A 56,465-nucleotide genomic window follows, 5' to 3' on the forward strand; every position below is an offset into this window, starting at 1 on the left:
GCGCCTTGAGCAGGCCGCACGGAATAAAGAAGATGTTCCGACCCGCGTTCGCTTTCGCTGGGAGGCTGACCAGTTCGGCATTATGAGGCCGAAAGGCTTCCACGTCAGCGCCAGAGGCGGACAGGATAAAGTGCCTGTGCGCATGCTTCAGAAGAACACCACCACCAGGAACTATGAGTTCTGGGAGGATGGCGCAGATAAGCCGACAATCGTTTGGACTCCTGACGAACCGGGATATTCTTCCCCGACTAACACTGGCAACCAGAACAATGTCTATATTCCTCCGAATGCACTGGTTTACCCGGAAAGTGAAATCAACAGCCCGTGGTCAACAGTTACCCCAGCACCGGGAGAACGTTCATTCCGGGATTATATTCTGGTGCATCCAGCAGGGACCTTTGATCCGATTTACGTCTATCTGAATGCGGATCACAAATACCACACGGCACCAAAAGGGACCCCACCATTACCAGCATTCCCTGATGCGAAAAGAGCACCACGTAAGACAGCTATTCAAGGTGGCGGACAACTTCGGGCAAGATGGAAAGATGCCAAAGGTAAAATTTATGAATGGGACTCTCAACATGGCACAGTCGAAGTTTATGACCGTTCGGGCCGTAACCATTTAGGCGAGTTCAATCACATAACAGGTGAGCAAACCAAGCCAGCAGATCCAACCAGAAAGGTAGAAAAGTGATGGTAATCTATTCTGTGGAAGTTTTTGATAAACAAAGCGAAGAATTGGTTTTAGAGGTTGAGATCCCTAAGAGCAAACTGAAAGGAGTTGCTGCTGTCATGGGGTGGGGGCCGGATGACGAAGATGCATTTGTCAAAGGCATCGCAGGGTTCAATGTTAGCCAAAAACAGGCACTGGATTTAGAAAATTTACTCGGCGAAAAATTCTATTCGAAAGACGTTATCGTGCAAATCGCTGGCGGGGAAACATCTTGAAGCGGTCATTCAGTGACTACACAGAAAACGAGTTCCTGTAGTTCGTCCGTAAACTCTTCAACGTTGCGGACACTTCAGAAAGTGAAGATATAAAAACATACTGGAGTTTAAGCGCCTGACCGAGCACCCTGACGGGTCTGACCTTATCTACTACCCCCGAGATGACCGTGAAGATAGTCCTTAAGGGGTGGTTAAAGAGGTTAAAGCTTGGCGTAAAGCTAACGGTAAACCCGGCTTTCGTGAAAATTTGCGGGAGACAGCATTAAAAATTGATTCAAGCGCCGGGTTTTTATTCCGGCTTTTTTTCGCCTAAGCCAGTCATACTGGGGATTAGAAAAAAGGCAGCAATGTATTATTTTAGACTTTTGGGCAGCCGAGGGAGACGAAGCCGATTTTCGGCTGGTGCGTAACATTGCTCATAGGTTAAAAATTCATCAATTATGGAGTTATCAGGGCGGGATTTTACAGCGTATCGCGGGGGATTTATACATTCTTTGCATGGCGGATGCGGTGAGGAAAGGTTGTAACATTGTAAAGAATGTTAATCAGTTAAGAATTATTGATCTCAGGCATTAAATTGTACAAAAAATGACCTTATTCTGAATGTGCAACATGACTGACAGAGGAGGAAATAGCATGTCCGTTGACAGACTGAAACGCGATCTGCTTAACAAGCTGATCAACGCCCGAATCGACCTGGCCGCGTATCTGCAGCTCAGGAAGGCAAAAGGCTATATGTCAGTCAGCGAAAGCGAACATCTGCGTGATAACCTGTTTGAACTTTGCAATTTCATGCGTGAAAAAGCACCGACCCTGAAAGCGGAATACGACGAAAGCGAGCTGATGGCGCTGCGCCGCGCCGCTGAGGTGCTCTCCATTGCAGGGGTATGTTTGATGAACGGACGCCACGACTGCCCGAATTTTATCGCTGTTAACGCGGAGAAGCTTGAAAACTGCCTGACAACGCTCTCTCTTTGCATCATGTGTCTGAACGAGCACGCGAAGCTTGCCCAGCACTGAGCCCGGGGGAGGCGACTCCCCCTTCTGATTAAGCTTTTGTAAAAGTGGTAACGCGCCCGAACGTTGTGGCTAATCTTTATGCCATATGCCGATAAAGGAGCGCGTTATGCATCGATCCTCGCTGATTTTACTGCCTGCGTTATTTTTCCCTTTTTCTCTCCTCGCTGCCCCTGACGCGGTAAAGGTCGAGGTGTTGCAGAACCGACTCGATCACCCCTGGTCACTGGCCTTTTTGCCTGACAATAAAGGCGTGCTCATCACACTCAGAGGCGGCCAGCTGAAACACTGGCAGGCCGGAAAAGGGTTGTCTGACCCGATTGTCGGCGTGCCCAGGGTGTGGGCAAACGGCCAGGGCGGTTTGCTGGACGTGGTGCTGGCACCTGATTTTGAACAATCGCGACGCATCTGGCTGAGCTATGCCGAAGTGGGCAATGACGGGAAAGCGGGCACGGCGGTGGGCTACGGTCGGCTGAGCGACGATCTGTCGCGCATTGAAGCCTTCCAGGTGGTGTTCCGCCAGATGCCGAAACTCTCCACCGGGAACCATTTTGGCGGTCGGCTGGTGTTCGACGGCAAAGGGTACCTGTTTATTGCTTTAGGGGAGAACAATGAGCGTCCAACGGCGCAAGATCTGGACAAGCTTCAGGGCAAAGTGGTGCGCCTGACGGAGGACGGGAAGGTGCCGCCGGATAACCCGTTTGTAAACACCGCCGGCGCGCGGCCTGAAATCTGGTCCTACGGCATTCGTAACCCGCAGGGGATGGCGATGAACCCGTGGAGCGACACGCTATGGCTTAACGAGCACGGCCCGCGCGGCGGGGATGAAATCAACATCCCGGAAAAAGGGAAGAATTACGGCTGGCCGCTGGCGACCCACGGCATCAACTACAGCGGCCTGAAAATTCCGGAAGCCAAAGGCGAGCACGCGGAGGGAACGGAAAAACCACTGTTTGTCTGGAAGGTTTCCCCGGCGGTGAGCGGCATGGCGTTTTACAACAGCGACGTCTTCCCGCAGTGGAAAAACAAACTGTTTATCGGCGCGCTGAAGGAGAAAGACGTCATCGTGCTGAGCGTCGACGGCAATAAGGTGACGGAAGACGGGCGTATTCTGGGTGATAAAGATCGGCGTATTCGCGATGTGCGGGTTGGGCCGGACGGCTATTTATATGTCCTGACCGACGAGACGGACGGGCAGCTGTTGAAAGTCAGCCCGTCCGGCACGTAATCAGGTAACCGGGATCATCACCGCGTTACGGTACGCCGGGCGCTCGGTAAGCTGCTGAAGCCAGCGCTCGAGGTGAGGGCGTGGCGTCCATTTCAGACCCATATTGGTCAGATTCCAGACGAATGGTGCAACCGCAATATCGCCCACGCCGAACGCGTCGCCTGAGAACCATTTGTGCTTCGCCAGCTCGTCGTCCATCATCGCAAACAGGGTCTCGCAGGTGTCCTGGGCTGCATGAATGGCGGGATAGTCACGTTCGGCTTCCGGCGTGCGGATAAGTCCCATCAGGATCACGCGGTGAGTGGGAGAGAGCGTCTGGTTTGCCCAGTCCATCCACTTTTCACCCTGAGCACGCTGGGCTGGGCTCTCTACCCACAGACGGCCCTGACCGTACTGCGCGGCAAGGTAACGGACAATGGTGTTGGACTCCCACAGCGTGGCATCGGTCTCATCGTCGCGCAGCAGCGGCACCAGCCCGTTCGGGTTCATCGCCAGGTAGTCAGCCTCTTTGTTCACGCCGAACGACATGCCGGCCATGATTTGATTAAACGGTAAATCCAGTTCCTCCAGCGTCCAGAGCACTTTCTTCACGTTGGTTGAGTTGTTCCTGCCCCACAGCGTAATCATATTTACTCCCGATGAGATGTGAATCCGAGTCAGCTTTTCGCCATGGTGAGATAAACCTAACAATTACGCAACAGAAGACAAAAAAATCGCCTGAATCAAAGCGTAAATGAATGTTATTGCATAAACTTTAATAACTTTACCCTGGTTGGGTTTCTTTAACCGTTTTAGTGCGCTATTACTCATCGCTTCTTGCGACACGGTGATGTGACGTAATTTTTTGAATGGACACTCGGGTGGCATTTATGACGCGAAAACTGACTTCTCTGCGCAGCCTGGCGGCAGGCTCTGCGCTCCTCTTCCTTTTTGCCCCAACGCTCTACGCGGCGGAACAGGCGGCGCCCGAAGCGCCACCGGTGGATGCCCGCGCCTGGATCTTAATGGACTACGCCAGCGGTAAAGTGCTGGCAGAAGGGAATGCCGACGAGAAACTCGACCCGGCAAGCCTGACCAAAATCATGACCAGCTACGTGGTGGGTCAGGCGCTGAAAGCAGGCAAAATTAAGCTTGATGATATGGTCACCGTCGGGAAAGACGCCTGGGCGACCGGTAACCCGGCGCTGCGGGGCTCGTCGGTGATGTTTCTGAAGCCCGGGGATCAGGTCTCCGTTTCCGATCTGAATAAAGGTGTGATCATTCAGTCGGGAAATGATGCGTGTATCGCGCTGGCCGATTACGTCGCGGGCAGCCAGGATTCGTTCATTGGTTTGATGAATGGCTATGCGCAAAAACTGGGCCTGACCAACACCACCTTTAAAACGGTCCACGGTCTCGATGCGCCGGGGCAGTTCAGTACCGCGCGTGACATGGCGCTGCTGGGGAAAGCGCTGATCCACGACGTACCGGACGAATACGCGATCCACAAAGAGAAAGAGTTTACCTTCAATAAGATCCGTCAGCAGAACCGCAACCGTCTGTTGTGGAGCAGCAACGTCAACGTGGACGGGATGAAGACCGGCACCACGGCGGGTGCGGGTTACAATCTGGTCGCGTCCGCAACCCAGGGCGATATGCGCCTGATTTCGGTGGTGCTGGGCACCAAAACCGATCGAATTCGCTTTAATGAATCAGAAAAACTGCTGACCTGGGGCTTCCGCTTCTTTGAAACCGTGACGCCGATTAAGCCGGATGCCACGTTCGTCAGCCAGCGCGTCTGGTTTGGCGATAAGAGCGAGGTGAATCTGGGCGCGGGTGAGGCCGGTTCAGTGACCATTCCGCGCGGTCAGCTGAAAAACCTGAAAGCCAGCTTCACCCTGACCGACCCGCAGCTTACGGCTCCGCTGAAAAAAGGCCAGGTCGTCGGGACGATTGATTTCCAGCTTAACGGCAAGTCGATTGAACAGCGTCCGCTGATTGTGATGGAAGCAGTAGAAGAGGGCGGATTCTTCAGCCGGATGTGGGATTTCGTACTGATGAAATTCCACGGGTGGTTTGGCAGCTGGTTTAGCTAAACCTTATGGGTTTTCTCCCTCTCCCTGTGGGAGAGGGCCGGGGTGAGGGCATCAGGCCGCACCCCTCTCAATACATCAACTTCACCTGCTGCGCCTTCGCATGGGCCACAATCTCGTCGTCCGGGCGGCAATCGCTCACAATAGCGTCAAACTGCGCCAGCTCGCCCATTCTTGCCGGACGCACCTTGCCAAACTTGCTGTGGTCGACCACCAGCACATGATACTGCGCGGCATTTAACGCCCAGTGCTTCACGGGTAACTCTTCCAGGTTAAAGCAGGTCGCGCCCTGACGCACGTTCACGCCCGCCGCAGAATAAAACGCGATATCCGGGCATAAGTTACTCAACGTGTCCTGCAGGTTCAGCGGCTTAAAGATTGCATTACTGGCGTGGAACTCACCGCCGCAGAGGATCACCCGGCATTCGGGTTTCTCCTGCAGCGCCAGAAAGGTGTTCAATGAGTAACAGACGGCGGTAAACGGGAGGCTGCTGTCAATGGCTTCGATGATCCACGGCGTGGTGGTCCCGCAGTCAAAAAACAGGGTTTGATGCGGCTGCACCAGGGAGGCCGCGAGCCGTGCCGCCTTGCGCTTCTCTTCCACCAGACGCGTTTTTTGATCGCTGATCAGATAGTGGCTGGCGCTACGCGGCTCGAGGACGATGTATCCGCCCAGCAGCACAACGGGGGCGCTGTCGCTGTTAAGATCCCGACGAATGGTCATCTCAGAGACGCCGAGCAGCGTGGCAGCTTCCTTGAGGTGCAGTTTATCACTGCGCTTCAGCGCCTGGAGCAGCTGAGCAATGCGGTCATCGCGTCGTGTTTCCATAGATCCTCAGGATGAAAAAGTGAACCCCCGCAGGGCGGGGGTTCAAGTGTAACCTGTCGGAACGGGATTAGTCACGTATCCAGCCTTTGCGGATCGGGAGGGCAAACAGCACGCGATACAGCTGAGACAGCCCGCGGTAAAGCGCCGGGCCAAAGAGGCTCCACAGGATCGCCGCGCTCACGCAGCCGATCAGCCCCACCAGGAACCCACCCACCATATCCAGCGGCCAGTGAACGCCAAGATAAACGCGGGACCAGGCGATGGCCAGCGCGATACCCATCAGCACTGCGCCAGACCACAGGCGATGCCAGAACAGGAACGCCAGGGCGAAGGTGAAAATCACGGTGCCATGATCGCTTGGGAAGGAGTCATCAGGCGCATGGTGCAGGAAATTATACCCAACGTGATCGACGAACGGACGGTCGTGGGGGAAGGCATGTCCCAGCAGATAGCTGGTCACTACGCTGACACCGATGGCCATCGCCACTTTGATCACCAGCTGGCGCTGTGCAGTGACCTCTTTACGCGGACCCCACAGCCAGAGAACAACGGCCAGTACAGGCACAATCGAGATCAAATCTCTGGCAACAAAGGTGGCGAAATCAATCATCCATTCCGGCGAGGCTGGCGTGGCGTTGATGAAATAAAACAGTCCGTAGTTCAGATTCTCTAACATAATGTCGTCACTCTTTCGCAAACCAGGCGGAAACAAGGCCATAGACCACCACCTGGGAAAACCAGACCCACCACCCAGCCCACAGGTTGTGAGAGAAAAAATGCGCCCCGCGCATGACCTGACCGTAGCCCATGGCCAGACCCAATACCGCACCCAGCACGACGAAACTCCAGGCCAGACGTGGACGTTCGCGCCAGAAGGCAAAAAACAGCCCCATCACCATAAAGCCGCTTGACGAGTGGCCGCCCGGGAAGCAACGGCCCGGTCCGCTGTCTGCTGGTACCGCGCTAAACAGGGGGTAAGAAACCGCCTTTCCGCCATACTCCACCAGATCCCACGGACAGCTATGGTGGCTAATGCTTTTCAGCACGCCGACAACCAGTGCACCCAGCCCCATCAGAAGCGCAGCCGTGAGGAGTCGGGCATTGCGCTTGACGACACCGTAAATCAGCGCAACCGCAGCCAGGGCGATAGAGACATACTTCGCCAGCCGATGGTTGAGCAGGTCCAGCATCGGGTTTTGCTGCAACGGAAAATGGCGCGTCGCTGCGTCATACCAGAAACCGGTTATCCATCTGTCGAGCGTTTCGTCACGTGAAAGCCAGGTAAACAGGACGGCGAGGACAATCAGCACGAAAAGCTGATAACCATAAAAGCGCAGGGGCAAACGGTAAAGGTCTTTTGTCTTATTTGTCGGCAAGTTAGACAATTCTGAAGGGCTGAAGGTGTATGCCATAATTAGGGTCAGTGACGTGAAAATAGGGCTATCATAAAACTGTCAACTTAAGGAAACCTTAAACGACGACGATAAGTGCTTTATTTCTGTTTACTATCGATAATTTGCTATCTCGGGCTGCGGCAATTCATTACACTCATCGCGATTTTTTCATCATAAAGAGATTGCATGTTAAACCGTTCTTCTTCCGGTAATCGTCTGGGACGTCAGGCGTTACTGTTCCCTCTGTGTCTGGTGCTCTACGAATTCTCTACCTATATCGGCAACGATATGATCCAGCCCGGTATGCTGGCCGTGGTAGAACAGTACAACGCGGGTATCGAGTGGGTGCCGACCTCCATGACCGCCTATCTGGCGGGCGGCATGTTTTTACAGTGGCTGTTAGGGCCGCTGTCGGACCGTATTGGTCGTCGTCCGGTGATGCTGACCGGCGTGGTGTGGTTTATCGTCACCTGTCTTGCCACGCTGCTGGCGCAAAACATTGAACAATTTACCCTGCTGCGTTTCCTGCAGGGGGTGAGCCTGTGCTTCATCGGTGCCGTGGGGTATGCCGCTATTCAGGAGTCGTTTGAAGAGGCGGTGTGTATCAAAATCACCGCGCTGATGGCGAACGTGGCGCTGATTGCGCCGCTGCTGGGACCGCTGGTGGGCGCAGCCTGGGTGCACGTTGCGCCGTGGGAGGGGATGTTCATACTCTTCGCCGCCCTTGCTGCCATCTCCTTCTTTGGTCTGCACCGTGCGATGCCGGAAACGGCTACGCGTCTGGGTGAAAAACTCTCCCTGAAAGAGCTGGGACGCGACTACAAAGAGGTGTTGAAAAATGGCCGCTTTGTCGCGGGTGCGCTGGCGACGGGCTTTGTCAGCCTGCCGTTGCTGGCGTGGATTGCGCAGTCGCCCGTCATTATCATCAGCGGTGAGAAGCTCAGCAGTTACGAGTACGGTTTGCTGCAGGTGCCGATCTTTGGCGCGCTGATCGCCGGTAACCTCGTGCTGGCACGTCTGACGTCGCGCCGCACCGTTCGCTCGCTGATTATTATGGGCGGCTGGCCGATTGCGGCAGGGTTGGTCATGGCCGCGGTCGCTACGGTGGCCTCTTCCCACGCCTACCTGTGGATGACCGCAGGGCTGAGCGTCTATGCCTTTGGTATTGGCGTGGCGAATGCCGGACTGGTGCGCCTGACGCTGTTTGCCAGCGAAATGAGTAAAGGCACGGTGTCCGCCGCGATGGGCATGCTGCAGATGTTGATTTTTACCGTCGGAATTGAGGTGAGCAAGCACGCTTACGCGTTTGGCGGCAACGGGCTGTTCAGCCTGTTCAACCTTGCCAACGGCGTGCTGTGGGTGGGATTAATGGTGGTGTTCCTGAAAGACAAACGCATCGGCAGCGCCCTGCAACCCTAATTATTATTCCCTCTCCCCGTGGGAGAGGAATCCCCAGTCATTTTTTTACTTGAAGCGATGAACGTTGTTAAGCAAAATTAATGACTTACAGCGACGCCCTGGTCCGGCTGTAAATCGCCGAAGCGTTTCCGTAAGGCCGGGGCGAGGCGCAGGGATGCGCCGAGAGGGCGTGGCCTGCAGGGATGCAGGCTCATGCCCGACCCGATAGCCTGAAGGAATAAGCTGAGGGAACCGCGAAGCGGCGATTTACCGCCGGGAGCCCGGGTCGCCAGGGTGGTGGCGATTGAGCCACCCTGGCACGTTCACCGGTCACGTCGTTACAGAGTAGCAAGAAACATAAAGTGAACGGAATGACCACAACAGTCGTATGTTCCCCCTCACCCCAGCCCTCTCCCTCTGTACAGTCCGGGGACATGGTAGACAGGTGTTCGGGGACATGGTGAACACTTTTTAACATCCTTTACCCATGGTGATCGACTTTTTCTTCAGGTTGATCACCCCCACTTTCGTGCTGTACCACCACACTTCATAGCAGCCGTCATCCTGCGTCTCCTTCAGCCCGACCCGTTCTCCCCTGAACGCCTTGCCTGCGCTCAGACTTACCCCTTTCACGCTCAGCTTTCCGCTGATATCCACTTTTCTGACCATCACGCCCTCATCGTATTCCGGTTGCGTCATGGTGCCACTGTACTGTCGTGCAGATGGCTTATACCGCGAGCCCGGTACCGCCATATCCAGCGCCTCATGCGGGCGTTCAAGGTTATAGACCGTCCGCCAGTGGTCGAAGGCGCGCTGCAGCTCACCCTCGCTCGCGAACCACTTCCCCTGCAGCACCTCTGCCTTCAGGCTGCGGTGAAAACGCTCCAGCTTGCCCTGCGTCTGCGGATGATACGGCCGGGAGTGCCCCACCCGGATACCCAGGCGCATCAGCCACAGCTCCAGCGCTGTCCAGGTGCCGGTGATGTCTCCCCACGGTGAGCCGTTGTCCATTGTCATCCGGTCCGGCAGGCCGTAGCGTTCAAACACGCTGACCAGCTGCTGCTGCACGGTCTCGCGCCGTTCATCGTTACAGTGCGCCAGGCACAGGGAAAAACGGGAGTGGTCGTCCAGCAGGGTGAGCGGATGGCAGCGGCCACCGCCAAAGAGAAAGTGGCCCTTAAAATCCATCTGCCAGAGGCGGTTCGGCGCGTTGTGTTCGAACCGTCCCGTGGCGGGAATGCCCGGTGAAGTGCCCGGCAGCAGGCCATGACGGGCCATCAGGCTATGGACAGTGCTGAAGGCGGGCATGCAGTGCCCCTGGTCTTCGAGCCAGCGCTTTATCTTGCGTGCGCCCCAGCGTTGATGGCGGTCATGGGCCATACGCAGCAGGGCCGTGATGTCGTCAGATGAGCGGTTCGGGGAATGGTGCGGTATGCGCGGGCGGTTCTGAAGGCCGGCGGTACCTCCCTCCGCCCAGCGGCGAAGCCACTTATAGCCGGTGGCAGGTGAAATGCCGAAGCGACGGCAGAGAGAACGGATGTTCGCCCCGTCCTGCGAGGCGAACAAAACAAACCCGGTACGTAATGACATGGTATCTCTCGCATCCCAGGGCATAAGCGACTCCAAAAACGGGTTCTTATGCCTTAGTTGTAAGTGTCTACCATGTCCCCGAACAAGTGTTCACTATGTCCCCGGACCGTACACCCTCAAGGGAGAGGGGGTCGTCCGTGCAGGTATTATTTTGTTGGGAACCCTCAACCCCGTGGGAGAGGGTTAGGGTGAGGGCACCAGACCGCACGGTATTAATTAAACGGTGCCTCCCCGTTCAACACCTTCTCAATCACGTTTAAAACGCCTTCATCGTTATTATGCTGCGCTTCAAACCGGGCGACCGCCTTAATATGCGGTTTGGCATTGGCCATCGCAAAGCTAAACCCTGACTGGCGCAACATTTCTACGTCGTTGCCGCTGTCGCCAAAGGCCACCACGTCGCTGTTCTCTATGCCCCATCGCGCCTGCAAAATGCGCAAGCCGTTAGCTTTGTGCACGCCAGGGATAATCAGGTCGATACTGCCGTGACCGGTGGTGACGGGCACCATAATATCGCCCAGTCTTTCATGCAGCAGCGCCTGAATACGCGGAATTTCATCATCGGAAACGTTAAGCCCAAACTTGAAGAAAATATCGTTCAGGTTGTCGAAATCACTGACCCTTTCGAGGCGGTGATAATATTTTGAGGCCATATCGATGAAGGCATCGTCATAGGCTTTGAGAGTGTAGGCGCTACCTTTGCCGCAGGCGATAATCTCAATGCCCGGAACGTCATTTAACACGTTCGCGACGGTCTCGAAATGGGCTTTCGACAATTCACCGTTAAAGACATCTTCACCTTCGCTCACGACCCAGCCGCCGTTTTCGGCAACAAACGCAATTTCATGCGCGATCTCCGGGAAAAAGGAGATCAGCTGGTAGTATTGGTTGCCGCTGGCGACCACAAAACGAATGCCTTGCGCCTTCATGCGCGCGTACTGCGCCAGAAAACGCGCGCGGTTGTACGTCTTCGCATCGCTCAGGAAGGTGCCATCCATGTCGACTGCAATCAGTTTAACGCTCATATCCCTTCTCCATTGACGTCTGTTCTGTTTCCGGCTTTGCCACCGCGCGCGCCACCAGCGCCGCGATAATGACTAACCCTAATACCACCAGCATGGCGCTGCGCAGGCCGTAGTGCTCCCCGAGGAAACCGAGCAGCGGCGGTCCCACCAGGAAGGCGAGGTAACCAGTGGTCGCCACTACGCTGACGCGCGTTGGCGCATCCGGGCCGGTGTCGCTGGCGGCGGAAATGGTCAGCGGGAAGCCAAGTGATGCCCCCAGTCCCCACAGGATCACGGAAACGCCTGCAATCCAGTCCACGTCCACAAAGATGATCATCGCGATGCCTAACCCGCCGAGCAGGGCGCTGGCGCGCACCACCGCTACGCGACTGTAGCGGTCGATAAACCAGCCGCCGGTGAAGCGCCCGACGGTCATTCCCAGCGTAAATCCGGCGTAAATCAGCGAGCCGGAGGTCGGGCTGAAGCCGTGACCGTCCACCATCAGCAGCGGCAGCCAGTCGTTGGCGGAGCCTTCCGCGAACGCCATTGCCAACACCACTACGCCGATCAGCATCAGCTGGAAGTCGCGGTAGAACGGCAGCCCTTTTTCGGCCGAGTGCTGTTCGCCAGCGGAGTTCTTACCGGTGCCGTCCGGGATCGCCCGGATGCCCGTCAGGATCGGAATAATGCACACCAGCGCCGCCAGTAAAATATGCAGATTGGCCGCCATGCCAAACGCCGTCAGCGCCATCCCCACGCCCGCACCCGCCAGCGTGCCGAGGCTGTAAAAGCCATGCATCATCGGCAGCACGGTTTTGTTCATCTCACGCTCGACAGATGCCCCTTCGACGTTAATCGCTACTTCCGCCGCGCCGAAGCTGCCGCCAAAGACCGTCAGCCCCAGAGCAAACAGGACCGGCGAGGCAAACCACAGCGCCACGCTCAGCACCATCATCCCGAACACCGCGCAGCACATGGTGGTGCGGATCACCGCCCGCGTGCCAAAGCGTTTAACCAGCCACGCGGAGCAGAGAATGCCGCTCATAGAGCCTATCGACAGGCCGAACAGCACGATGCCCATCTCGGCGGTAGAGACGGACAAAATATCGCGGATCGCCGGGGTGCGCGTGGCCCAGGAGGCCATCAGCAGCCCGGGAATAAAGAAGAACATAAACAGCGCCCACATGCGTAATTGCAGGGCCTTACGGGGAGAGGTCAACGTCATTGGGGTAGCACCAGAAGTACAACAATAGCGACAACACTAGCAAGTTTGTGTACATTTGTACACAAACCGGATGAGGAATTTATGAGCAGACCACCCAACGATCCGCACCGCCGGGAAAAAATACTCCAGGCGACGCTGGACACCATCGCTGAGCACGGTATTCACGCCGTCACGCACCGTAAAATCGCCTCCTGCGCGGGCGTACCGCTGGGGTCGATGACCTACTATTTTGACGGTATGGAATCGCTGCTTGAAGAGGCCTTTACGTGGTTTACCCGGCAGATGTCGCAACAGTATCGGGATTTCTTTGCGGGCGTAACAGGGCCGGAAATGGCGTGTGAGTCCATCACGACGCTGATCCACAGCTCGCAGGTGACCACGCCGCATAACATGGCGCTGATGTACCAATTGTACGCTTTTATGCACCGCAGTGCGGCGCTTAAAACGGTGATGCAGGACTGGATGAAGATGAGCCAGGACACGCTGGAGCAGTGGTTCGACCCGGTCACCACCCGTGCGCTGGATGCGTTTATTGAAGGGATGACGCTGCATTTTGTCACCGACCGCAAGCCCTTAAGCCGGGAAGAGATCCGCGCGATGGTGGGCAGGATTGCGGGCGAGGGCGGCCGTTAGGCACCACTCGCCCCAGTCAGACCTACCTGTGGTCGATTTTTTTCCCGCTGGCGTCCACGACGGCTTCGCCATCCTCTTTCGTAAACGCCCCTTTCTGCGCGTCCGGCAGGATGTCGAGGACAACTTCAGACGGGCGGCACAGGCGGGTGCCCAGCGGCGTTACCACGATCGGGCGGTTAATAAGGATCGGGTATTGCAGCATAAAATCGATAAGCTGGTCGTCGGTGAAGTTAGCTTCGGCAAGACCAAGCTGCTCATAGGGATCCACGTTTTTACGCAGCAGGTCCCGCACTGAAATGCCCATATCGGCAATCAGCGTGGTCAGCTTATCGCGCGACGGTGGGGTTTCCAGATAGAGGATAATCTCTGGCTCCGTGCCGCTGTTGCGGATCATCTCCAGCGTGTTGCGCGAGGTGCCGCAGGCGGGGTTATGGTAGATAGTGATGTGGCTCATATCAGTGGCTCATTACAGTGTGAAGGAGAGACGTAGCGCCAGCGCGGCGAGCGTCACAAACAGGACCGGCAGCGTCATCATGATGCCCGTCCGGAAATAGTAGCCCCAGGTAATCGTCATGTTTTTCTGCGCCAGCACGTGAAGCCAGAGCAGGGTGGCGAGGCTACCGATAGGCGTGATTTTCGGCCCCAAATCGCAGCCAATCATGTTGGCATAAATCATCGCGTCCTTGATCAGTCCCGTTGCCGTACTGCCTTCAATGGAGAGCGCGCCAATCAGCACCGTGGGCATATTGTTCATTATGGATGACAGGAACGCGGTGATGAACCCGGTTCCCAGCGTGGTGGCCCACAGCCCGTGTCCGGCCAGGCTATTCAGTACGCCTGTGAGAGAGTCCGTCAGCCCGGCATTGCGCAGGCCATACACCACCAGATACATCCCCAGCGAAAAGATAACGATCTGCCACGGTGCGCCGCGCAGCACTTTCCCTGTGTTTATCGCATGTCCGCGCTTTGCGACAGCGAATAAAATCAGCGCGCCGACGGTCGCAATGGCGCTGACCGGAATGCCGAGAGGCTCAAGTACGAAGAAACCGACGAGAAGCAGCAGCAGGACGATCCAGCCCGTTCTGAACGTCGGGAGGTCGTGAATGGCGCGTGCGGGCTCGCGGAGTTTTGCCAGGTCATATTCCGGGGGAATTTCCTTACGGAAGAAGAGGTGCAGCATCACCAGCGTTGCGGCAATCGCGGCGATATCCACCGGGATCATCACTGAGGCGTATTCGCTGAACCCCAGCTTAAAGAAGTCAGCCGACACGATGTTGACCAGGTTGGACACAATCAGCGGCAGGCTGGCGGTATCGGCGATAAAACCTGCTGCCATCACAAACGCCAGCGTCGCCTGCTTGCTGAACCCCAGCGCCAGCAGCATGGCGATAACGATAGGGGTCAGGATCAGCGCTGCACCGTCATTGGCAAACAGCGCCGCCACGGCTGCACCCAGCAGCACGATATACGTAAACAGCAATCGCCCGCGACCGTTTCCCCAGCGGGCAACATGGAGCGCCGCCCACTCGAAAAAGCCGGACTCATCCAGCAGCAGGCTGATGATGATGACGGCGATAAACGTTGCCGTGGCGTTCCAGACGATATTCCACACGACCGGAATATCGTTAATGTGAATCACGCCGCTGGCCAGCGCTAGCACGGCGCCGATGGTGGCGCTCCAGCCGATACTGAGCCCTTTGGGCTGCCAAATAACCAGTACCAGCGTAAACAGAAAAATAGCCCCTGCCAGAAACATCGTTTACTCCATTATATCTGTTTTTGTGAATGTGTTTCGATCAGCATGCGCCCGGTAGTCGGTTTTTCAGCTTCATGCGCGTCTCTTCCCGCAGGCAGTTCCAGCTATTGTCGATAACGGTTGCCGCCCACGCAGGCATGTTGGGAGAGAGACGGTAATGGACCCATTTCCCCTCGCGACGGTCGATCACCAGCCCAGACTCGCGCAACAAGGCCATGTGACGGGAGACTTTCGGCTGCGACTCGGTGGTCGCGGCGCAGAGATCGCAGACGCACAATTCTCCTGCTTCACGGAGCAGCATGACGATGGCGAGCCGCGTTTCGTCGGAGAGGGTTTTGAAGAGCTGGAGCGGGTGGATCATGGGAATTCCTGCAGGCGTAATAATTTATATATGGATAATCATATATGTTTTGATTGCGGAAGAGAAGCAGAGATGAGAGGTTCGGGGATTTCAGGCAACAAAAAACCCATCAACCTTGAACCAAAACGGCGGGGTTGATGGGCTCCACAAATTGGGGACATCAAAGAAAAGCAGTGGCACTAGTTATGACTGCCCCCTGATAAAAAAGTTCTGCGCGTAACGAAAATAATTTTCACCACGCGCAAACTTGAGACTTATCCGAGTCCTGGCCAGATGATGATGATCAGCGTACCCGCCAGCGTGAGCAGTACGTTAGCGATGGCATAGGTGCCTGCATAGCCCAGGGCCGGGATATTGCTGCGCGCGGTATCGCTGATGATTTCCATGGCAGGCGCACAGGTACGTGCGCCCATCATTGCCCCGAAGAGCAGGGCGCGGTTCATGCGCAGCACGTAGGCGCCGAACAAGAAGCAAATAACCACCGGCACCAGGCTGACGATAAGTCCGGAAACCAACATCTGCCAGCCGACGGCACCCAGGCTGTGGCCAATGCCGCTGCCCGCGCTTAAGCCCACGCCTGCCATAAAGACCATCAGACCGAACTCTTTCACCATGTTCAGTGCGCCCTGCGGAATGTAGCCGAAGGTTGGGTGGTTCGCTCGCAGGAAGCCCAGCATGATCCCGGCGAACAGCAGCCCGGCGGCGTTACCGATGCCGAAGCTAAAGTTGCTGAACTGGAAGGTGATCATCCCGATCATCAGGCCGACGATAAAGAACGCGCAGAAGGCCAGCAGGTCGGTGACCTGGCTGTGAATAGAGATAAAGCCGATGCGGTCAGCAACGGTTTTCACGCGTCGCGCGTCGCCGCTCACCTGCAAAACGTCACCTTTGTTGAGCACGACGTTGTCGTCGATGGGCATCTCAATCTGGCTGCGGATCACGCGGTTGAGGAAGCAGCCGTGGTCGGTCAGCTTCAGCTGCGCCAGACGGCGGCCAACGGCGTTATGGTTTTTCACCACGATCTCTTCGGTGACGATACGCATGTCGAGCAGGTCGCGGTCGAACACCTCTTTACCGTTGCGGAAGCTCGGATCGAGACGGGCATGAGCGTCCGGGTAACCCACCAGCGCGATGTCGTCGCCCATCTGCAGCACCGCGTCGCCGTCCGGGTTTGCCAGAATGCCGTTGCGTCGAATACGTTCGATGTAACAGCCCGTCTGGCGGTAAATGCCCAGCTCGCGCAGGTTTTTGCCGTCGGTCCAGGCCACCAGCTCCGGCCCGACGCGATAGGCGCGGATCACAGGTAGATAGACTTTACGCTTGGTGTCCGTGTCCAGGCCGCGCTCGCGAGCAATTGTCTGTGCGCTGGTCTGCAGATCCTGGTGCTGCAATTTTGGCAGGTAGCGCGCACCGACAATCAGGCTCACCAGACCAATAAGGTAAGTCAATGCATAGCCCAGACTCAGGTGGTCGAGCGCGGTGGAAAGCTGTGCGCCTTGCATGCCGGAATGACGCAGGGTATCACCCGCACCCACCAGCACCGGGGTGGATGTCATGGAGCCTGCCAGCATACCGGCCGTTAACCCGATATCCCAGCCAAACAGTTTGCCCAGTCCTAACGCAATCAGCAGCGCGCTGCCGACCATCACCAGCGCCAGCATCAGGTAATTTTTGCCGTCGCGGAAGAAAATTGAAAAAAAGTTCGGCCCCGCTTCCACGCCAACACAAAAAATAAACAGCATGAAGCCTAAATTGAGCGCATCCGTGTTAATACTGAAATGCTGCTGACCTAATAATAAAGAGACGACTAAAACGCCAATGGAATTACCCAGTTGAACTGAACCCAGGCGCAATTTACCCAGGCAAAGGCCCAACGCCAGTACCACAAATAATAACAGGATGTAATTCCCATTTAACAAGTCTGCGACGTTTATATTCACGGAGGCTAACTTCTTGTTTACCAGTAAGTTGTTGAATGAAAGGACTATTTGGGCTACTGTTTTCAGGGCCAGGGAAAGACTTCACGACTCCCTGCTTCCTAATAAATTCCCTAAAACATGCGCTGGCGGTTAGTTTAATCGTATTAGCTACCGACAGCCACCTATTATCGCATCAGCCTGTGCGTGCTTTGGCAAGGATTGCCGTACTGCTTTATCTGACTGGGCGTCCACTGGACGAAGTTGTATTTGATAGAGATAAGTCAGGAGGATAGTTTGAACATTAAACGAAACTGGGCGGGCGTGGTCAGCTGCTTTTTGCTGTTTACGGTCGTTTGCATGTCGCTCGCTTTTAATGTGAAGGGGGCATTCAGGGCGTCCGGTCATCCGGAACTGGGTTTGCTCTTTTTCATCCTGCCGGGCGCCGCAGCCAGTTTTCTCTCGCGTAAAGGAGAGGTAATCAAGCCTCTGCTCGGGGCCATGCTGGCAGCACCGCTGTGCCTGCTGATGATGCGTCTGATGTATGTCCCGACAAGAAGTTTGTGGCAGGAGCTGGCGTGGTTACTGAGCGGGGTGTTCTGGTGTGCGCTGGGGGCGCTTTGCTATCTGTTTGTGCGCAGCTTGCTGCACCGGCGCAAACATCCGCAATAAAAACGCCCTCGCGGTGAGGGCGTCTTCGCATTACTGAGCGGCAAACAGGCCCAGGTTTTCTTTGGCGTAGGCTTCAAAGTCAGTGCAGCCGCCGATGTGTTTCTGATCGAGGAAGATCTGCGGTACGGTTTCAACCGGCTTGCCGACGGTTTTTTCCAGATCGGCTTTGGTGATGCCTTCCGCGTGGATGTCTACATAACGGAAGTTGAAGTCATCGCGCTCTTCGGTCAGTTTCTCAGCCAGCTCTTTTGCGCGAACACAGTAAGGGCACCCTGGACGACCAAAAATTACTGCAAACATTTCTCTCTCCTCAAAAAACAAGCCTGACGGCGAATGACACGTATAGTGCCCCATAACCCGCCGTCATTAAAGAAGGTTTCGCCTGTCGTTATAATATCTATGAGCTATGTTTCGCCAATTACACCGCGCACATCATTGCCTATACTGGCTGCCATAGGGTTTTAGCAAGATAAAGAGAGAGAAGATGACGCCAACCATAGACCTGCTCCAGTCCCACCGTTCCATTCGCCACTTCACCGATGAGCCGATTACCGAGGCGCAGCGTGCCGCGATTATTGACAGCGCCAGGGCGACCTCCAGCTCCAGCTTCCTGCAGTGCAGTTCGATTATCCGCATCACCGACCCGGCCATGCGCGAGCAGCTGGTCACGCTGACCGGCGGGCAGAAGCATGTGGCGCAGGCGGCAGAATTCTGGGTGTTCTGCGCCGACTTTAACCGCCATCTGCAAATCTGCCCTGAAGCCGAACTGGGGCTGGCCGAACAGCTGCTGCTGGGCGTGGTGGACACTGCTCTGATGGCGCAAAACGCCTTTACGGCGGCGGAATCGCTGGGGTTAGGCGGCGTCTACATCGGCGGCCTGCGTAATAACATCGAAAGCGTGACTGAGCTGCTGGAGCTGCCAAAACATGTGCTGCCGCTGTTCGGCCTGTGCCTCGGCTGGCCTGCGGATAACCCGGATTTGAAACCGCGTATTCCTGCGGCGATGCTGGTGCATGAAAACCACTACCAGCCGGTCAATCAGGACGTCCTGAATCAATATGATGAAGAGCTGGCGAACTACTACATGACGCGCGGCAGCAATACCCGTCGCGATACCTGGACTGACCATATTCGTCGCACCATCATTAAAGAAAACCGCCCGTTTATTCTCGATTATCTTCATAAACAGGGCTGGGCGACACGGTAGTCCATTCCTCCTGCGCCTCGTGTATGATAGGCAGGCTTTATCCATGTCTTCAGAGAGGTGCAGGGTGAAAATTGCCATATTGTCCCGGGATGGAACGCTCTATTCATGTAAACGCCTGCGTGAGGCGGCGGCAAAACGCGGGCATCAGGTTGAGATCCTCGATCCGATGTCCTGCTATATGAACATCGACCCCGCTGCGTCGTCGATTCACTACAAAGGCCGCAAGCTCCCGCATTTCGATGCGGTGATCCCCCGCATCGGCTCTCAGATCACCTATTACGGCACCGCCGCGCTGCGCCAGTTCGAGATGCTGGGCAGCTATCCGCTTAATGAATCTGTCGCCATTTCCCGCGCCCGCGATAAACTGCGTTCGTTGCAGCTGCTCGCCCGTCAGGGGATCGATCTTCCCGTCACCGGGATTGCCCATTCACCGGACGACACCAGCGATCTGATCGACATGGTGGGCGGTGCGCCGCTGGTCATCAAACTGGTGGAAGGCACGCAGGGCATTGGCGTGGTGCTGGCAGAAACGCGGCAGGCAGCGGAAAGCGTGATTGACGCCTTTCGCGGCCTTAACGCTCACATTCTGGTGCAGGAGTATATCGAAGAGGCCAAAGGTCGCGATATTCGCTGCTTCGTGGTCGGAAATGAGGTGGTCGCCGCCATCGAGCGTCAGGCGAAAGAGGGCGATTTCCGTTCAAATCTCCATCGCGGGGGCGTGGCGCGGGTTGCAGAGATCAGCGACCGTGAAAGAGAGATTGCCGTGAAAGCGGCGCAAACCCTCGGACTGGACGTGGCCGGTGTCGATCTTCTGCGGGCGACACGCGGGCCGCTGGTAATGGAGGTCAATGCCTCGCCGGGGCTGGAAGGCGTGGAAAAAACCACAGGTGTTGATATTGCGGGTAAAATGATCGCATGGATCGAGCGTCATGCCACGCCGGGTTACTGTCTGAAAACGGGCGGTTAAATGGTATTGAGCACGCTTTTTGCGTAATCTATGCAAAGTTTTTATTTAAGAGGCTGCACAGCGATGGATTTACAGGTCGTTCCAACACTGGATACGTTACGTCAATGGCTTGATGATGCCGGTATCACCTTCTTTGAATGCGATTCCTGCCAGGCGCTGCATCTGCCTCATATGCAGAATTTCGACGGCATTTTCGATGCTAAAGTCGATCTGATTAACGACGTGATCCTTTTCTCCGCGCTGGCCGAAGTGAAGCCGTCCGCGCTGCTGGCGCTGGCTTCCGATCTCTCGGCCATCAACGCCAGTTCCTTGACGGTGAAAGCATTTCTCGACATACAGGATGATAATCTGCCAAAACTGGTCGTTTGCCAGTCTTTATTCTCCGGTGCTGGCTTATCCTTTAAGCAGTTCGCCTGGTTTATGCGCTTGAGTGAAGAGCAAATTTCGATGGTCATGATGGAAGCCAATGCACATCATCTGCTGTATAGCGCGGAAGATGACGCAGAGAATAATGATGCATCTCCCAATTTTCTCCACTAAGCCTGTCTGACTTTTGCGCAGTCGCTGCCAGAGCGGCTGCATAACGCCATTTTTTCTGCTGCTTTTAACCTTTCCTTAAAGAATTTTTCACCTCCCTGAAGGCCCTTTCGGCTTATCACGTAGACATAACCTGCATAAAAAATTGATAAAAGGCGTTTTTTCGTCTGGGCTATAGCCGGAGACACGGGCTACAGTTATTCTTGCGATGCTTACAAAAAAGCGAGCGGAACCTGCCAGGAAAGGGGTTTATTTTTATTTCGGGCAGAACGACAAACTATGCATGATTTTTGCATATATCCAGATTGCACAGTTTTGGTTCGTTTGTTAACGAGCTTTCAGAAGGAATAACACTATGATCGCCTTGAATAAAAAATGGTTATCGGGTCTGGTTGCGGGTGCTCTGATGGCCGTCTCTGCCGGCACGCTCGCTGCGGAACAAAAAACGCTGCACGTTTACAACTGGTCTGACTATATCGCGCCGGATACGGTCGCTAATTTTGAAAAAGAGACCGGCATTAAAGTGGTCTATGACGTTTTCGATTCCAACGAAGTGCTGGAAGGAAAGCTGATGGCGGGCAGCACCGGTTTTGACCTGGTGGTGCCCTCTGCGAGCTTCCTTGAGCGTCAGCTGACCGCAGGCGTTTTCCAGCCGCTGGATAAGAGCAAATTATCGAACTGGAAAAACCTCGACCCGGAAGTGCTTAAGCTGGTGGCGAAGCACGACCCGGACAACAAATACGCGATGCCTTATCTGTGGGCGACCACCGGTATCGGCTACAACGTCGATAAAGTGAAAGCGGCGCTCGGCCCGGACGTCAAGTTGGACAGCTGGGATGTGGTGCTGAAGCCGGAAAACCTTGAGAAGCTGAAAAGCTGCGGCGTCTCCTTCCTCGATGCGCCGGAAGAGATTTTCGCGACCGTGCTGAATTACCTGGGCAAAGACCCGAACAGCAACAAAGCCAATGACTACACCGGCCCGGCGACCGATTTGCTGCTGAAGCTGCGTCCAAATATTCGCTACTTCCACTCTTCCCAGTACATCAACGACCTGGCAAACGGCGACATCTGCGTCGCAATCGGCTGGGCAGGTGACGTGTGGCAGGCGGCTAACCGCGCGAAAGAGGCGAAAAACGGCGTGAACGTCTCTTACTTCATTCCAAAAGAGGGGCGCTGGCGTTCTTCGACGTCTTCGCGATGCCTGCTGATGCGAAGAACAAAGACGAAGCCTATCAGTTCCTCAACTATCTGATGCGTCCGGACGTGATTGCCCACATCAGCGACCACGTTTACTACGCGAACGGTAACAAGGCCTCGGTGCCGCTGGTGAGCGAAGAGATCCGCAATAACCCGGCGATTTATCCACCGGCGGATGTGTTTGCCAAGCTGTTCACCCTGAAAGTTCAGGATCCCAAAATTGACCGCGTGCGTACCCGCGCGTGGACCAAGGTGAAGAGCGGTAAATAAGTTACCGTGAGTCGTAGGCCGGGCAGGCGCTAGCGCCCCCGGCAACAGGCGCACCGTTCTGGTGCGCCTGCACCAGTTTTGATCTCTACCGGAGAACACCCCGTGAATGACGCGATCCCCCGCCCGCAGGCGAAAGTCCGTAAAGCGCTGACCCCGCTGCTTGAAATTCGTAACCTCACCAAATCTTTCGACGGCCAGCATGCCGTGGACGACGTTAGCCTGACGATCTACAAAGGCGAAATCTTCGCGCTGCTGGGCGCATCCGGCTGTGGAAAATCGACCCTGCTGCGTATGCTGGCGGGTTTTGAACAGCCTACCGCCGGGCAAATCGTGCTGGACGGCGTAGACTTGTCCAGCGTGCCGCCGTATCAGCGTCCGATTAATATGATGTTCCAGTCCTACGCGCTGTTTCCGCACATGACGGTGGAGCAAAACATCGCCTTTGGCCTGAAGCAGGACAAACTGCCGAAGGCTGAAATTACCGCGCGCGTGGCCGAGATGCTGAGCCTGGTGCACATGCAGGAGTTCGCGAAGCGTAAACCGCACCAGCTCTCCGGCGGCCAGCGCCAGCGCGTGGCGCTGGCCCGCAGTCTGGCAAAACGTCCGAAATTATTGCTGCTCGACGAACCGATGGGCGCGCTGGATAAAAAGCTGCGCGACCGCATGCAGCTCGAAGTGGTGGACATTCTCGAGCGCGTGGGAGTGACCTGCGTGATGGTCACCCACGACCAGGAAGAGGCGATGACCATGGCCGGACGTATCGCGATCATGAACCGCGGTAAGTTCGTGCAGATCGGCGAGCCGGAAGAGATTTACGAGCATCCGACTACGCGCTACAGCGCGGAGTTTATCGGCTCGGTGAACGTCTTCGAAGGGCTATTGAAAGATCGTCAGGAAGACGGGCTGGTTATCGAATCGCCGGGGCTGCAGCATCCGCTTAAGGTCGACTCTGATAACTCGGTGTTAGATAACGTGCCGGTCTACGTGGCCCTGCGTCCGGAGAAGATTATGCTCTGTGAGGATCCGCCTGCCGATGGCTATAACTTTGCCGTCGGGGAAGTGGTGCACATTGCCTATCTGGGCGACCTGTCTATTTACCATGTGCGTCTGAAAAGCGGACAAATGCTCAGCGCCCAGTTGCAGAACGAACATCGCTATCGCAAGGGACAGCCGACCTGGGGCGACGAAGTGCGCCTGTGCTGGGACGCGGACAGCTGCGTCGTACTGACGGTATAAGGAGCGATCATGAGTACACTTGAACCTCCAGCCCGCGTCAAAAAACCGGGCGGTTTTGCCCACTGGCTGGCGCGCATGCAGATGAACCACGGTCGCAAGCTGGTGATCGCCATGCCGTATATCTGGCTGATCCTGCTGTTCCTGCTGCCGTTCCTGATTGTTTTCAAGATCAGCCTGGCGGAAATGGCGCGGGCGATCCCGCCGTATACCAACCTGCTGGACTGGGCCGACGGGCAGCTGACGCTGACCTTAAACCTGGGCAATTTCCTGCAGCTCACCGACGACCCGCTCTATTTCGAAGCCTATTTGCAGTCGCTGCAGGTGGCGGCGATCTCGACGATCTGCTGCCTTCTTATGGGCTATCCGCTGGCCTGGGCGGTCGCGCACAGCAAGCCATCGACGCGTAACATCCTGCTGCTGCTGGTGATCCTGCCGTCGTGGACCTCGTTCCTGATCCGCGTTTACGCGTGGATGGGGATCCTGAAAAACAACGGCATACTGAATAACTTTCTGATGTGGCTTGGGGTGATCGACCAGCCGTTGACCATCCTGCACACCAACCTCGCGGTCTATATCGGGATTGTTTACGCCTATCTACCGTTTATGGTGCTGCCGATTTACACGGCCCTGACGCGCATTGATTACTCGCTGGTGGAAGCGTCGCTCGATCTCGGCGCGCGCCCGTTGAAAACGTTCTTCAGCGTCATTGTCCCGCTGACCAAAGGCGGCATTATCGCCGGGTCAATGCTGGTCTTTATCCCGGCGGTAGGGGAGTTTGTGATCCCTGAACTGCTCGGCGGCCCGGACAGCATCATGATTGGCCGCGTGCTGTGGCAGGAGTTCTTCAATAACCGCGACTGGCCGGTGGCCTCGGCGGTGGCGATCGTGATGCTGTTGCTGCTGATCGTGCCGATCATGTGGTTCCACAAGCATCAGCAGAAACAGATGGGAGACCACGGATGAACAACTTACCGGTAGTGCGCTCCCCGTGGCGAATTGCGATCCTGGTGATTGGCTTTACCTTCCTGTATGCGCCGATGCTGATGCTGGTGATCTACTCCTTCAACAGCTCTAAGCTGGTAACGGTCTGGGCGGGCTGGTCGACGCGCTGGTACAGCGAGCTGTTCCACGACGATGCGATGATGAGCGCGGTGGGGCTGAGCCTGACCATTGCCGCCCTGGCGGCCACGATGGCCTGTGTTCTCGGCACCATCGCCGCGCTGGTGATGGTGCGCTTCGGGCGTTTTCGCGGTTCGAACGGCTTTGCCTTTATGATCACCGCGCCGCTGGTGATGCCGGATGTGATCACCGGCCTGTCGCTGCTGCTGCTGTTCGTTGCCCTGGCGCACGCCATCGGCTGGCCGGCGGATCGCGGCATGCTCACCATCTGGCTGGCCCACGTCACCTTCTGTACCGCCTACGTGGCGGTGGTGATCTCCTCGCGCCTGCGCGAGCTGGATCGCTCTATTGAGGAGGCTGCGATGGATCTCGGCGCCACGCCGCTGAAGGTCTTCTTCATCATCACGCTGCCGATGATTATGCCTGCGGTGATCTCCGGCTGGCTGCTGGCGTTTACGCTCTCGCTCGACGATCTGGTTATCGCCAGCTTCGTTTCCGGGCCGGGCGCGACGACGCTGCCAATGCTGGTCTTCTCCAGCGTGCGTATGGGGGTGAATCCGGAGATTAACGCCCTGGCGTCAATTATCCTCGGCGTAGTCGGAATTGTCGGATTTATCGCCTGGTATTTGATGGCGCGCGCGGAAAAGCAGCGGGTGCGTGATATCCAGCGTGCAAGACGCGGCTGAAGCATTTAAAATTTCCAGTGAAGTGCCGCGCATGACGCGGCACTGTTTTTCAGGGAAGTAAAACATTGGGATTCTTTCAAAAAACACGTCATACGCATGCTCGTCCGAACGTTCCTGCGCTGGTGCAGGTGGCGGCGCTCGCCATTATTATGATCCGCTGTCTGGACGTGCTGATGATTCTGAACACCTTAGGCGTCCGCGGCATCGGTGAATTCATTCACCGCAGCGTACAGACGTGGAATCTGACGCTGGTTTTTTTGAGCAGCCTGGTGCTGGTATTTATTGAAATCTACTGTGCATTCTCGCTGGTCAAAGGGCGCAACTGGGCGCGCTGGGTGTATCTGCTGACGCAAATCATTGCTGCGGGTTATTTGTGGGCGGCTTCGCTGGGCTACGGATATCCTGAACTGTTTAGCATTCCCGGTGGTTCCCGGCGGGAAATTTTCCAGTCGCTGGTGATGCAAAAGCTTCCGGACATGCTGGTGCTCTGCCTACTCTTCGTTCCGGCCTCCAGTCGGAGATTCTTCCGCCTGCAATAATGTGTATAATCGCAGCCCTCGTGATTCTTAAGGTTTTCATATGCAGTGCGCACTCTTTGACGCCGGACGCTGCCGCTCCTGTCAGTGGATAGAACAGCCGGTCTCTCAACAACTCACCGCCAAAATGGCCGACCTGCAACAGCTGCTGGCAGAACACGCGGTGGGCGAGTGGTGCGCACCCGTCAGCGGCCCGGAGCAGGGCTTTCGCAACAAAGCCAAAATGGTGGTCAGCGGCAGCGTTGAAAAACCGCTACTGGGAATGTTGCACCGCGACGGCACGCCGGAAGACTTAACCGACTGTCCGCTTTATCCCGCCTCGTTTGAGCCCGTCTTTGCCGCACTGAAACCTTTTATCGCGCGTGCGGGCTTAACGCCTTACAACGTCGCCCGCAAGCGCGGCGAGCTGAAATACCTTTTGCTGACGGAAAGCCAGATCGACGGCGGCATGATGCTGCGCTTCGTGCTGCGCTCCGAAGCCAAGCTGGAGCAGCTGCGCGCGGCGATACCGTGGCTGCAGGAACAGCTTGTGCAGCTTAAGGTCATTACCGCAAATATCCAGCCGGTGCATATGGCGATCATGGAGGGGGAGAAAGAGATTTTCTTCACCGAACAGCACGCGCTGGCCGAGAATTTCAACGGTGTGCCGCTGTGGATCCGCCCGCAAAGCTTCTTCCAGACCAACCCGACCGTGGCAAGCAGTTTGTACGCTACCGCCCGCGACTGGGTGCGTGCGTTAAACATCCAGCATATGTGGGATCTGTTCTGCGGCGTGGGCGGCTTTGGCCTGCACTGCGCGACGCCAGAGATGCAGCTCACCGGAATTGAGATCTCCGCCGAAGCGATTGCCTGCGCGAAACAGTCCGCCGCCGAGCTGGGGTTAACGAATCTGCGCTTCCAGGCGCTGGACTCCACGCAGTTCGCCACCGGCCAGGGCAACGTGCCAGAACTGGTGCTGGTGAACCCGCCGCGTCGTGGCATCGGAAAAGCGCTGTGCGACTACCTGAGCCAGATGGCACCGGAATACATCGTCTACTCCAGCTGTAACGCGCAGACCATGGCGAAAGATATCGCTAACCTGCCGGGCTATCGCATTGAACGCGTGCAGCTTTTGGATATGTTCCCGCATACCGCGCATTATGAAGTGTTGACGTTGTTAATCCGTAGGCCGGGTAAGGCGTAGCCGCCACCCGGCATGAATCCCGCACAATGTTCAACAAAATGTGAACTCTTCATCCCTGCGAAATCAGGTAAGCTTACGTCATAAGAAATGATTGAAGGCTTACCCATGAAGCAGATCCTGCTGGTGGAAGACGACCACGACATCGCGGCGCTTCTGCGACTCAATTTAGAAGATGAAGGCTACGCCATCACCCACGAGCCCGATGGGGGCAACGCCCTGCAGCGTCTTGAAAAACAGCCGTGGGATGCGGTGATCCTCGACCTGATGCTGCCCAACGTTGACGGGCTGGAGATTTGCCGCCGCATCCGTCAGATGACGCGCTACCTGCCGGTCATTATCATCAGCGCCCGCAGCAGCGAAACCGACCGCATCACCGGGCTGGAAACCGGCGCTGATGATTATCTGGCTAAGCCGTTCTCGGTGCAGGAGCTGATTGCGCGCATCAAAGCGCTGTTCCGACGCCAGCAGGCGATGGGGCAGGCGCAAACCGACGGGCAAATTCAGGCTCACGGGCTGACTATCGATCCGCTGGCGCGCAGCGTGCTGCTTCACGGCCAGGTGGTGGATCTCACGCCGCGTGAATTCGAGCTGCTGTACTTCTTTGCCCGTCATCCCGGCGAGGTGTTTTCCCGGTTAGCGCTGCTGGAGCAGGTCTGGGGCTATCAGCACGAAGGCTATGAGCACACCGTTAACACCCATATCAACCGCCTGCGCATCAAGATTGAAAAAGATGCCGCCGAGCCGGAGATTATTCGCACCGTCTGGGGCAAGGGCTATAAATTTGCGGAGCCAAATCATGATGCGCCGCTTTAGCCTGAGCCAGCGCCTGACGCTGCTATTCATCCTGCTGATGATGCTCTGCGCCACCGTCGCCTGCGCGGTACAGCTCTACAGCAGCACGCAGTACGGTAACGCGATGGTGCAGCGGCTGTCGGGCGGGCTGGCGCAACAGATAGTCCAGCGCGAACCGATTCTGGACGCGCAGGGCAGGGTCGACCGAACGTCACTCAAGCCGCTGTTTGACCGGCTGATGACCTTTAATCCGAGCGTTGAGCTGTACGTCGTCTCCCCGGATGGCGATATCCTGGCCGATGCCGCACCGCCGGGCCATATTCAGCGGCAAAAAATCGACCTGTCGCCGGTTCAGACCTTCCTGAGCGGTACCGCTATTCCGGTATTGGGCGACGATCCACGCAGCCAGAATAAAAAAGTCTTTAGCGCCACGCCGCTGCGGCAGGACGGCGAGCTAAAAGGCTATCTGTACATTATTTTGCAGGGCGAGGAGTCGAACGCGCTGGCGGAGATGGCCTGGCATAAGGCGCTGTGGAGCACGGTGCTGTGGTCACTGTTGTGGGTCGCGCTGTTTGGCCTGCTGGCGGGCCTGCTGGTCTGGTACTGGGTCACGCGCCCGGTAAAAGAACTGACGGTCGAGGTCGCCGGGCTGGATCGGGACAGCATGAGCGCAATCAGGCAGCTGGCGGTAGAAATGCCTGACGCGACAGCAAAGGATGAAGTGGCGCTCCTGCGCAACAGCTTTATCGAACTGGCACGCAAAATCACCCAACAGTGGGACCAGCTGGCCGATAGCGATCGCCAGCGCCGGGAGTTTATCGCCAACATTTCGCACGACCTTCGCACGCCGCTCACCTCGCTGCTGGGCTATCTGGAAACCCTGTCGCTAAAATCCGCGACCCTGACGCCGCAGGAGCACCAGCAGTATCTCGCTACCGCGCTCCGACAGGGGCAAAAGGTACGCCATCTTTCACAGCAGCTGTTTGAGCTGGCGCGCCTGGAGCATGGCGGCATAAAGCCGCAGCGCGAGCGGTTCGCGATGGCGGAGCTGATTTCCGACGTGGCGCAGAAGTTTGAGCTCACTGCCCGCACGCGCGAGGTGAATCTGCATATCGACGTACCGGGGCCGCTGCCGCAGGTGTTTGCCGATGTATCAATGATCGAGCGGGTGGTGACTAATCTGCTGGATAACGCAATGCGGCATACGCCGACCGGCGGGGAAATTCGTCTGGCGGTCTGGCAGGAGAATCAACAGCTTCAGGTCGAAGTGGCAGACAGCGGAACGGGCGTCGATGCCGCACTGCGCGACGATCTGTTCCAGCGGCCGTCGGCGTTGACGACCCAGGCATCGCGGGAGAATCGCGGCGGGTTGGGGCTGTTAATCGTTAAGCGGATGCTGGAGCTGCACGGAGGCGGGATCAGACTGATGGAGTCGGTGAGCGGGGCGCGGTTCAGGTTCTTCGTGCCGTTGTGAGAGAGTGCCGGGTGGCGCTGCGCTTACCCGGCCTACAACTCCCCCCGTAGGCCGGGTAAGGCGCAGCCGTCACCCGGCAAAAACCATTACTGCGGGAACCACTGGTCGCTGATTTTCTGATACGTACCGTCCGCTTTAATCGCTTTCAGCGCACCGTTCAGTTTTTCCAGCAGGGCCTTGTTATCCGGACGTACCGCGATACCCAGGCCTGTACCAAAGTACTGCGGATCGGTCACTTTCTCGGTTGCCGTGCCCAGCTGCGGATTGGTTTTCAGCCATTCGTTCACCACGGCGGTGTCACCGAATACACCGTCGATACGGCCATTTTTCAGGTCGATAATCGCGTTCTGGTAGCTGTCGTAGGCCACGGTTTTCACTTCAGGATGTTTGTCCTGCAGGTATTTCTGGTGCGTGGTGCCGTTTTCCATTCCGATGCGTTTGCCTTTCAGCTGATCGAAAGAGGAATAAGCGCCTTTCTTCGCAATCACCACCGCCGAGTTGGCGTAGTAAGGGGCGGTGAAGGAGACCTGCTTGCTGCGCTCAGGCGTGATGTCCATCCCGGAGATCACCGCATCGTATTTTTTGAATTTCAGCGACGGGATCAGGCTGTCGAAGGCATGGTTGGTAAAGGTGCAGTCGGCCTGCATCTGTTTGCACAGCGCTTTCGCCAGGTCGATGTCGAAACCGACGATCTGGTTGCTGGCATCCAGCGATTCAAACGGCGGATAGGTGGCGGAAACGCCAAAATTGATTTTATCCGCAGCGGATGCGCCAGCGGCGAAGGTTGCCAGTAATGCGGCCAGAACTAACTTTTTCATTGTAATGCTCCCGTCTGTCTATCTTGTCATTATGCGCCGTGTCTGCGGCATGGATGTACAATGCCAGTTAATGAATTTATATGCAATAAATATGATTAAGTATTGTATCTCACACAAAAAAAAGCGGATAACCCATCAGGTTACCCGCCTTTGATATACAGATTTATGCATTTGCCAGGTTAATTTCTGCGCTCAAACGCCAGCGCTTTACGCTCGATCAGGCGCATCATCAGCGTCAACAGACCGTTGACCACCAGATACACCAGCCCCGCCGCCCCAAACACCATCACGTCGTAGGTGCGTCCGTACAGCAGCTGTCCGTGGCCCATCACTTCCATCAGCGTGATGGTGTAGGCCAGAGACGTACTCTTGAACACCAGCACCACTTCGTTGGAATAGGAGGAGAGGGCGCGCTTAAAGGCGTACGGCAGCAGGATCGCCAGCGTGTCTTTCTTGCTCATGCCCAACGCCCCGCACGACTGCCATTGTCCTTCCGGAATGGCGCGGATCGCCCCATAGAACAGCTGGGTGGTATAGGCCGCACTGTTCAATGAGAGCGCAATCAGGGCACACAGCCACGGCTCAGAGAGCAGGTGCCAGATAACCGGATACTCCTGCAGCGAAGGGAACTGGCCCGGGCCATAGTAAATCAGGAAGATCTGCACCAGCAGCGGCGTGCCGGTAAACAGGGTGATGTAGGCACGCACGATCCACACCAGCACCGGCGTTTTCAGCGTCAGGATGATGGTGAAGATCAGCGCCAGGATCAGCGCCACGACGATGGACGCCACGGTCAGCGTCAGGCTGGTGTGCAGCCCCTTCATCAGCTCGGGTAAGTAGTCAAGCATCAGCCCGGTCTCCGTTCAAAACGCGTTGCACGCAGGTCGATGCGTTTGAGGATGTACTGACTCAGCAACGTGATCACCAGGTAGATCGCCGCCGCCACGATGTACCAGGTAAACGGCTCCTGGGTACGGGTGGCGATACTTTTGGTCTGCAGCATTAAATCGTTCACGCTGATGAGGCTCACCAGCGCGGTATCTTTCAGCAACACCAGCCACTGGTTACCCAGTCCTGGCAGGGCATGACGCCACATCTGCGGCATCACCAGGCGGAAAAAGATCGCCGCTTTCGACATGCCGAGCGCCTGGCCGGATTCCCATTGTCCTTGCGGAACCGCCTTCAGCGCCCCGCGCAGCGTTTGTGACGCGTAGGCAGAGTAAAGCAGGGAGAGGGCAATCACGCCGCACAGGAACGGGCTGACGTCGAAGTTTTCAATCTGCATCTGCACTGGGATCTGCGCAAAGCCGAGATTGATCGTGAAGCCGTCCGACAGCGTCAGCAGCAGTTGTGAGGAACCGAAATAGATAAACAGGACCACCAGAATTTCCGGCAGTCCACGCAGCACGGTCACCAGTGCGGAACCTGTCCAGGCGACGGGGAACCATTTTGCTGATTCCCACACCGCAAAGAACATCGCCAGCACAAGGCCGATAATCAGTGCGCAAACGGCAAGGCCGACGGTCATCCCGGCGGCGCTTGCTAATGGAAGAATTTCATTCATCAGGAATTACTTCTGGAACCATTTTTGGTAGATGGTTTCGTAGGTGCCGTCTTTCTTCACTTTTTCCAGCGCAGCGTTGAATTTCTGCTGCAGCTCAGTGTTGCCCTGACGCACGGCGATGCCCAGACCGGTACCGAAATAGGCTTTATCGGTCACTTTGTCGCCCACTGGCGCCAGCTTGTCGTTGGCTTTCAGCCATTCAGTCACCACCGCGGTATCACCAAACACGCCGTCGATACGGCCGTTCTGCAGATCCAGCTTCGCGTTCTGGTAGCTGTCATACGGAACGGTGGTGATTTCCGGATGTTTATCCATGATGAATTTCTGATGCGTGGTGCCGTTCTGCACACCCACTTTCTTGCCTTTCAGCTGGTCGATGGACGTGAACTTGCCTTTCTGCCCGATGAACAGGGCGGAGTTATCGTAGTAAGGGGTAGAGAACAGCACCTGCTTTTCACGCTCAGGGGTGATGTCCATACCGGCCATTACGGCGTCGATGCGGCGGAACTTCAGGCTCGGGATCAGGCTGTCGAACGCCTGGTTGCTGAAGGTACAGGTCGCGTCGATCTCTTTACACAGGGCGTTAGCCAGGTCTACGTCGAAGCCCACAATTTTATTGTTCGCATCGATAGACTCAAACGGAGGATAAGACGCTTCGGTGGCGAAACGAATGGTCTGGGCTGCGGTAGCGGAAAGGGTAACGCCAGCAAGCAGCACGGCAAGTAATACTTTTTTCATTATATTTCCCCTGACACAATCAATGAGATAAATAGTTTTTAAAGGCATCGGTTTGCGGGTTAGCGAAGCAGCCCGCATCACCTTGCTCAACGATATACCCGTTTTCCATATACACCACGCGGCTGGCGGTTTTACGCGCCACTTCCACCTCGTGGGTCACGATCACTTGCGTAATATTGGTTTCCGCCAGCTCGCGAATAATGCTCACGATCTGGGCGGTGATTTCAGGGTCCAGCGCCGCGGTAGGTTCATCAAACAGCAGAACCGCAGGCTCCATCATCAGCGCGCGGGCAATCGCCACACGCTGCTGCTGACCGCCGGAGAGGTGCAGAGGATAGCGATCGCTGTACGGCTTAAGACGCAGACGTTCCAGCAGCTTTTCGGCACGCGCCATCGCCTGGTCCTTGCTTAAACCGAGCACGCGGCACGGCGCTTCAATCAGGTTTTGCTGAACGGTCAGGTGCGGCCAGAGATTGTATTGCTGAAAGACCATGCCCACGTTTTGACGCAGTTCACGAATCGCTTTATCAGACGGCGTTTTCGCAAAATCAAAATGGTTACCGGCAATGGCCAGCGTACCCGAGCGGGGCATTTCAAGCAGATTAAGGACACGCAGAAGGGAACTTTTGCCTGCGCCGCTTGGGCCGAGCAAAACCAGCGTTTCGCCCTCCGGGCAGTTCAGCGTGATGTCGAACAGCGCCTGGTGTGCGCCGTAGAAGCAGTTAATGCCGTTTAGTTTAATACTCATCGGGGCAGTCTTTACTCATCCAGGCAATCTATAGCAATTGAGGCCGCAGATAGTACCGTTGACAGAATAGTTATGCAATATTTCTGCGTTAAAAGTTAAATATAACCCGTGTTTCCTCTTAAACATAGCACAAAATAGCGAAGGGCAAGGGGGGCGAGTATAAATGTCGGCATTCCGCGAGAAATGCCGGACATTTTACGGGGTTAACAATTATTTTACTGATGAGTTAGCGGTTCTCAATCGACTGTCGCAGCGTGCCTGCCGGGGCATGAACGCTGCCGCCGATGTAGCGTACATCGTCGACGGCCCAGCACTGGCCTTCGCGGATCATCAGCACTTCATCCTGCCAGGACTGGGTGCCCTGGGTCAGCTTCACGCGCAGCGGGATATTTCGCGCATCGGTGTTTGGGATGGTGGAAGCACTCGCGACCTCGGCGCTGTCGGGCAGCGTTGCGCGGCTGGAGAACGGGTCCGACTGAAGCAGCGCGTTATGCTGCGGATCGCGGGTCGCATCATTCAGCAGTTTGGCCAGACCGTCGCTCAAATACGGACGAAGGGCAGTAAGATCGTTACCGCGATGCTGAATACGATAATCATAGAACTGTTGCGCCACGGTATCCGGGCCACCGTCAATGCAGGGGCCGCTGCGGGTACCTATATCCTTAAAGGCTGGCGTGACCGGGGTGGTGCACGCGCTGAGCACCAGCGCGCAAGGCACTAAAAGCGTTAAAGCAGAGTAGCGCATGTTGATTTCCTTATTTATTAACTATCCTTTCAATCATAGCGTAACGAACCGATAATGCTGGTGGTAAGGCATTGAACGCTAAAGAAGGAGAGAAAGTATGCAGTTTTCAACCACCCCAACCCTGGAAGGGCAGCCAATTACCGAGTATTGCGGCGTCGTGACGGGCGAAGCGATTCTGGGCGCTAACATCTTCCGCGACTTTTTTGCCGGTATTCGCGACATCGTCGGCGGACGCTCGGGTGCTTACGAGAAAGAGCTGCGCAAGGCCCGCGAAATTGCCTTTAAAGAACTGGGCGAGCAGGCAAAAGCGCTGGGCGCTGATGCCGTTGTCGGCATTGATATTGACTACGAAACGGTCGGTAAAGACGCCAGTATGCTGATGGTGAGCGTAAGCGGCACGGCGGTGAAAACCCGTCGATGAAGCGTTCGCTTTCAACACTCCTGCTGGCGCTGCTGCTGGCAGGGTGCGCCACGGAAAAAGGCGTTATTGATAAAGGTGCCTACGAGCTGGATACCCGCCACCAGGCGCAGGCGGCCTACCCGCGTATCAAGGTGCTGGTGATCCACTATACCGCGGATGATTTTGACAGCTCGCTGGCGACCTTAACGGACAAAAATGTCAGTTCCCACTATCTCATTCCGGCAATTCCTCCCGCTCCTGATGGCAAACCGCGTATCTGGCAGCTGGTGCCTGAAAGCGAACTGGCGTGGCATGCCGGGATCAGCTTCTGGCGCGGCACCAACCGTATCAACGATACGTCCGTGGGGATTGAGCTGGAGAACCGTGGCTGGCAGAAAACGGCCGGGGTGAAGCACTTTACCCCTTTTGAGCCTGCGCAAATTGCGGCGCTGGTGCCGCTCGCCAAAGACATTATCACCCGCTACAACATCAGGCCTGAAAATGTGGTAGCCCATTCGGATATCGCCCCGCAGCGCAAAGACGATCCCGGTCCGCTGTTCCCCTGGCGCGAGCTGGCGCTGCAGGGGATTGGCGCCTGGCCCGATCCGGCGCGCGTCGCGTTCTATATAAACGGGCGTCCGCGCTATCAGCAGGTGGATACCGGTGCATTACTCGATCTGCTGGCGCGGTATGGTTATGAGGTGCCGGTTGACAGCACGCCGGCGCAGCAAAATCGCATCATCACGGCGTTCCAGATGCATTTCCGGCCTGACCTGTGGAACGGCGTCGCGGATGTAGAAACCCTGGCAATTGCAGAAGCACTGTTAGAAAAATACGGGCAGGGGTAATCCTTCGGTTACCCCCGAATGAGTATATTTAGACTGTTTTCGTTAAGATTAATCTTAAGTACAAACTCAATTCACTTTTAGTTAATTGACTTAAAAGTATCCGGATTTAAGATAGACACATAGCTTGCTAAGTAATGAAGCAAACAAATTTAAAACGCGCTTATTTTATTTTTATCTTTCATTTTTTCATCAGGAAAATATTTCGTGATTTGGGCCCGCTCGCCTAAATTTCGTCTTTTAAATTTTACATCTTAAATCGGGTATAACAATGTTAAGCATCTATGCAAAAAAATTACGTCCGCAACAGGAAATGGAAGCCATTATTTCTGCAACGTCAGGTTTTGAAGAAAAAACCTTAAAGAAATGGCAGAAAATATCCACATCTGAATCGCAATATATTCATATTATCGTCAGCGGTGAAGTTGAATTCCGCCGCGAATCTGACGAACTGTGTATGTTCACGGTTACGGGCCAGTGTATTTTTGGTCTCTCCTCGATGTACTACAACGCAACCCATATGTACGGCCTCGTTCGCGCCAACACCCTGGTGCGCTCGATCAAGAAAGAGACCTTCGCCCAGTTGATGACGGATAACAACTTATGGCCTGAATTGACTAAAGTGCTCTCCTGGTACATCTGCATGCTGAGCAAACGTGACGATGTGCTGGTTGCCCGCAGCGCTTACTCTGTTGTGCGTGAATTCTTGTACGAAATTAATGAGCTTATTGTTCATCATCAGCGCGATATCAATATTTACGATTACATCCAGGAATATACCAACCTGGCGCGCAGCACCATTATTAAAATTCTCTCCGACCTGAAGAAAGGCCAATATATCGTGGTGGAAAAAGGTCGACTTCTTAATCTCACCGCTCTGCCAGAAAAATATTAATTACTCCAGCCGGTCTCCTTTAATACTTAAGGGAGATCGCGCCTTATTTTCGTGTAGCATACTGCTTTGAGGATTTTCCTGCGTTTCGTCTACCGGCGGCGCGGGAATTTTGCCTTGGGAATAATCCCGCTCTTGTTCTTTTAACGCCTGCTTAAATAACGCCGTTAATGATGAATCATCGCTGCCTGCGCTGGCGGGCGCAGCATCGTGCGCTTCGGTTCCCGGCAAGGTATCCCGCGAGGTATCGTGCGGAACGGCGCCATCGGGTGCCTGCTGCCAGTCGGCATCATCGCTGTTAATGGGCAAATCCTGCATGGCCGGGACGTCGGTATGCACGGGGACAGGTTTCGGCTGCGGATGTGGGAACGGTTTGCTCACATACACATAATGCATATCCGAAAGCTGCGTTTCCGGTTTGGCGACGCTCACTTTTATCGGTTCTGGCGCAGGGTGGCGCAGGTTCCAGTAAATGTGCGCGTACAGCCCTGCTATTACCATGGCGCACAGACCCAGCATGCATAAAAAGGTTTTACCGAACACTTTTCTCAGGTTTGGGACGCGGTACGAAAACCAGACCGCCTCCCCGGTAGTGTAGCTGCGCTGAGCCGCAAGACAGATGGTAGACATCAGGAATGCTTCTCCTGCTTTTTCGCGTCCGGTGTGGAACGCGAGGCCTGTATTAATACGCTCGGTGCGGTATCGGTTTCACGCATTAACTGCATCAGCGTATCTTCCCCTGGAATGCCATCCACGTGCAGATGCATTTTTTGCTGGAACTCTCGTGTGCGTTTCATCAGCTCTGCCGTCCAGGTCTGGGCATGGGTTTCCGGCTGGTTAAGGGCCACGCTCAGCTGCTGGTCAAGCCAGCCCATGTCTTTTGCATCGCTGGCGGCGCTGATGGCATCTTTGCCGTCCGGCGTCAGGCGGTGCAGTTGGGTGTAGTTGCCGGTCGCATGCTGATTAAACCAGCTGCGGCTCACCTGCCAGGTACGGTTGTTCATCAGCAGATCGAGAGAGGTCTCCCCGACGCGTGCGACCACGGCGTAATTAAGGTGGTTGCCGGTTTTCAGTTCACTGACCCACGGATAGCCTTCCTGTGCCAGCGCATCCGGCGAGGCGTTCCCCTGTTTACACATCAGGTTCACCTTCGCGGCGTTTTGACACAGGGCATCTTCCGCCGAGGCGTCATACCCCCACATCTGATAAAGCTGATGCATGGCATCCGGCTGATTAACGACGTCGTTGTCGATAACCGGCACCACGGGTGCCTGTACTTTTGGCGTCGGGTGTTGCCAGCTAACGGGAACGGGCAGTTGAACCGGCAATCTTGCACTAATAGAGGACGTTAAATACCAGCCGCAGGCGGCGAACAGCACGGACGCGAATAATCCCACGGTTGCCAGGCGCTTACCGTGTTTTTTCGCGGGCAGGATCTCACCTGCCGCCAGGCGTAAATGACGCGGGCTGACCTGTCTTGCCCGTTCGGCCCAGGCGGCCAGCAGCGACAGGTGCGCCAGCTCGTTCAGCTTGCTGATACTCCCTTTGGTCAGGGCATGAATCTTGCGCACGCGCGCCGGCGTTAACGGCGAAGTCTCGCACCCGTGCTCCTCACACTGCGCCTGAACATAGCTCAGGAATTCGCGGCAGGTCAGGGGACGCAAGGCATGATGTGTGTGCGTGTATTCACGCAGTTCAGGCTGCTGCTTCAGAATGGCTTCCTGATCCGCCGCGCCCATCAACACCACGGACAACCGGAAATCCAGCTCCTGAGCGCGGGTGAGCAACATCGCCAGGACTTCCCGGCAGTTGTCTTTCATCGCTTCGGTATGGGCGATGACCAGCACTTTGGCTTTCGCTTTCCCCTCCTGCCACTGACGCAGAACGGCATCCACCGCCTGAAGCCGGCTCTTGCTCTCTTTCGTTACCGGATTGAGTTTGTACAGCAGGCTACTGGCACTCAGTTTTGGAAACGCGTTGATGGCAAGCACGCCAGCATTAGCGGATTTCAGGGCACTGTTGAACTGGCCCAGCAGCGGGGCATCGTTGGAAAAGAGCCCGGTAATTCCCGCCCGTTGGGTTTTCTCTTTCAGCAGGTTGAACACGTCCTGATGATAAGGCACCAGAAAATCCCCGGATAACCGGGTTATTTTCCGAAAGGGCGGATTTTTAAAATTAAAGTGGCTCTGATACATAACGACTTACCGTCTCTGATTAGGAATAGCAACAGGACGAGAAAGTAAAGCAACGCTATAGGGTGGTCAATTTGCGCACAGGGTAAAAATATCCTGCCGGTAAGGCCTAACATCTGGATTTTATACGGTCAATATTTTTCGGTATGAAAGTTAGCGGCAAAGTCAGTGGTCGTTTTTACAGCGTGAAATTACTCTTTGCTCACATATTGGCGCAGCACGACGCTGCTTATTTTCGCTTTGTTAAAGGCCAGATGAAAAATGAGGTTCTCATTTCTGTCACGGTGGGTAACGCCTTGCATTATGTTTGTGCTGTTAATTTTTTGCGGCCAGCAAGGGTATCTGACGTTTAAAGATTATAAAAAAGTTACGAATAAGTTGGCTAATGCTGATGCGCAGCCGCTGAAAAAACGTCATGACGAAAAGCCATTCACCCTTTTCACGGCAGCGGTACGTCAGGACAACACGGCAACGGCGGTAAACGCCCCGCTGGCAGCGGAAATAGAAGGCATTGTTCGCAGCGATGACGCCTGGCTTTCGTTCGCCGTTATCAAAACGCCGGGTGGCCAGAAGAGCTACCGTGAAGGCGAGCCGCTGATCGGTTTTAACGATGCTTTTATTCAGGAAATTAATAAAGACAATGTGGTGATTAATTACGAAGGTGCTACGCAGGTACTGGCGTTAAATAAACCTGATTATTTTAAAGGCGGCGTTGACAGCGGCCCGGTGACCAAATCGACGAAAGATGCAGGCGCGGACAGTGTGCATCTGGATGATTATCTGGTGTTAAAGCCGTTAATCGAAAAGGGCCAACTGGAAGGCTTTAATATTAATCCACGGAATGCGTCTCCTTTTTACAGCGATACAGGGCTGAAAAAAGGCGATGTGGTAGTGAAAGTCAACGACGTCGATATGACGAAAGAAGCGCAGGCGAAAAATATCATCGCTAACTGGTCGAAAATGAAAGAGGCGGAGGTCGTCGTCAGGCGGCATGCTCACCTTGAAAATATTCGGGTTAATGTTTTAAACAATTAACAAGTGTACATCATGAAGAAATTTCCGTGGGCGTGCGTGGCGCTGACCGCATTGTCGTTATATTCCAGTTCGCTGCTTGCAGCTAACTTTAGCGCCAGCTTTAAAAATACCGATATCCGCGAGTTTATTGATACGGTGAGCCGCAATCTGAACAAAACCATTCTCGTCGACCCGTCCGTTCAGGGCTCTGTGTCGGTGCGAACCTACAATGTGCTGACGGAAGATGAGTACTACCAGTTCTTCCTGAGCGTGCTGGATCTGTACGGCCTGTCGGTGATCCCGATGGACAACGGCATGGTGAAAGTGGTGCGCTCAAGCGTAGCCCGCACCGCCGGCGCGCCGCTGGCCGACAGCAAAAACCCGGGCAAAGGCGATGAGATCATCACCCGCGTGGTGCGCATGGAAAACGTGCCGGTGCGTGAACTGGCCCCGCTGCTGCGTCAGCTTAACGATGCCACCGGCATCGGCAACGTGGTGCACTTCGAGCCCTCCAACGTGCTGCTGTTGACCGGTAAAGCCTCGGTGGTGAACCGCCTGGTGGATCTGGTGCAGCGCGTCGATAAAGACGGCATTCAACGCCGCGAAATTGTGCCGCTGCGCTTTGCCTCCGCTAAAGATCTCTCGGACATGTTGAACAACCTCAACAACGAAGAGCAGAAGGGGCAGAACGCGCCGCAGCTGGCGACCAAAGTGGTGGCAGATGACGAAACTAATAGCCTGGTGATCAGCGGTTCGGAAGATGCGCGCATGCGTACCCGCTCCCTGATCCACCAGCTGGATCGCGAGCAGAACAACGAGGGGAATACCCGCGTCTTCTACCTCAAATTTGCCAGCGCCACGAAGGTGGTGCCGGTGCTGACAGGGATTGGCGAACAGCTGAAGGACAAGCCGGGTACCGCAAAAGCGAAAACCGCGAGCGCCTCGACGGATCTGAATATTACCGCCGACGAATCAACCAACTCGCTGGTGATCACCGCCCAGCCTAACGTGATGAACTCGCTTGAGAAAGTAATCGACAAGCTCGACATCCGCCGTCCGCAGGTGCTGGTGGAGGCGATCATTGCTGAAGTGCAGGACGGTAACGGCCTGGATCTCGGCGTACAGTGGACCGGCAAGCACGGCGGCGTGCAGTTCGGCTCCACCGGCCTGCCAATCAGCCAGATTAAGAACGGCACTATGAAGGGGGCGAGCTTCACCGGCCTGGCGACCGGCTTCTTTAACGGCGATTTCGGGGCGCTGATGACCGCGCTCTCTACCGACGGCAAAAACGACATTCTCTCCACGCCAAGCGTGGTCACGCTGGATAACAAAGAGGCGTCGTTCAACGTCGGTCAGGACGTGCCTGTGCTCTCCGGCTCCCAGACCACCAGCGGGGACAACGTCTTTAACTCCGTTGAGCGGAAGACGGTCGGTACCAAGCTGAAAATTGTGCCGCAAATCAACGACGGCGACATGATCCACCTGAAGATTGAGCAGGAAGTCTCCAGCGTTGACAACAGCGCGACGGAAGACGCCAGCCTCGGCCCAACCTTTAACACGCGCACCATCAATAACGAAGTGATGGTGCACAGCGGGCAGACGGTAGTGCTCGGCGGACTGATGGAAAACGTCACCAAGCAGTCGGTCTCCAAAGTGCCACTGCTGGGCGATATCCCGCTGGTCGGCCAACTGTTCCGCTACACCTCGCAGGATTCGTCCAAGCGTAACCTGATGGTGTTTATCCATACCACCGTTCTGCGTGACGACGACAACTACAGCGCGGCGTCAAAAGAGAAATATGACCAGATCCGCGCCCGCCAGCAGCAGCGTGTGGAAGAGAAAAAGCTCGGCATTATTGAGCCAACGGATAACGCGGTACTGCCCGCGTTTCCCGTCGACGCCAGCGCCGCACCGGTGAAAACCAGCGCATCGCGTAATCCGTTCAAACACTAAGGCGGAGGGGGCAACGTGGACGAACTGAGTAAAGCGCTGTGCAGCAGCAGCTACGCAAAGGATAACGGCGTTCTGTTTTATAACAATGACGTCTACATCCGTGATGACACGCCAGCGACGGCACTGCTGGAGGTGCGCCGGGTGCTGGGACGCGCGTTCGTCCCGGTGACCCTGACGGCGGAAGCCTTTGACGAACTGCTTGCCAGGATCTGGCAGCAGAGCAGCGGCGTATCGCAGCAGCTGGTGGATGATATGGACGCGGATATCGATCTGATGGCGTTAACCGAGGAGATCCCGGATAACGAGGATCTGCTCGATAACGACGAAAACTCCCCGGTGATCCGCCTGATCAACGCCATTCTCGGCGAGGCGGTGAAAGACGGCGCGTCGGATATTCATATCGAAACCTTCGAGCGCACGCTGAGCATTCGCTTTCGCGTTGACGGCGTGCTGCGCCCGGTGCTGCAGCCGGCGCGCAAGCTCGCGCCGCTGCTGGTGTCGCGCATCAAGGTCATGTCAAAACTCGACATCGCCGAGAAGCGCCTGCCGCAGGATGGCCGTATCTCCCTGCGCATTGGCCGCAAGGCGATCGACGTGCGCGTGTCGACCATTCCTTCCCAGTACGGCGAGCGCGTGGTGATGCGTCTGCTCGATAAAAGCAACCTGAAGCCCGACATCAACAAGCTGGGCCTGATTGATGAAGAGCTGGAGAAGTTAAAAGGGCTGATTGATCGCCCGCACGGCATTATCCTGGTCACCGGGCCAACGGGCTCCGGTAAAAGTACCACCCTGTACGCCATTCTCTCGGCGCTGAACGGCCATGAGCGCAACATCCTGACCGTTGAAGACCCGATTGAATACGAGCTGGAAGGGGTGGGGCAGACGCAGGTTAACCCGCGCGTGGACATGACCTTTGCCCGCGGGCTGCGCGCCATTCTGCGTCAGGACCCGGACGTGGTGATGATCGGGGAAATTCGCGACGGCGAAACCGCGCAAATTGCGGTGCAGGCGTCGCTCACCGGTCACCTGGTCATGTCTACGCTGCACACCAACAGCGCCGCAGGGGCGATTACCCGTCTGCGCGATATGGGGCTGGAGTCCTTTTTAATCGGTTCATCGTTGCTCGGTGTCATTGCCCAGCGTCTGGTGCGTCGGCTGTGTACCCACTGCCGAACCACCAGTCCGCTGGACGCCAATGAAAAAGCGCTGTTCAGCTTTATGGCCGCGCCGCCCAAAGCAATTTACCGCGCAGTGGGCTGCGAGCACTGCCGCCAGAGCGGCTACCAGGGGCGTGCAGGTATTCATGAGTTCCTCGTCGTGGACAGCACCATGCGTCGGGCCATTCATGAAGATAAGGACGAGATGTCCATCGAAACGCAGCTCTTTAAGCAGGCCTACAGCCTGCGCGAAAACGGGCTGCTGAAGGTGATTAGCGGCGTGACCTCTCTGGAAGAGGTGATGCGCGTCACCGCCGAACGTGGGGGAGATGAGTAATGGCCTTCTACGCCTGGACGGCGACGGACGCGGCGGGTAAAACCCAGCGCGGAACCCTGCAGGCCGAAGGGCAAAAGCAGGTTCGCCAGATGTTGCGCGAGCAAAAGCTAATGCCCGTCAGCATCACCGAAACCCGCGAGGCGGCGGCGTCCGGGAAAGCAAAAACCGGGGCAAAGCTCTCCACGCCGGTGCTGTCGATGTTTACCCGTCAGCTCTCCACGCTGGTCAACGCCGCGCTGCCGCTGGAGAGCGCGCTGAAGGCGATCTCGAAGCAGACGGAAGACAAAAAGCTGGCGACGATGGTGGTGGAGATCCGCGAGAAGGTGCTGGAAGGGCATACGCTCTTCGACGCCTTTAGCCAGTTCCCGCGCACCTTCGACAAGCTCTACTGCACGCTGGTGATGGCCGGTGAAAAGACTGGCCACCTGGGCGACGTGCTGGAGAAGCTGGCGGAATACAACGAGCAGCGCCAGAAGATGAAAAGCAAGCTGACGCAGGCGATGGTCTACCCGATAACCCTGACGGTGGTGGCCATCGCGGTGATCAGCATTCTGCTGGTGGCGGTGGTGCCGCAGGTGATCGAGCAGTTCACCCACATGAAGCAGCAGCTGCCGATCACCACCCGCACGCTGATTGCGGTGAGCGATTTCCTGCAGGCCTACGGCATCTATATTGTCGGGCTTCTGGGCGGTGGGGTTGTCGGTTTTAAAACCTGGCTCAGAAATGCCAAAAACCGTTTTCGCTGGAACCGCTGGCTGGTGAACGGCGCGCCGATTAAAAAGCTGGTGTGCGCCATCAACAGCGCCCGCTATATCCGCACCCTGAGTATTCTGCAGGCCAGCAGCGTGCCGCTGCTGGAGGGGATGTATATCGCCATGGACGGTATCGAAAACCTCTACGCCCGACAGGTGCTGGAGCAGGCGGCGGATACCGTGCGCCAGGGGGCATCGCTTTACGCGGCGCTCGAGCAGGCGAAATTATTCCCGCCGACCATGCTGTACATGATTGCCTCCGGCGAAGAGAGCGGCGAATTAGGCAATTTAATGGACCGCGCGGCGGAAAACCAGGAATCGGCGCTGCAGCATCGCATTACGTTAACGCTGTCGGTATTTGAACCGGCGCTGGTGGTCTCCATGGCGACGATTGTTTTATTCATCGTGCTGTCAATATTACAGCCGCTTCTGCAACTTAATAATATGGTAGGTTAAATCATGGCTTTAAAACGTAAAAACCTGGCTCGCCAGGCGGGCTTCACATTGCTCGAATTAATGGTGGTCATCGTTATTCTCGGCGTTTTAGCCAGTATGGTGGTGCCAAACTTAATGGGCAATAAAGAAAAAGCGGATACGCAAAAAGCGACCAGCGATATTGTCGCGCTCGAAGGTTCGCTGGATATGTACAAGCTGGATAACCACCGCTATCCGACCACCGAACAGGGATTGCAGGCGCTGGTGACCAAGCCTGAAATCGCGCCCATCCCGAACGGCTACCGCGCCGACGGCTATATTCGCCGCCTGCCGCAGGATCCGTGGGGCGGGGATTATATCCTGGTGAGCCCGGGCGAACACGGTGCGGTTGACGTCTTCTCTGCCGGTCCGGACGGTGAAGCTAATACCGCCGATGATATTACGAACTGGTCTCTGGATAAGAAAGAGAAATAATGAAACATCAACGCGGCTTTACGTTGCTGGAAATTATTCTGGCGCTGGTGATATTTGCCAGCTGCGCCATGATGGTGGTGTCAACAATACCCTCGCGCAGCGGTGCGGATATATTTGGCCAGCAAGTAAAAGCCCTCGTTGATTATGGTTCAGACCGTGCGGTAATGGATGGAAATATCGTCGGGCTGGTAATGACCACGGATAACTATCAGCTGGTGACGCTCGACGATAAAAACGGCGAGCGCCGCTGGGTGCCATTAACCGCGGGCCGTATTACCACCAAAGGCGATTTCCCTGAGGAGATGCACGTTTCGCTCTCGCCGCAGCGTCTGGCCGCCACGGTCGCCTCCGAGCCGCAGGTGATCTTTTTGCCGGACGGTGAAATCAGCCGCTTCACGCTGACGCTGCAAAGCTACGACAAACAGCACCATTTCCGCGTGGTGTCGCAGGGCGCGGCTCCGGTATCGGTAGAAAACGATGGCTAACGGAAAGAAAAAGCAAACGGGAATGACGCTGCTGGAGGTCATGGTCGCGCTGGTGATCTTCTCCACCGCCGCGCTGGCGCTGATGAACTCGGTCTCCCTGAACGTGCGTTTTACCCACGGGCTGGCCGACACGCTGCAGGCGAGCTGGGTAGCTGAGAATCAGCTGGCAGAAGCGCAGCTCGCGAAAACCGACTTCCCGGATGCTGAGCAGCAGGGAACGGAAATCATGGGCGGACGCAGCTGGAACTGGCGCAAGCAGCGGGTCAAAACCGCCGACAGCGGCTGGGCTAACGCCATCCGCGTGTATGCGGAGGGCGACGACAGCCAGCCGGTCATCACGTTACAGATCGTTGGGCCGGGAGAGAGCCAGTGAAGAGAACCCGGCGCCAGCGCGGTTTTACCCTGCTGGAAATCATGATTGCGCTGACCATCTTTGCGGTGATCAGCACCCTGGCCTGGCAAATTCTGGACGGCGCGATGCGCACCAGCTCGGCCACCGATGCCAGCGCGGCGAAGCTCAATCAGCTCCAGCGGGCCTGGAACCTGATGGAGCGCGATTTCTACCAGCTGCAGGCGCGCGCGCCGCGCAACGAGCCGGAACTGTTTCGTCAGGTGGACGACGCGCTGGAGCTGACCACGCTGAACGGCGTGAGCGGAACGGTCCAGCTGGAGCGCGTGCGCTGGCGGCTGGAAGCGGGGCGGTTGTATCGCGACGTCTGGCCGGTGATTGACGGCCCGGCGGACGCCAAACCCGATGAAGTTCCGATTGTCAGCGACGTGAAATCCCTCCAGTGGCGTTTTTACCGTCAGGGCTGGCAGAAAAGCTGGAGCGACCCGGCGCACCTGCCGGACGGCGTGGAGCTGACGCTGACCATGGAAAACGGCGATACCTGGCGCTGGGTGTTTACGACCCCGGGCGATATGCCTGAAGCGGCCACACCAGCGCCTGCCGCAGCGCCAGAGGCTGCGCCTGCGCCACAACCGGCACCGGAAGCAAAATCATGAGTGCATTACGCAAACAGAAAGGCGTTGCCCTGCTGGTGGTGCTGATCCTGCTGGTGATGATGTCGGCGCTGGCCGCCAAAATCAGCCAGCAGTTCTGCCGCAACCTGCAAAAAACGCATTACCAGGTAAGCCAGCAGCAGCTGCGCTGGGCGATGCAGGCGCAGGAAAAGGTGGTGAAAGACCGGCTGCAGACCGACGCCAGCGGGGAAAGCAAACCGCTCTCCCTCGACGGCGACTGGCATCAGCCGCTGGAAACCCGGGGTGAAGACTACACGGTGGTCAGCCAGGTGGAAGACGCGCAGGACTGCTTTAACGTCAATAACCTGCTGGCGGTCGAAAAAATTGCCCAGGAGCAAAACGCCCCGACGGTGCCGGAAAAGCCCCGCAGAGAGCAGATTGTTGAACGGCTTCTGACGGAGAGCGGCCTGAGCCAGACCAACGCGGAAGAGGTGTATCTGCAGCTGGTGGACTATCTCGATGGCGACACGACGACGGCCAAAGAAGGCGCAGAGACCGATGCCTGGGCTGGCGTGGTGCCCGCCCGCCAACCGGCGAACCAGATGATGCGCACCATTGCCGAGATCAAGCTGCTGCCTGCGTTCCCGGCTGCCGCTTATCCGAAGGTGAGCAAGCTGCTGTGCGCGCTGCCGGACTCCGCCAGCAAGGTGGATGTGAACACCCTTAAACCGGAGCAGGCCGCCTTACTGGCCGCCCTGTTCCCCGGAAAACTCAATGAAGATGATGCCGCTCGCCTGATTGAATCGCGTCCTGAAACCGGCTGGGAAAATAGGGAAACCTTCAGCAAAGCGCTGGAGCAGAGCTTCCCTCAGTTAAAGGACGACCTCCCGCAGGTGGCCGACTATCTCTCCATTAATAGCCGGTATTTCCGCGTGAACTATACCGGCAATACCGATGAATTAACGCTTCGCGTGGTGAGCCAGCTTCAGGTGAATAACGAAGCCGGTGAGATCGTGACGTGGCAACGTCGTTACCGAATGATTGAATAAGAAAAGTAGAACGCTATGAAACAGGTCCTTTTTGTTCGTCCCGACAGCCGCGAGGGCGGGAAAATAATGTGGTGTGTCTCCGGCAGCGAGCAGGTTGAGGTGCTGGAGAGCCTGGACGCGCTGGTGGACCATCCTCTGGCCGCCCGCGTTTGTTTGCTGCTGCCCGCCTGCAACATGATTTTCCGCCACTTTACGCTGCCAAAGAAAGTGGCCTCGCAGGCGACGGCATTCTCGTGGATGGCGGAAGAGACGCTGATTGGTGACGTGGATAACCTTCACTGGACGGTGCTCAACAAAAAGGGTGCCGAGGTCGATGCTGTGGCGATTGATGCCGACCTGCTGCGCGCATGGTTAACCCGTTTTCAGGCCGCTGGAATGAAGGTGATTCAGGCGTTGCCGGATGCGTGGCTGCTGCCGGTGGCTGAAGGGGGAAGCACGCTTGTCAAACAGGATGAAAGCTACTGGCTGCGTTTATCCCCTCACACCGCCGGGGAGATGGAGGCCAGCCTGCTGCCGCTGCTGATGCAAAAAGCGGGCGAGGGCGAGGTGTGCTGCTACGGCGCGCAGCCTGAGGGGGTTGACGTGGACCTTCTGCAGCCCTGGCAGCACCCGCTGGTACTGATTCAGCCGCAGTGGCAAACCTGCCGTGTGAATATTATGCACGGCGAATTCAGTGCAAAAGCGGGCACGGATAAAGCCTGGAAAGGCATCAAAGCGGCAATGGTCGCAGCAGGCCTGCTCTCTATCGGCCTGCTGCTGGGCCCGCGCGTCGCCATGGCCTGGATGCTCGTTCAGCAGGAGAATGCCATTCAGCAGGAGATTGTTCAGGTTTATCAGCACCATTTCCCCAGCATGCGCCAGCAGACCAACATCAAATACCACTTTGGTCAAAATATGAAGAAACAGACCAAAGGGGTATTTTTGCAGCTTGAAGCACTGGAGAAAGCCAGGCAGGCCGTACCGGCGATGGAGATCGATCTGCTGGAATACGATGCTCAACAGAATACGCTGACGCTGAGCGTCAGTGCGCAAACCCAAACCGCGTTGCAGACGTTTGTGAAGCAGGCCGGTGAAAACTTTGATTTCACCTTGCAGCCTGTCTCCACCGCTGCGCCTTATACCGCCATGATCGCAGGGAAATATAAATGAAAGAGCGAATCGCGCAGCTTAAGAACCTATCCCAGAAGGGATTGTCAGAATGTCGTAACTGATAATTTCTGAAGGTGAAAAGATGACAGGCAGCAAATGGCGGATCAGCGATGAACTTTGGGAAAAAATGGCACCGCTTATCCCTGAGCACAAAACCTGCCATCCACTCGGTACGCACCGGAAACGCGTTGATAACCGCGCTGCCATGGACGCCATATTCTTCGTCCTCAGGACCGGTTGCCAGTGGAACGCCCTGAACGCCACCGGGATATGTTCATCGAGTTCTGCACACCGGCGCTTTCAGGAATGGCGCGATGCCGGAGTCTTCGAGCGCTTCTGGCAGAACGGTTTGCTTGCCTGCGGGCATCTGGACAGCATTGACTGGTCCTGGCTGTCAATGGACGGCTGTATCACCAAATCGCCGCTGTCAGGAACAAAAAAACAGGCCGTAACCCCACTGACAGAGGGAAACAAGGCGTAAAGCGCAGCCTTTTGACGGACGCCTGCGGGCTTCCTCTGTCGCTGGTTGTCTCAGCAGCGAACACGCACGACATCAAACTGGTTGCGGATACGCTCGATGCCCTTCAGACGGGTCGTCCGGGGCAAAAACTCAGACTCTGCCTGGACAAAGGTTACGATGCAGGCTGGCTGAAAACATATCTGCAGAGCCGCCGCTACGAGCCGCATATCCAGTCCCGTAAAGAAGAGTCAGATGCCAGTAAAAACACGGACTTCAAAGCCCATCGCTGGGTTGTCGAAAGAACTCATAGCTGGATGAATCGCTTTCGCCGGGTTCTGACACGATGGGAAAAGAAGACTGAAAATTACGAGGCCATGTTGCATTTTGCCTGTGGTCTTATTGTCTGGAATAAAGTCCTATTGAGATAGGCTCTAAGTCTCGTTACCAGAATTACAGCGTCAGGGAAAAAGTTCTTATAAAAATGTTTGCCGTTGCCCTTGCAGGGGCGGCCGTTTATTACGCAGGTGTGATCCCGCTGGATAATATGATTCAAAACAGTAAAACCACGCTAAGCAGACAAAAGGAGACGCTGAACTGGATGCGCAGTGAAATAGATAAAAATCATCTGCAGGTACAGATTATCAAAACGGATAATCCACGCACGGTGGTGGAGAATAGCGCGCATGAGATTAATTTGTCACTGACGGATGTGCGTCAGGATGGGCAAACTTTATCCTTTGTGGTCAGTCGCGTTAACGTTTACGAATTAAAGAGCTGGCTGCGGGAAATTAACCAGACCGCAGGCGTCAGATTGCAGAAAATGAGCCTCACCCCGGTCGATCATCTCAGTGACGTAAAAGCCGAAGTGCAGCTCACCTGGAGCAAAACCGTATGAACACCTTCGCGCTGATGCGGGACGTTTACCCGGTGGGGTTCCCGGTGATGAGCGCGATCCTGGGCGGTATAGTGGGGAGCTTTCTGGGCGTCGTCGCCGAGCGCGTACCGGGCATGGTGATGGACGACGAGGGCGGAGGCAATTTGCTGTTCCCGGCCTCGCACTGCCCGGCGTGTCAGCACGCGCTGGCCGCCTGGGAGAATATTCCGCTGGTCAGCTGGCTTGTTTTACGCGGACGCTGTAGCCGCTGCGGCACCGCCATCCCGCTGCGGATATTTTTAATCGAACTTTTTTCCGCGCTGTTTTTTGGCGTCTCCGCCTGGTGTATGCCGGACGTCCAGTCATTGTTCTCCCTGTGGCTGCTGGGGAGCTTTTTAATGCCCCTTGCGCTGATCGACTGGCGGCACCAGCTGCTGCCGGACTGCCTGACGCAGCCCCTGTTGTGGGCAGGATTATTGCTCCATGCATTTGACCATACGCTGCCGCTACGCGATGCGCTGTTCGGCGCCGTTGCGGGCTATCTCTCGCTCTGGCTGCTGTACTGGGCGTTTCGCCTGACCACCGGACGGGAAGGGCTGGGATATGGTGATTTTAAGCTGCTGGCGGCCCTGGGCGCCTGGTGCGGCTGGCAGGCATTGCCCTCGCTGGAATTAATCGCTGCGTTGAGCGGTATTGTCGGTTATTTCGCGTTAACTCATTTAAATAAAAATAACCTCACTATTTCTTTCGGACCTTATCTCTCATTTGCTGGAATAGTGGTGTTCAGTGCACAGCAGTTTGCTTTCATATTTTAAATATTCAGGTCAAGTTGTTTTATAAATTTTTTCGATTGTGTAAGAGAAGGACGTCTCTTTGCGCTCAGTGTATCGTAAGGGATATAAGCTACACGGAATTTGGGCTTGTATCTTTTTATGGAGGAATACAACGCAGCAACGCTTTTTTGTCACGGTTTTCAGGTTGGTTAAATACGCATTACGCGAAAACACGCCATGTTCTCATGGAAGACATGGGTTATTAACGTTACGAATAAATTTATCAGGAAATATAAATGAAATTTATGAAGCCTAAATATCTGGCGCTTTTTGTTGCGGCCGCAACAAGCTCTGTATTTGCAGCGGCACCAGGTACGCCGACTATCGGCTATGGCAATGACAAGTTTGCGCTTGTTGAAGTCGACCCGGCGGCACAGGATTACAACAACCTCGTTAAAGTACACAACGATGGTGTGGATGTGAAAGTCGAGTGGAACGTCTGGAGCGGTGATGCACCAACCTCTGCAAAAGTACTGCTGGATGGTAAAACCGTCTGGACAGGGGCGGGCAGCGCGAACGGCTCTGCGACCTTCAAGGTGAAAAAGGGCGGACGTTATCAGGAGCAGGTTGAACTCTGTAATACCAGCGGCTGCACGAAGAGCGCCAGCAAGCTGATCATCGTTGCAGATACCGACGGTAGCCACCTGCTGCCGCTAAATGCGCCGATGCAGGAGAACAACAAAACCTTCGCTAAGCACACCGACAAAGTGGTTGCGGCCTATTTCCCTGAATGGGGCGTGTACGGTCGTAACTTCCCGGTTGATAAAATCCCCGCAGCTAACCTGAACCATATCCTGTACGGCTTCATTCCAATCTGTGGCGGTGACGGCATCAACGACGGCCTGAAAACCGTTGAAGGCGGTAACAGCTTCGAAGTGCTTCAGCGTGACTGCCAGGGCCCGCCCGGACTTTACCGTGGCGATCCACGATCCGTGGGCTGCGCTGCAAAAACCGCAGTCTGGCGTTTCTAACTGGGACGACCCGTACAAAGGTAACTTTGGCCAGCTGATGGCGCTGAAAAAAGCGCATCCAGACCTGAAAGTGCTGCCTTCCATCGGTGGCTGGACCCTGTCCGATCCGTTCTACCACATGGGCGACCCTGCCATTCGCGCACGCTTCGTCTCTTCTGTTAAAGAGTTCCTGCAAACCTGGAAATTCTTTGACGGTGTGGATATCGACTGGGAATTCCCGGGCGGCGGCGGCGTAACTGAGACCAAAGGCAATCCGCAGCAGGATAAAGCGACCTATACCGCGCTTATGCACGATCTGCGCACCATGCTGAACGAACTGTCTGCGCAGACTGGTCGTACCTATGAACTGACAAGTGCCATCGGTGCCGGTAAAGATAAAATTGAAGATGTGGATTACACCACCGCTCAACAGTATCTCGACCACATTTTCCTGATGAGCTATGACTTCTACGGCGGCTGGAGCAACACCGACCTGGGCCACCAGGCTGCGCTGCGTGCACCGGCATGGCGACCTGATACCAACTATACGACCGAAAACGGCGTTAACGCGCTGCTTCAGCAGGGCGTGCAGCCAGGCAAAATCGTCGTGGGTGCAGGTATGTATGGCCGCGGCTGGACCGGCGTGCATGGTTACACCGGCGACAATCCATTCACCGGTACCGCAACCGGTATGGTGAAAGGCACCTGGGAACCGGGCGTGGTTGACTACCGTCAGATTGTTAACGAATACAAAGGCAAGCCAGGCTGGGAATCCGGTTACGACGCAACCGCTGAAGCACCTTATGTGTTCAACAAATCTACGGGCGATCTGATCTCTTATGAGGACGCGCGTTCAACAACGGCAAAAGGCAAGTACGTTCTGGCGAATAACCTGGGCGGTCTCTTCGCATGGTCAATCGATTCTGACACCGGCGATATCCTGAACGCGATGAACGAGAGCCTGATGGGCGGTTCTGCTCCGGTCGACCCGGTTGTAACCAACCACGCGCCAATCGCGTCATCTGCTGACCAGAACATCTCTGGCCCGGCGACCGTTACGCTCGATGGTTCTGCTTCCAGCGATCCAGATGGTGATGCGATTACCCATAAATGGACTCAGGTTTCTGGCCCATCGGTCACTATCACCAACAGCACCAAAGCGAAAGCGACCTTTAATATTGCAGCCGCGACGTCCGACCAGACTCTGGTGTTCCGCCTGACGGTGACTGACGCTAAAGGCCTGAGTAACGCGATTGATGTGCAGGTTGTGAACAAAGCGCCAAAAGCGAACCAGGCGCCGGTGGTAAACCAGATGGAAGCTGTCACGCTGCAGGCGGGTGAAACCTACGCCCTGCATGCGCAGGCTGTGGATCCTGACGGTGACGTGCTGACCTACGCCTGGAGCGTACCAGCGGACATGCACGCCACCGGTACTGATACCGCGAACGTGAGTATCACTGCGCCAGATGTGGCCTCTACGTCTACTTACACCCTGAGTGTGGTTATCGGCGACGGTAAAACCAGCGTGCAGTCTAACGTGCAGGTTACCGTGAATCCGAAACCGGCTGACGTTACGCCACCGGCTGATGATGTTACGCCACCGGCTGATGATGTGACGCCTCCAGCGGACGACGTTACACCACCATCTGACGAAGGCTCTGCAACCGGTAGCTGCGACAATCCTGTCGATGCTAACGCCAGCAAATATGCAGCGTGGGATGCCAGCAAAATCTACAACAATGGCGACACCGTAAGTGCCGATCATCTGGTGTGGAAAGCGAAGTACTGGACGCAGGGCAACAAGCCTGGCTTCGGTGTGGATGCATGGGAACTGGTCAGCAACGTGAAGATGAACTGGCGTTCTGACCTGGTCTACAACGGCGGCGAAACCACAACCTACCAGGGCAACGTTTACCGTGCCAAATGGTGGACCCGTGGTGATAACCCGGCTAACAGCGATGTATGGGTGAAAGAAGGTCCATCAACCGACTGCAAATAATCTAACCCGATAAACGCTCACCGCTCTCTTCCGAGGGTGGTGAGCGATTCAAAATTCATTTTACAGGATGTGGGCAAGGAGAAATTACCAAAACTGTCAGCAGGTAAAAATGAAAAAATTAATGTTGTTGTTATTGATAATAAGCCAAAGCGCACTGGCAAACTGTTGGGATAAAGCGGCGCATTATTATCATGTCGATCCTTATTTATTGTATGCCATCGCCAATGTTGAATCCGGAATGAATCCGTATGCGGTGGGCCAAAACCACGACGGCACACGCGATGTCGGGCTAATGCAAATAAACAGTTCGCATTTTACGGCGCTGGAGAGCAGGGGGATTGATGAGTACCGGCTAATGACCGAACCCTGTACCTCCATCATGGTGGGCGCGTCCATCCTGTCCGGAATGATTAAAGTTTATGGCTATAACTGGGAGGCGGTAGGCGCCTATAACGCCGGTTTGAAAAAAGAGAATTATCCGCAACGGATGAAATATGCTCATAAAGTCTGGGCGAAATATCAGCAGTTGAAACTAGCGGCGCAATATTAATGTTTTTTATTTTTGAAGAATTCCCGAGGGTGTTCTTCGAAAAGTGAAAACAGCTGTCTGTGGTTTATTTATTAACGGATTAATACATAAGCCGGGATTTTTAATTTAACTTCTATTTACAGGAATACAGAAATGAACAAAAGGACGTTACTGAGTGTACTCGTTGCTGGCGCATGCGTAGCCCCGTTTATGGCGCAGGCTGCTTCGCTGCAAGCGACCACCAGTGAACCGTACACCATGAAAGCCAGCGATCTGGCGAAGAAGGAAAAAGAGCTTACCAGCTTCCCGCTGATGGCCTCCGTAAAAGAGACCATCCAGACGCTGGACAATGCTCAGGTCGAAATGATTGAGCCAGGCCGTGCGGCGAACCCGGAAAACGTGAAGCGCGTTGAAGGGATCGTGAAGGCCAGCGACTGGGAATACCTGTTCCCGATGCGTGCGCAGTCCTATACCTACAGCAACTTCCTGAAAGCGGTGGGTAAATTCCCGGCGCTGTGTAAGACCTACAACGACGGTCGCGACAGCGACGCCATCTGTCGTAAAGAGCTGGCAACCATGTTTGCCCACTTTGCGCAGGAAACCGGCGGCCACGAAAGCTGGCGTCCGGAAGCTGAATGGCGTCAGGCGCTGGTTCACGTCCGCGAAATGGGCTGGACTGAAGGTCAGAAGGGCGGCTATAACGGCGAATGTAATCCGGACATCTGGCAGGGGCAGACCTGGCCATGCGGGAAAGACAAAGACGGTGATTTCGTAAGCTACTTCGGCCGCGGTGCTAAACAACTGTCTTACAACTACAACTACGGTCCCTTCTCTGAAGCGATGTTTGGTACTGTCCGTACCCTGTTGGACAAGCCTGAACTGGTGGCCGACACCTGGCTGAATCTGGCGAGTGCTATCTTCTTCTTCGCCTATCCGCAGCCGCCAAAACCAAGCATGTTGCAGGTGATCGACGGAACCTGGCAGCCGAACGATCACGATAAGGCCAACGGTCTGGTACCGGGCTTTGGCGTGACCACCCAGATCATCAACGGCGGCGTCGAGTGCGGCGGCCCGACTGAAATCGCGCAGTCTCAGAACCGCATCAAGTACTACAAAGAGTTCGCGAACTACCTGAAAGTGCCTGTTCCGGCAAATGAAGTGCTGGGCTGCGCCAACATGAAGCAGTTCGATGAAGGCGGTGCCGGCGCGCTGAAGATTTACTGGGAACAGGACTGGGGATGGAGCGCCGATACGCCAGACGGTAAGACCTACTCTTGCCAGCTGGTGGGCTACCAGACGCCATTCAGCGCGTTCAAAGAGGGTGACTACACCAACTGCGTTAAGAAGTTCTATAACGTGAACATCATTAACGACGATGGTTCTGCCACTACGCCGGATGAAAAACCCGTCACGCCAACGCCAGCTGAAGATGAAACGCCAGCACCAGCACCAGCGCCAGTACCGGATGAAACTCCGGCAGTCGTGAACCACGCCCCTGTAGCGCAGATTGCAGGTCCAATCGGTGCGGTTGATGCCGGTGCGCAGGTCTCTCTGAGCGCGGAAGGTTCTACTGATGCTGATGGCAACAAGCTGACCTACACCTGGCGTTCACAGGATGGTCAGACCGTCACCGGTCAGGATAAAGCGGTGGTGACCTTCAAGGCGCCAGAAGCGGCGACGGCTCAGCAGATTGAAATCAGCCTCACCGTCAGCGATGGCGAACTGAGCAGCACCACGTCTTACCTGCTGAACGTGAAGGCGAAAGCGGCCACGCCGTCTCAAGACGACGCGTCTTACGCCGCGTGGAGCGCGAACAGCAAGTACAACGCAGGCGATATCGTGAACAACCACGGTAAACTGTTCCAGTGCAAACCGTTCCCGTACAGCGGCTGGTGTAACAACGCTCCGGCATACTATGAACCAGGCGCAGGCCTGGCATGGTCTGATGCCTGGACGGCTCTGTAAAAGCAAACGGCAACCGAAAGGTTGCCGTTTTAGTGTTTGCACCCTCTCCCTGTGGGAGAGGGCAGAGAAGAAGCAAAGCTAAAAAAAAATTTTTATGAAAACAATGGTTTAGTTATAATTTTAATCAACCAACTTATTTGAAGTTCAAGGAAAAGTTCAAATTTCAGAAGCCAATTTAAGAGGTGCTCCTGGATTATGCATTTTATTGCATAAAAAATTTATAAAAGAGCAGTGATAGGAAAGGTGTTAGTGTTTATAAATGAGATATCATAATAGTCAATGTGATTTGATAGACTACATCCTCTGACTGTAACATCATTTGCATGAGTTCGAGAAAGGTAGTCATAGGCAAACATGCCGTTTGAATATGTTCCTAACCAACCATAAGAGGCCATATCCCCCCAGTCACCAACCAGTGTACCTGCTGTTCCACGAACAAATGGTTCGCCTATACTACCAAAGTCAGGCAAGGCAGGAATATTGTATAAAGGGTAATAATCCCCAATGAACTATATTTACCATGAATGAATACCCTTAAATCATTGATGAGGTAATGCATACGTTCGAATGTTTGCGGGAGGGATTTTGTTACGGAAGGCGATAAAAATATGTGATTGTTATCTAATAATAATTCATCTGAAAATCATATAAATAAAAAATTATAATCCAGAAAAGGAATGTCTTGAATTTTATAAAATAGATATATCAATAAAAAAGCCCCGCAGGGCTTTTTTATTGAATTAAGGGTCTAGATATATTTATCAATCAGCACTAATATTCCTAATACCACCATAAACGAAAATGCCGTAACTGTTATGCCGTATTCTATATAGAATGGTTTTCTGAGTCGTAAAGGTAATCCACGAATGAAATCTTTATCATCATTTTGGGAAGA

The 56,465-nt window shown here is 55.5% G+C and carries 57 protein-coding genes and 3 pseudogenes (2 of these 60 running past the window's edge); 39 read left to right on the forward strand and 21 right to left on the reverse strand.

Annotation, left to right across the window (positions count from 1 at the left end; translation table 11 throughout):
• The 5 genes and pseudogenes from EXW94_RS17200 to EXW94_RS17225 form a co-directional block, all read left to right on the forward strand.
• A protein-coding gene (locus EXW94_RS17200) for an S-type pyocin domain-containing protein (protein ID WP_174340617.1) crosses the window boundary here: on the forward strand, positions 1-697 show its end. Its footprint begins 836 nt before the window's first position; only the last 697 of its 1,533 coding nucleotides appear in the window; its start codon lies off the left edge, out of view; it ends in the stop codon at positions 695-697.
• Positions 694-951 (forward strand): hypothetical protein, encoded by a 258-nt coding sequence (locus EXW94_RS17205; RefSeq protein WP_174340618.1) that lies wholly within the window; start codon positions 694-696, stop codon positions 949-951. Before EXW94_RS17200 ends, EXW94_RS17205 begins: the two co-directional genes overlap by 4 nt.
• Positions 945-1,195, forward strand: a pseudogene (locus EXW94_RS28075) (bacteriocin immunity protein); the annotation flags it as partial. The gene EXW94_RS17205 and the pseudogene EXW94_RS28075, both read left to right, overlap by 7 nt.
• Before the next feature lie 392 nt (positions 1,196-1,587).
• Positions 1,588-1,971: a biofilm formation regulator BssR gene (gene bssR, locus EXW94_RS17220; protein WP_108415945.1), complete on the forward strand. Its 384-nt coding sequence runs from the start codon at positions 1,588-1,590 to the stop codon at positions 1,969-1,971.
• Positions 1,972-2,077: 106 nt separating this feature from the next.
• Positions 2,078-3,196: a PQQ-dependent sugar dehydrogenase gene (locus EXW94_RS17225; RefSeq protein ID WP_174340620.1), complete on the forward strand. Its 1,119-nt coding sequence runs from the start codon at positions 2,078-2,080 to the stop codon at positions 3,194-3,196.
• Here EXW94_RS17225 and EXW94_RS17230 read toward each other — a convergent pair whose 3' ends face one another.
• Positions 3,197-3,823 (reverse strand): glutathione S-transferase family protein, encoded by a 627-nt coding sequence (locus EXW94_RS17230; protein WP_174340621.1) that lies wholly within the window; start codon positions 3,821-3,823, stop codon positions 3,197-3,199. It lies immediately after the preceding gene.
• A 242-nt stretch (positions 3,824-4,065) separates the two neighbouring features.
• On the opposite strand from EXW94_RS17230, the gene dacC reads away from it, so the two are divergent.
• Positions 4,066-5,271 carry a serine-type D-Ala-D-Ala carboxypeptidase gene (gene dacC / locus EXW94_RS17235; protein ID WP_089599029.1) on the forward strand — a complete coding sequence of 402 codons (1,206 nt, stop codon included), beginning with the start codon at positions 4,066-4,068 and terminating at the stop codon, positions 5,269-5,271.
• A 67-nt stretch (positions 5,272-5,338) separates the two neighbouring features.
• On the opposite strand, the gene deoR is transcribed toward dacC, so the two are convergent.
• From deoR to EXW94_RS17250, 3 genes are all read right to left on the reverse strand, one after another.
• Positions 5,339-6,097, reverse strand: a complete 759-nt coding sequence (deoR, locus tag EXW94_RS17240) for a DNA-binding transcriptional repressor DeoR (protein WP_010429018.1) — start codon at positions 6,095-6,097, stop codon at positions 5,339-5,341.
• A 67-nt stretch (positions 6,098-6,164) separates the two neighbouring features.
• Positions 6,165-6,773, reverse strand: coding sequence for an undecaprenyl-diphosphate phosphatase (ybjG, locus tag EXW94_RS17245; RefSeq protein ID WP_010429020.1), 609 nt, complete (start codon positions 6,771-6,773; stop codon positions 6,165-6,167).
• Between the two features lie 7 nt (positions 6,774-6,780).
• Positions 6,781-7,509: a phosphatase PAP2 family protein gene (locus EXW94_RS17250; RefSeq protein ID WP_089598989.1), complete on the reverse strand. Its 729-nt coding sequence runs from the start codon at positions 7,507-7,509 to the stop codon at positions 6,781-6,783.
• A 168-nt stretch (positions 7,510-7,677) separates the two neighbouring features.
• On the opposite strand from EXW94_RS17250, the gene EXW94_RS17255 reads away from it, so the two are divergent.
• Positions 7,678-8,910, forward strand: a complete 1,233-nt coding sequence (locus EXW94_RS17255) for an MFS transporter (protein ID WP_010429024.1) — start codon at positions 7,678-7,680, stop codon at positions 8,908-8,910.
• A 450-nt stretch (positions 8,911-9,360) separates the two neighbouring features.
• Here EXW94_RS17255 and EXW94_RS17260 read toward each other — a convergent pair whose 3' ends face one another.
• The 3 genes from EXW94_RS17260 to EXW94_RS17270 all read right to left on the reverse strand — a co-directional run bounded on the left by EXW94_RS17260 (position 9,361) and on the right by EXW94_RS17270 (position 12,708).
• Positions 9,361-10,515, reverse strand: a complete 1,155-nt coding sequence (locus EXW94_RS17260; protein ID WP_174340622.1) for an IS481 family transposase — start codon at positions 10,513-10,515, stop codon at positions 9,361-9,363.
• 176 nt (positions 10,516-10,691) lie between these two features.
• Positions 10,692-11,504, reverse strand: a complete 813-nt coding sequence (locus EXW94_RS17265) for a Cof-type HAD-IIB family hydrolase (RefSeq protein WP_042713522.1) — start codon at positions 11,502-11,504, stop codon at positions 10,692-10,694.
• Entirely contained in the window at positions 11,494-12,708 is a 1,215-nt protein-coding gene (locus EXW94_RS17270; RefSeq protein WP_120158422.1) for an MFS transporter, read from the reverse strand. Before EXW94_RS17270 ends, EXW94_RS17265 begins: the two co-directional genes overlap by 11 nt.
• An 81-nt stretch (positions 12,709-12,789) precedes the next feature.
• Here EXW94_RS17270 and EXW94_RS17275 point away from each other — a divergent pair, with 81 nt between their 5' ends.
• Entirely contained in the window at positions 12,790-13,341 is a 552-nt protein-coding gene (locus EXW94_RS17275) for a TetR/AcrR family transcriptional regulator (protein WP_010429031.1), read from the forward strand.
• Between the two features lie 22 nt (positions 13,342-13,363).
• On the opposite strand, the gene arsC is transcribed toward EXW94_RS17275, so the two are convergent.
• The 4 genes from arsC to EXW94_RS17295 form a co-directional block, all read right to left on the reverse strand.
• Entirely contained in the window at positions 13,364-13,795 is a 432-nt protein-coding gene (arsC, locus tag EXW94_RS17280; protein ID WP_148399787.1) for a glutaredoxin-dependent arsenate reductase, read from the reverse strand.
• Positions 13,796-13,807: 12 nt separating this feature from the next.
• A complete protein-coding gene (locus EXW94_RS17285) occupies positions 13,808-15,097 on the reverse strand; it encodes an arsenic transporter (protein ID WP_174340623.1) in 1,290 nt (429 codons plus the stop codon).
• 40 nt (positions 15,098-15,137) lie between these two features.
• Entirely contained in the window at positions 15,138-15,458 is a 321-nt protein-coding gene (locus tag EXW94_RS17290) for a metalloregulator ArsR/SmtB family transcription factor (RefSeq protein WP_174340624.1), read from the reverse strand.
• A gap of 254 nt (positions 15,459-15,712) precedes the next feature.
• Positions 15,713-17,398 carry an aspartate:alanine antiporter gene (locus tag EXW94_RS17295; protein WP_089598996.1) on the reverse strand — a complete coding sequence of 562 codons (1,686 nt, stop codon included), beginning with the start codon at positions 17,396-17,398 and terminating at the stop codon, positions 15,713-15,715.
• 273 nt (positions 17,399-17,671) lie between these two features.
• Here EXW94_RS17295 and EXW94_RS17300 point away from each other — a divergent pair, with 273 nt between their 5' ends.
• Positions 17,672-18,046 carry an inner membrane protein YbjM gene (locus EXW94_RS17300; protein ID WP_042716356.1) on the forward strand — a complete coding sequence of 125 codons (375 nt, stop codon included), beginning with the start codon at positions 17,672-17,674 and terminating at the stop codon, positions 18,044-18,046.
• A 30-nt stretch (positions 18,047-18,076) separates the two neighbouring features.
• Here the strand turns inward: EXW94_RS17300 and EXW94_RS17305 are convergent, their stop codons facing one another.
• Positions 18,077-18,346, reverse strand: a complete 270-nt coding sequence (locus EXW94_RS17305; protein WP_010429050.1) for a GrxA family glutaredoxin — start codon at positions 18,344-18,346, stop codon at positions 18,077-18,079.
• A 184-nt stretch (positions 18,347-18,530) separates the two neighbouring features.
• Here EXW94_RS17305 and nfsA point away from each other — a divergent pair, with 184 nt between their 5' ends.
• The 11 genes and pseudogenes from nfsA (at position 18,531) to EXW94_RS17360 (ending at position 29,250) form a co-directional block, all read left to right on the forward strand.
• On the forward strand, positions 18,531-19,253 hold the full coding sequence (nfsA, locus tag EXW94_RS17310; RefSeq protein ID WP_174340625.1) for a nitroreductase NfsA: 723 nt from the start codon (positions 18,531-18,533) through the stop codon (positions 19,251-19,253).
• A gap of 64 nt (positions 19,254-19,317) precedes the next feature.
• Complete coding sequence (gene rimK, locus EXW94_RS17315) at positions 19,318-20,220, forward strand: 30S ribosomal protein S6--L-glutamate ligase (protein WP_174340626.1); 903 nt, start codon at positions 19,318-19,320, stop codon at positions 20,218-20,220.
• 63 nt (positions 20,221-20,283) lie between these two features.
• Entirely contained in the window at positions 20,284-20,760 is a 477-nt protein-coding gene (locus EXW94_RS17320; RefSeq protein ID WP_010429060.1) for a YbjN domain-containing protein, read from the forward strand.
• A gap of 352 nt (positions 20,761-21,112) precedes the next feature.
• Positions 21,113-22,224, forward strand: a pseudogene (potF, locus tag EXW94_RS17325) (spermidine/putrescine ABC transporter substrate-binding protein PotF).
• 102 nt (positions 22,225-22,326) lie between these two features.
• Positions 22,327-23,460 carry a putrescine ABC transporter ATP-binding subunit PotG gene (gene potG / locus EXW94_RS17330; RefSeq protein ID WP_042716353.1) on the forward strand — a complete coding sequence of 378 codons (1,134 nt, stop codon included), beginning with the start codon at positions 22,327-22,329 and terminating at the stop codon, positions 23,458-23,460.
• A 9-nt stretch (positions 23,461-23,469) separates the two neighbouring features.
• Positions 23,470-24,423, forward strand: a complete 954-nt coding sequence (gene potH / locus EXW94_RS17335) for a putrescine ABC transporter permease PotH (protein WP_042716351.1) — start codon at positions 23,470-23,472, stop codon at positions 24,421-24,423.
• Positions 24,420-25,265 (forward strand): putrescine ABC transporter permease PotI, encoded by an 846-nt coding sequence (gene potI, locus EXW94_RS17340; protein WP_042716350.1) that lies wholly within the window; start codon positions 24,420-24,422, stop codon positions 25,263-25,265. The genes potH and potI overlap by 4 nt, the downstream gene beginning before the upstream one ends.
• Before the next feature lie 65 nt (positions 25,266-25,330).
• Positions 25,331-25,804, forward strand: coding sequence for a YbjO family protein (locus EXW94_RS17345; protein WP_174340627.1), 474 nt, complete (start codon positions 25,331-25,333; stop codon positions 25,802-25,804).
• A 40-nt stretch (positions 25,805-25,844) separates the two neighbouring features.
• On the forward strand, positions 25,845-26,984 hold the full coding sequence (gene rlmC, locus EXW94_RS17350) for a 23S rRNA (uracil(747)-C(5))-methyltransferase RlmC (RefSeq protein WP_174340628.1): 1,140 nt from the start codon (positions 25,845-25,847) through the stop codon (positions 26,982-26,984).
• Between the two features lie 105 nt (positions 26,985-27,089).
• On the forward strand, positions 27,090-27,797 hold the full coding sequence (locus tag EXW94_RS17355; protein WP_089599001.1) for a response regulator transcription factor: 708 nt from the start codon (positions 27,090-27,092) through the stop codon (positions 27,795-27,797).
• Positions 27,781-29,250, forward strand: a complete 1,470-nt coding sequence (locus tag EXW94_RS17360; RefSeq protein WP_174340629.1) for a HAMP domain-containing sensor histidine kinase — start codon at positions 27,781-27,783, stop codon at positions 29,248-29,250. Before EXW94_RS17355 ends, EXW94_RS17360 begins: the two co-directional genes overlap by 17 nt.
• Positions 29,251-29,336: 86 nt before the next feature.
• Here EXW94_RS17360 and artJ read toward each other — a convergent pair whose 3' ends face one another.
• The 6 genes from artJ to EXW94_RS17390 form a co-directional block, all read right to left on the reverse strand.
• Complete coding sequence (gene artJ / locus EXW94_RS17365; RefSeq protein ID WP_174340630.1) at positions 29,337-30,068, reverse strand: arginine ABC transporter substrate-binding protein ArtJ; 732 nt, start codon at positions 30,066-30,068, stop codon at positions 29,337-29,339.
• 179 nt (positions 30,069-30,247) lie between these two features.
• Positions 30,248-30,916, reverse strand: a complete 669-nt coding sequence (artM, locus tag EXW94_RS17370) for an arginine ABC transporter permease ArtM (protein ID WP_010429086.1) — start codon at positions 30,914-30,916, stop codon at positions 30,248-30,250.
• Positions 30,916-31,632, reverse strand: coding sequence for an arginine ABC transporter permease ArtQ (gene artQ, locus EXW94_RS17375; protein WP_089599005.1), 717 nt, complete (start codon positions 31,630-31,632; stop codon positions 30,916-30,918). Before artQ ends, artM begins: the two co-directional genes overlap by 1 nt.
• 6 nt (positions 31,633-31,638) lie before the next feature.
• Positions 31,639-32,370, reverse strand: coding sequence for an arginine ABC transporter substrate-binding protein ArtI (gene artI / locus EXW94_RS17380; RefSeq protein ID WP_010429090.1), 732 nt, complete (start codon positions 32,368-32,370; stop codon positions 31,639-31,641).
• 19 nt (positions 32,371-32,389) lie between these two features.
• Positions 32,390-33,118: an arginine ABC transporter ATP-binding protein ArtP gene (artP, locus tag EXW94_RS17385; protein WP_010429094.1), complete on the reverse strand. Its 729-nt coding sequence runs from the start codon at positions 33,116-33,118 to the stop codon at positions 32,390-32,392.
• A gap of 226 nt (positions 33,119-33,344) precedes the next feature.
• The gene (locus EXW94_RS17390) at positions 33,345-33,863 is read right to left on the reverse strand and encodes a lipoprotein (RefSeq protein ID WP_010429096.1); all 519 of its coding nucleotides are present in this window, start codon (positions 33,861-33,863) and stop codon (positions 33,345-33,347) included.
• Between the two features lie 97 nt (positions 33,864-33,960).
• On the opposite strand from EXW94_RS17390, the gene EXW94_RS17395 reads away from it, so the two are divergent.
• The 3 genes from EXW94_RS17395 (at position 33,961) to EXW94_RS17405 (ending at position 36,003) form a co-directional block, all read left to right on the forward strand.
• Positions 33,961-34,284 carry a heavy metal-binding domain-containing protein gene (locus EXW94_RS17395; protein WP_006174327.1) on the forward strand — a complete coding sequence of 108 codons (324 nt, stop codon included), beginning with the start codon at positions 33,961-33,963 and terminating at the stop codon, positions 34,282-34,284.
• The gene (locus tag EXW94_RS17400; protein ID WP_174340631.1) at positions 34,281-35,111 is read left to right on the forward strand and encodes an N-acetylmuramoyl-L-alanine amidase; all 831 of its coding nucleotides are present in this window, start codon (positions 34,281-34,283) and stop codon (positions 35,109-35,111) included. The genes EXW94_RS17395 and EXW94_RS17400 overlap by 4 nt, the downstream gene beginning before the upstream one ends.
• Positions 35,112-35,379: 268 nt before the next feature.
• Positions 35,380-36,003 carry a helix-turn-helix domain-containing protein gene (locus tag EXW94_RS17405; protein ID WP_174340632.1) on the forward strand — a complete coding sequence of 208 codons (624 nt, stop codon included), beginning with the start codon at positions 35,380-35,382 and terminating at the stop codon, positions 36,001-36,003.
• Here the strand turns inward: EXW94_RS17405 and EXW94_RS17410 are convergent, their stop codons facing one another.
• Positions 36,004-36,630: a hypothetical protein gene (locus EXW94_RS17410; RefSeq protein ID WP_174340633.1), complete on the reverse strand. Its 627-nt coding sequence runs from the start codon at positions 36,628-36,630 to the stop codon at positions 36,004-36,006. It abuts the gene before it with no gap.
• The gene (locus tag EXW94_RS17415) at positions 36,630-38,195 is read right to left on the reverse strand and encodes an ExeA family protein (RefSeq protein WP_174340634.1); all 1,566 of its coding nucleotides are present in this window, start codon (positions 38,193-38,195) and stop codon (positions 36,630-36,632) included. The genes EXW94_RS17410 and EXW94_RS17415 overlap by 1 nt, the downstream gene beginning before the upstream one ends.
• A 300-nt stretch (positions 38,196-38,495) precedes the next feature.
• Here EXW94_RS17415 and gspC point away from each other — a divergent pair, with 300 nt between their 5' ends.
• The 16 genes and pseudogenes from gspC to EXW94_RS17495 all read left to right on the forward strand — a co-directional run bounded on the left by gspC (position 38,496) and on the right by EXW94_RS17495 (position 55,570).
• The gene (gene gspC / locus EXW94_RS17420; RefSeq protein ID WP_174340635.1) at positions 38,496-39,227 is read left to right on the forward strand and encodes a type II secretion system protein GspC; all 732 of its coding nucleotides are present in this window, start codon (positions 38,496-38,498) and stop codon (positions 39,225-39,227) included.
• 12 nt (positions 39,228-39,239) lie between these two features.
• Positions 39,240-41,159: a type II secretion system secretin GspD gene (gene gspD, locus EXW94_RS17425; protein ID WP_174340636.1), complete on the forward strand. Its 1,920-nt coding sequence runs from the start codon at positions 39,240-39,242 to the stop codon at positions 41,157-41,159.
• Between the two features lie 15 nt (positions 41,160-41,174).
• Positions 41,175-42,653 (forward strand): type II secretion system ATPase GspE, encoded by a 1,479-nt coding sequence (gene gspE / locus EXW94_RS17430; protein WP_174340637.1) that lies wholly within the window; start codon positions 41,175-41,177, stop codon positions 42,651-42,653.
• Positions 42,653-43,861 carry a type II secretion system inner membrane protein GspF gene (gene gspF, locus EXW94_RS17435; protein WP_174340638.1) on the forward strand — a complete coding sequence of 403 codons (1,209 nt, stop codon included), beginning with the start codon at positions 42,653-42,655 and terminating at the stop codon, positions 43,859-43,861. Before gspE ends, gspF begins: the two co-directional genes overlap by 1 nt.
• 3 nt (positions 43,862-43,864) lie before the next feature.
• The gene (gspG, locus tag EXW94_RS17440; protein WP_028012525.1) at positions 43,865-44,314 is read left to right on the forward strand and encodes a type II secretion system major pseudopilin GspG; all 450 of its coding nucleotides are present in this window, start codon (positions 43,865-43,867) and stop codon (positions 44,312-44,314) included.
• The gene (gspH, locus tag EXW94_RS17445) at positions 44,314-44,799 is read left to right on the forward strand and encodes a type II secretion system minor pseudopilin GspH (RefSeq protein WP_174340639.1); all 486 of its coding nucleotides are present in this window, start codon (positions 44,314-44,316) and stop codon (positions 44,797-44,799) included. The genes gspG and gspH overlap by 1 nt, the downstream gene beginning before the upstream one ends.
• Positions 44,792-45,172, forward strand: a complete 381-nt coding sequence (gspI, locus tag EXW94_RS17450) for a type II secretion system minor pseudopilin GspI (RefSeq protein ID WP_032639022.1) — start codon at positions 44,792-44,794, stop codon at positions 45,170-45,172. Before gspH ends, gspI begins: the two co-directional genes overlap by 8 nt.
• Positions 45,169-45,804 carry a type II secretion system minor pseudopilin GspJ gene (gene gspJ / locus EXW94_RS17455; RefSeq protein WP_174340640.1) on the forward strand — a complete coding sequence of 212 codons (636 nt, stop codon included), beginning with the start codon at positions 45,169-45,171 and terminating at the stop codon, positions 45,802-45,804. Before gspI ends, gspJ begins: the two co-directional genes overlap by 4 nt.
• Complete coding sequence (gene gspK / locus EXW94_RS17460) at positions 45,801-46,811, forward strand: type II secretion system minor pseudopilin GspK (RefSeq protein WP_174340641.1); 1,011 nt, start codon at positions 45,801-45,803, stop codon at positions 46,809-46,811. The genes gspJ and gspK overlap by 4 nt, the downstream gene beginning before the upstream one ends.
• Before the next feature lie 15 nt (positions 46,812-46,826).
• Entirely contained in the window at positions 46,827-47,960 is a 1,134-nt protein-coding gene (gene gspL, locus EXW94_RS17465) for a type II secretion system protein GspL (RefSeq protein ID WP_174340642.1), read from the forward strand.
• Positions 47,961-48,042: 82 nt separating this feature from the next.
• Positions 48,043-48,848 (forward strand): IS5 family transposase gene (locus EXW94_RS17470; RefSeq protein WP_174339605.1). Its coding sequence is split into 2 segments (ribosomal slippage): positions 48,043-48,393 and positions 48,396-48,848, totalling 804 coding nucleotides; the frame shifts between segments, so codons are not numbered across the junction.
• Positions 48,839-49,315, forward strand: coding sequence for a type II secretion system protein GspM (gene gspM / locus EXW94_RS17475; protein WP_174340666.1), 477 nt, complete (start codon positions 48,839-48,841; stop codon positions 49,313-49,315). The genes EXW94_RS17470 and gspM overlap by 10 nt, the downstream gene beginning before the upstream one ends.
• The gene (locus EXW94_RS17480; protein ID WP_174340643.1) at positions 49,312-50,109 is read left to right on the forward strand and encodes an A24 family peptidase; all 798 of its coding nucleotides are present in this window, start codon (positions 49,312-49,314) and stop codon (positions 50,107-50,109) included. Before gspM ends, EXW94_RS17480 begins: the two co-directional genes overlap by 4 nt.
• Before the next feature lie 254 nt (positions 50,110-50,363).
• Positions 50,364-53,076 (forward strand): annotated as a pseudogene (locus EXW94_RS17485) (glycosyl hydrolase family 18 protein).
• A gap of 109 nt (positions 53,077-53,185) precedes the next feature.
• Positions 53,186-53,626 (forward strand): type III secretion system invasion protein IagB, encoded by a 441-nt coding sequence (gene iagB, locus EXW94_RS17490; protein WP_108415977.1) that lies wholly within the window; start codon positions 53,186-53,188, stop codon positions 53,624-53,626.
• Between the two features lie 132 nt (positions 53,627-53,758).
• A complete protein-coding gene (locus EXW94_RS17495; RefSeq protein WP_174340644.1) occupies positions 53,759-55,570 on the forward strand; it encodes a glycoside hydrolase family 19 protein in 1,812 nt (603 codons plus the stop codon).
• 748 nt (positions 55,571-56,318) lie between these two features.
• On the opposite strand, the gene EXW94_RS17500 is transcribed toward EXW94_RS17495, so the two are convergent.
• Positions 56,319-56,465, reverse strand: partial view of a hypothetical protein gene (locus EXW94_RS17500; RefSeq protein WP_108415979.1) — the final stretch only. Its footprint extends 252 nt past the window's final position; 147 of the gene's 399 nt are visible here — the last part of the coding sequence; its start codon lies beyond the right edge, outside the window; its stop codon occupies positions 56,319-56,321.

The organism is Enterobacter sp. JMULE2, assembly GCF_013337145.1.
Classification (GTDB): Bacteria; Pseudomonadota; Gammaproteobacteria; order Enterobacterales; family Enterobacteriaceae; genus Enterobacter; species Enterobacter mori.

What these genes read in the sequence shown, in the direction of transcription:
- EXW94_RS17410 (WP_174340633.1), bottom strand. Translation starts at nt 36,630, where the DNA reads ATGTCTACCATCTGTCTTGCGGCTCAGCGCAGCTACACTACCGGGGAG.
- gspL (WP_174340642.1), top strand. Translation starts at nt 46,827, where the DNA reads ATGAAACAGGTCCTTTTTGTTCGTCCCGACAGCCGCGAGGGCGGGAAA.
- artJ (WP_174340630.1), bottom strand. Translation starts at nt 30,068, where the DNA reads ATGAAAAAGTTAGTTCTGGCCGCATTACTGGCAACCTTCGCCGCTGGC.
- EXW94_RS17390 (WP_010429096.1), bottom strand. Translation starts at nt 33,863, where the DNA reads ATGCGCTACTCTGCTTTAACGCTTTTAGTGCCTTGCGCGCTGGTGCTC.
- gspI (WP_032639022.1), top strand. Translation starts at nt 44,792, where the DNA reads ATGGCTAACGGAAAGAAAAAGCAAACGGGAATGACGCTGCTGGAGGTC.
- dacC (WP_089599029.1), top strand. Translation starts at nt 4,066, where the DNA reads ATGACGCGAAAACTGACTTCTCTGCGCAGCCTGGCGGCAGGCTCTGCG.
- gspH (WP_174340639.1), top strand. Translation starts at nt 44,314, where the DNA reads ATGAAACATCAACGCGGCTTTACGTTGCTGGAAATTATTCTGGCGCTG.
- gspK (WP_174340641.1), top strand. Translation starts at nt 45,801, where the DNA reads ATGAGTGCATTACGCAAACAGAAAGGCGTTGCCCTGCTGGTGGTGCTG.
- artQ (WP_089599005.1), bottom strand. Translation starts at nt 31,632, where the DNA reads ATGAATGAAATTCTTCCATTAGCAAGCGCCGCCGGGATGACCGTCGGC.
- EXW94_RS17355 (WP_089599001.1), top strand. Translation starts at nt 27,090, where the DNA reads ATGAAGCAGATCCTGCTGGTGGAAGACGACCACGACATCGCGGCGCTT.
- EXW94_RS17255 (WP_010429024.1), top strand. Translation starts at nt 7,678, where the DNA reads ATGTTAAACCGTTCTTCTTCCGGTAATCGTCTGGGACGTCAGGCGTTA.
- EXW94_RS17395 (WP_006174327.1), top strand. Translation starts at nt 33,961, where the DNA reads ATGCAGTTTTCAACCACCCCAACCCTGGAAGGGCAGCCAATTACCGAG.
- artI (WP_010429090.1), bottom strand. Translation starts at nt 32,370, where the DNA reads ATGAAAAAAGTATTACTTGCCGTGCTGCTTGCTGGCGTTACCCTTTCC.
- nfsA (WP_174340625.1), top strand. Translation starts at nt 18,531, where the DNA reads ATGACGCCAACCATAGACCTGCTCCAGTCCCACCGTTCCATTCGCCAC.
- EXW94_RS17495 (WP_174340644.1), top strand. Translation starts at nt 53,759, where the DNA reads ATGAACAAAAGGACGTTACTGAGTGTACTCGTTGCTGGCGCATGCGTA.
- iagB (WP_108415977.1), top strand. Translation starts at nt 53,186, where the DNA reads ATGAAAAAATTAATGTTGTTGTTATTGATAATAAGCCAAAGCGCACTG.
- rlmC (WP_174340628.1), top strand. Translation starts at nt 25,845, where the DNA reads ATGCAGTGCGCACTCTTTGACGCCGGACGCTGCCGCTCCTGTCAGTGG.
- EXW94_RS17265 (WP_042713522.1), bottom strand. Translation starts at nt 11,504, where the DNA reads ATGAGCGTTAAACTGATTGCAGTCGACATGGATGGCACCTTCCTGAGC.
- EXW94_RS17275 (WP_010429031.1), top strand. Translation starts at nt 12,790, where the DNA reads ATGAGCAGACCACCCAACGATCCGCACCGCCGGGAAAAAATACTCCAG.
- bssR (WP_108415945.1), top strand. Translation starts at nt 1,588, where the DNA reads ATGTCCGTTGACAGACTGAAACGCGATCTGCTTAACAAGCTGATCAAC.
- EXW94_RS17320 (WP_010429060.1), top strand. Translation starts at nt 20,284, where the DNA reads ATGGATTTACAGGTCGTTCCAACACTGGATACGTTACGTCAATGGCTT.
- potH (WP_042716351.1), top strand. Translation starts at nt 23,470, where the DNA reads ATGAGTACACTTGAACCTCCAGCCCGCGTCAAAAAACCGGGCGGTTTT.
- EXW94_RS17305 (WP_010429050.1), bottom strand. Translation starts at nt 18,346, where the DNA reads ATGTTTGCAGTAATTTTTGGTCGTCCAGGGTGCCCTTACTGTGTTCGC.
- EXW94_RS17225 (WP_174340620.1), top strand. Translation starts at nt 2,078, where the DNA reads ATGCATCGATCCTCGCTGATTTTACTGCCTGCGTTATTTTTCCCTTTT.
- artP (WP_010429094.1), bottom strand. Translation starts at nt 33,118, where the DNA reads ATGAGTATTAAACTAAACGGCATTAACTGCTTCTACGGCGCACACCAG.
- EXW94_RS17405 (WP_174340632.1), top strand. Translation starts at nt 35,380, where the DNA reads ATGTTAAGCATCTATGCAAAAAAATTACGTCCGCAACAGGAAATGGAA.
- artM (WP_010429086.1), bottom strand. Translation starts at nt 30,916, where the DNA reads ATGCTTGACTACTTACCCGAGCTGATGAAGGGGCTGCACACCAGCCTG.
- EXW94_RS17400 (WP_174340631.1), top strand. Translation starts at nt 34,281, where the DNA reads ATGAAGCGTTCGCTTTCAACACTCCTGCTGGCGCTGCTGCTGGCAGGG.
- EXW94_RS17250 (WP_089598989.1), bottom strand. Translation starts at nt 7,509, where the DNA reads ATGGCATACACCTTCAGCCCTTCAGAATTGTCTAACTTGCCGACAAAT.
- gspC (WP_174340635.1), top strand. Translation starts at nt 38,496, where the DNA reads ATGTTTGTGCTGTTAATTTTTTGCGGCCAGCAAGGGTATCTGACGTTT.
- gspG (WP_028012525.1), top strand. Translation starts at nt 43,865, where the DNA reads ATGGCTTTAAAACGTAAAAACCTGGCTCGCCAGGCGGGCTTCACATTG.
- potI (WP_042716350.1), top strand. Translation starts at nt 24,420, where the DNA reads ATGAACAACTTACCGGTAGTGCGCTCCCCGTGGCGAATTGCGATCCTG.
- EXW94_RS17270 (WP_120158422.1), bottom strand. Translation starts at nt 12,708, where the DNA reads ATGACGTTGACCTCTCCCCGTAAGGCCCTGCAATTACGCATGTGGGCG.
- EXW94_RS17290 (WP_174340624.1), bottom strand. Translation starts at nt 15,458, where the DNA reads ATGATCCACCCGCTCCAGCTCTTCAAAACCCTCTCCGACGAAACGCGG.
- arsC (WP_148399787.1), bottom strand. Translation starts at nt 13,795, where the DNA reads ATGAGCCACATCACTATCTACCATAACCCCGCCTGCGGCACCTCGCGC.
- EXW94_RS17230 (WP_174340621.1), bottom strand. Translation starts at nt 3,823, where the DNA reads ATGATTACGCTGTGGGGCAGGAACAACTCAACCAACGTGAAGAAAGTG.
- EXW94_RS17285 (WP_174340623.1), bottom strand. Translation starts at nt 15,097, where the DNA reads ATGTTTCTGGCAGGGGCTATTTTTCTGTTTACGCTGGTACTGGTTATT.
- EXW94_RS17480 (WP_174340643.1), top strand. Translation starts at nt 49,312, where the DNA reads ATGAACACCTTCGCGCTGATGCGGGACGTTTACCCGGTGGGGTTCCCG.
- gspF (WP_174340638.1), top strand. Translation starts at nt 42,653, where the DNA reads ATGGCCTTCTACGCCTGGACGGCGACGGACGCGGCGGGTAAAACCCAG.
- deoR (WP_010429018.1), bottom strand. Translation starts at nt 6,097, where the DNA reads ATGGAAACACGACGCGATGACCGCATTGCTCAGCTGCTCCAGGCGCTG.
- EXW94_RS17360 (WP_174340629.1), top strand. Translation starts at nt 27,781, where the DNA reads ATGATGCGCCGCTTTAGCCTGAGCCAGCGCCTGACGCTGCTATTCATC.
- gspD (WP_174340636.1), top strand. Translation starts at nt 39,240, where the DNA reads ATGAAGAAATTTCCGTGGGCGTGCGTGGCGCTGACCGCATTGTCGTTA.
- EXW94_RS17415 (WP_174340634.1), bottom strand. Translation starts at nt 38,195, where the DNA reads ATGTATCAGAGCCACTTTAATTTTAAAAATCCGCCCTTTCGGAAAATA.
- ybjG (WP_010429020.1), bottom strand. Translation starts at nt 6,773, where the DNA reads ATGTTAGAGAATCTGAACTACGGACTGTTTTATTTCATCAACGCCACG.